Source organism: Streptomyces sp. NPDC057287 (assembly GCF_042667905.1).
Classification (GTDB): domain Bacteria; phylum Actinomycetota; class Actinomycetes; order Streptomycetales; family Streptomycetaceae; genus Streptomyces.
Genome location: NZ_JBHUYV010000001.1, coordinates 635019 through 692689, shown reverse-complemented (window position 1 = coordinate 692689; position 57671 = coordinate 635019). Strand labels below are relative to the sequence as shown.

Here is a 57671-nt window from a genome sequence, read left to right as displayed (position 1 = left end):
CCGGACCCCGCTGCAGGCCGCCTCGCTCACCTTCATCGGCCCGCTGCTCGGCTCCCTGATCAGGCCCGTCGGCGGCTGGCTGGCCGACCGCCACGGCGGCGCGCGGATCACCCTGTGGAACTTCGCGGGCATGGCGGCGGCGACCGGTGTCGTCGTCTACGCCTCCGGCATCGAGTCGCTGGCGGTGTTCCTCATCGGCTTCATCGCCCTGTTCGTGCTGACGGGCCTGGGCAACGGGTCCACCTTCAAGATGATCCCCGGCATCTTCCACGCCCAGGGGATCGCCAGGGGGCTGGACGGCGAGGCGGCCGCGGCCTACGGGCGACGGCTCTCCGGCGCGGCCATGGGACTCATCGGGGCGGTCGGGGCGCTGGGCGGCCTCGCGATCAACCTGGCGTTCCGTCAGTCCTTCGCGACCTCGGGCGCCGGCACGGCCGCCTTCTGGTGCTTCCTCGGCTTCTACGCCGTCTGCTTCACCCTCACGTGGGCGGTATACCTTCGCCGTACCGAAGCGGTGGCCGCGAAGCCCCAGCTCAGCTACGCCGAGGTGTGAGGATGGCCACAGCGCGTCGCAGGACGTAACGGGCGGGAAATACAGGTGAACCGAGACTGTCACGCAGGGTTGACAGTCTCGGTCCTCCGCATCATCGAGCAACAGCGGGACGAGAGCCGGGTATCACGCCATGCACGACGACGACGCACAGCACGGGCCCCTGGCGGGCTTCACGGTCGGGGTGACCGCAGCCCGTCGCGCGGAGGAGCTCGGGACGCTCCTCACGCGCAGGGGCGCCGCGGTCATGCACGCGCCCGCCCTGCGGATCGTGCCGCTCGCGGACGACAGCGAACTCCTGGCCGCCACCAAGCAGCTGATCGACAACGCCCCCGACGTGGTGATCGCCACGACCGCCATCGGCTTCAGGGGCTGGGTGGAGGCCGCCGACGGCTGGGGCATCGGTGACCGGCTCCTCGAACTGCTCCGCGGCATAGAGCTGCTCGCCCGTGGCCCCAAGGTCAAGGGCGCCATCCGCGCGGCCGGGCTCACCGAGGAGTGGTCGCCCCAGTCCGAGTCGATGGCCGAAGTCCTGGACCGGCTGCTGGACGAGGGCGTGTCGGGCCGCCGGATCGCCCTCCAGCTGCACGGCGAACCGCTGCCCGGCTTCGTCGAGTCGCTCCGGGCGGCGGGCGCCGAAGTCGTCGGCGTGCCCGTGTACCGGTGGATGCCCCCGGAGGACATCGCCCCGCTCGACCGCATGCTCGACGTCACGGTCGCCCGCGGTCTGGACGCCCTCACCTTCACCAGTGCTCCGGCCGCCGCCTCCTACCTGAACCGGGCGGAGGCCCGCGGCATCCTCCCGGAGGTGCTGTCGGCCCTGAGCCACGACGTCGTCACCGCCTGCGTGGGACCGGTCACCGCGCTGCCCCTGCAGGCCAAGGGCATCGACACCGTCCAGCCGGAGCGCTTCCGGCTGGGCCCGCTCGTCCAGGTGCTCTGCGCCCAGCTGCCCGCCCGCGCCCGGGCGCTGCCCGTCGCCGGCCACCTGGTCGAGATCCGCGGCCACGCCGTACTGGTGGACGGCGCCCTGCGCCCGGTGCCTCCGGCGGGCATGGCCCTGCTGCACACGCTGGCCCGCAGGCCGGGCTGGGTGGTCTCCCGCGCCGATCTGCTGCGGGCGCTTCCCGGCAGCGGTACCGACGAGCACGCCGTCGAGACGGCGATGGCCCGGCTGCGTACGGCACTCGGGGTGCCGCGGCTGATCCAGACGGTCGTCAAGCGCGGCTACCGGCTGGCGCTGGACCCCTCGGCGGACACCAAGTACGACGGTTCCTGAGCTGCCGCTACGGTGCGGGGATGATCAATGACATGCACGCCGTGGCCGAAGGGGTCCGGCTGCGGCCGGCGACCCTCGACGACGCCGCTTCCTTCGCCGTGACCATGACCCGCAGCCGCGCGTACATGCGGCACTGGGAGCCCGTGCGGCCCGAGGCCTTCTACACCCCCGAGGGCCAGGCCCTACGGCTGACCGGGCTGCTGGCCGACCGGGACGCGGGGCGTGCGATGCCCTGGGTGCTGGCCGACGAGGAGGACCGGGTGGTGGGGGCGGTGACCCTCGCCTCCATCGAACGCGGGCCGTTCCGCAACGCCCGGCTCGGCTACTGGATCGACGTGGACCTGGCGGGCCGGGGGCTGGCCACGGCCGCCGTCACCCGGGTCTGTGAGCTGGCACGGGACGGGCTCGGCCTGCACCGGATCGCCGCCGGGACGGTCCTGGACAACGTCGCCTCGCAGCGCGTCCTGGCCAAGTGCGGGTTCGAGCGGTACGGCACGGCGCCGCGCTACCTCCACATCGACGGCGCGTGGCAGGACCACCACATGTTCCAGCGGATCCTGCACGACGGCCCTCCACAGGGCTGACCGGCACCCCTCCGGGCCGACCGGCAGCCGAACCCGCTCATGCGGAACCGGTACGGCGGCGGGAGGGGTTCCGGGCCGGGCCGGATGCGGGCACTCTGGGAGGCGGCTTCCCCCTGGGCGACCCCTGAGGCGGTGACGGGCTCATGACGGCGGGCACGGGCGTGTACGGCCGGCGGTTCGACTCCGGTCGCATCTGCCTGGACCTGGTGGCGACGGGGGCGGAGACCTCCGGCACGTGCGAACAGCTCGACTCCCCCGCACGTCTCGCCGACTGGCTGCTGGCCTCGCGGCTGGTCCCGCGCGGGACGCCGCTGACAGCCGTGGACGACACGTGGGTGGCGCGCTTCCTTCAGCTGCGCACGGGCATCGGCCGGCTGATGTCGGCTCAACTGGGCGGCGCCGGCGCCGACAACGCCCTGGAACGGGTCAACGAGCTCGCGGCGGGCGCCCCGCCCGGCCTGCGGGCCGTGCGGGGGCAGGGAGGCGTGCTCGTACGGGCCCTGAGCGCCGACCCGGAGTGCGGGGCGCTGCTCGCCGCGGTGGCCCGGGACGCGGTGGACCTGCTGACGGACCCGGTCGCACGGACAGGGCTGCGCCGGTGCGAGGGGGACGCCTGCCGGCGGCTCTACCTGGACACCTCGCGGGGGCGACGGCGCCGCTGGTGCTCCAGCGAGGTCTGCGGCAACAGGGAACGGGTGGCACGGCACCGGCGCCGTGTGAAGGCCGTGCAGTGACCCGCCCGGGCCGGGAGTCGATGAACGTCATGAACGGTCCTGAATCCTCACCCGCGAAAGAAAGTTGGGCTCTCGTTGAATGAACCGGTGCCCGCTTCCGTATCGATGGCCACAGAGTTCGACAGGGTCTCGACCGGGAGGTTCGGGTGCGCAAGGATGCGGCCGTGGCCGATGACCGTCCGCACAGGGCTCGACATCGCGGTGCCCCGCCCCGCCCTCCTTCGGACGTTCCCGACGAGGAGCTGATGCGGGCGCTCTACCGTGAGCACGCCGGCCCGCTGCTGGCCTACGTACTGCGGCTCGTCGCGGGTGACCGCCAGCGGGCCGAGGACGTGGTGCAGGAGACGCTCATCCGTGCCTGGAAGAACGCCGGTTCGCTCAACCGGGCCACCGGCTCCGTCCGACCCTGGCTGGTGACGGTCGCCCGGCGCATCGTCATCGACGGTCACCGCAGCCGGCAGGCCCGGCCGCGCGAGGTCGATCCGTCGCCGCTGGAGGTCATCCCCGCGGAGGACGAGATCGACAAGGCGCTGTGGCTGATGACCCTCTCGGACGCCCTCGACGATTTGACCCCGGCCCACCGGGAAGCATTGGTCGAGACCTACTTCAGGGGCCGTACGGTCAATGAGGCCGCAGAGGTGCTCGGCATTCCCAGCGGGACCGTGCGGTCCCGGGTGTTCTACGCACTCCGTTCCATGAAGCTCGCACTCGAAGAGAGGGGGATCACGGCATGAGCGACGGTGATTGGCAGCCGTTCGGGCCCCGGCCGGCCGGTCCCCGCGGACCGTCGGGCCCCCCGGGGCCCTCCGGACCGGACAGTCTCTTCGGCCTCCCCGCCGAGGGCCCCGGACACGACGCCGCGGGCGCCTACGTCCTGGGCATCCTCGACGACGCCGAGGCGAGCGCCTTCGAGGCCCATCTGGCCGGATGCGCCCTGTGCGCCGCTCACCTCGACGAATTCGCCGGCATGGAGCCCATGCTGGCCATGCTCGCGGAGTCCCCGGCCGCCGTCCCCGGCGCGCGCCCCGTCCCGCACGTCCCGGAACGCCCCGCGCCCCGGCTGCTGGACGGTCTGGTCGACGAGGTCGCGCGGAAGCGGTCGCAGCGCCGCAGGCGGACCCGGTTCCTGATCGCGGCCGCGGCGGTCCTCGTGATCGGCGGCCCGGTGGTCGCGGTCACCGCCACGGCCGGCGACGACCCGGGACGGCAGGTCGAGGCGGCCGACCCGCATCCCACGAGCCCCGCCGAGGACGCCTTCTTCCACCACATGCCGGAGAAGGTGCGGGCGACCGATCCCGTCACCCGGGTCGACGCCACGGTCGGCATGGAGCCCAAGGCCTGGGGCACGCACACGGTCCTGGAGCTGAAGAACGTCAAGGGCCCGCAGAAGTGCAGTCTCGTCGCCGTGTCCAGGAGCGGCGAGGAGGAGGTCGTCACCTCCTGGTCCGTGCCGAAGTGGGGGTACGGGATCGAGGGCTCCACCCACGGGAGCGCGGCGCGCCCGCTCTACGTGCACGGCGGCGCGGCGATGGCGCGCGGGGACATCGACCACTTCGAGGTCCGCACCTTCGACGGCGAGAGGCTCGTGGAGATCGACGCGTAAACGCGACCCGGGCGGCAGGTGCGCCGGGGGCCCCCTTTCGCGTACGGTTGACGGCTGCTCGATGCACGTCAGAAGGGGGCCTCGGTGGCCGCGCAGGATGCCGCTGTCGATTCGTTGCGGGACCGGGAAATCGGTGTCGAACAAGAACATCTGGACCGGGTCTACCACCGTCTCGAGGAGAAGATCGACGAGGCGGAATTCCTCATGCAGGACGCCAGTAAACGGGGCCAGGTGGGCACCCCCGGGGCGCTCGCCGAAAGGGACGCCCAGGTCTTCCGGGCCGGGGTCCACCTCAACCGGCTGAACAACGAGTTCGAGGACTTCCTCTTCGGGCGGATCGACCTGCTGCGGGGCAAGGACGGTGAGCGCGGCCCGGACGGCGCCTTCACCTCCGTGGAGGCGGCCGACGACGCGGTGGGGGAGGACAGCACCGCCGAGATCGCGGAGACGCTCCACATCGGCCGCATAGGAGTACTCGACTCCGACTACGCGCCGCTGGTGATCGACTGGCGCGCCCCGGCCGCCGCGCCGTTCTACCGCTCGACACCCAAGGAGCCCGGCAGGGTCGTGCGCCGCAGGGTCATCCGCTCCAAGGGCCGCAAGGTCCTCGGGGTCGAGGACGACCTCATGCGCCCGGAGCTGACCGCCTCCCTGGGCGGCGACAAGCTGCCCGTCATCGGCGACGGTGCCCTGATGGCCGCCCTGGGCCAGGCCCGCAGCCACACCATGCGGGACATCGTCTCGTCGATCCAGGCCGAGCAGGACCTGGTGATCCGCGCTCCCGCCGCCTCCGTCACGGAGGTCTCCGGAGGTCCCGGCACCGGCAAGACGGCGGTGGCCCTGCACAGGGCCGCGTACCTGCTCTACCAGGACCGGCGGCGGTACGCCGGCGGCATCCTCGTCGTCTCGCCGACCCCGCTCCTGGTCGCCTACACCGAAGGGGTCCTGCCCTCGCTGGGCGAGGAGGGCCAGGTCGCGATCCGGGCGGTCGGCTCACTCTCCGACGAGGCCGCGGGGGTGGAGGGAGCGACCACGTACGACGAGCCCGCCGTCGCCCGGATCAAGGGCTCGTCCCGGATGCTCCACGTGCTGCGCAAGGCTTCCCGCGGGGCGCTGGAGCAGTTCGCGCCCAAGCAGGCCCCCCAGGAGGGGCAGCTGGAGTTCGGAGAGGCCCCGGCGGAGGCGGGTACCCCCACCCGGCTGAGGGTGGTGGCCTTCGGCGCCCGCGTCGAACTCGAGGCCGACGAGCTCCGGCGGATCCGGCACAACGTCCTCGGCGGCACGGCGCCCGTCAACATGCTGCGCCCGCGCGCCCGCAAACTGCTCCTGGACGCCCTGTGGAACAAGTCGTCGGGCAGGGGCCGCTACACCGACCCCGAGCTGGTCGCGGAGCTGCGTTCCTCGTTCGACGAGGACGTGTCCACCGAGACCCCGTTCCTCACCTTCCTGAACGCCTGGTGGCCGGAACTCACCCCTCGCCAGGTGCTGGCCGCGCTCTCCGACGAGCGGCGGCTGAACAGATGGGCGCGCCGGATCCTGAACCAGGGGGAGGTGCGCCGCCTCGCCCGGTCGCTGAGACGGCTGGACGGGGACGGCAAGGGGCCGCTCTCCGTCCACGACGTGGCGCTCCTGGACGAGCTGCACACGCTCCTGGGGACCCCGGCGCGTCCGAAGCGGAAGCGGGAGGCCGACCCGCTGGACCAGCTCACGGGGCTGGAGGAGCTGATGCCGCAGCGCGAGGAGACGCAGCGCGAACGGGCCGAGCGGCTGGCGGCGGAGCGTACCGAGTACGCCCACGTCATCGTCGACGAGGCGCAGGACCTGACGCCGATGCAGTGGCGGATGGTCGGCCGCCGGGGCAGGCACGCCACCTGGACGATCGTCGGGGACGCCGCGCAGTCCTCGTGGTCGGACCCGGACGAGGCCGCCGCCGCCCGTGACGAGGCGCTCGGCAACCGGCCGCGGCGCCACTTCACCCTGACCGTGAACTATCGCAACCCGGCGGAGATCGCCGAGCTCGCGGCGAAGGTGCTCGCGCTGGCCATGCCGGGGATGGAGTCCCCGGCCGCGGTCCGCTCGACGGGTGTCGAGCCGCGCTTCGAGACCGTGCGGGACGGGGACCTCGCCTCGACGGTCCGCGAGGAGGCCCGCAGGCTGCTCGCACAAGTGGACGGCACCGTCGGCGTGGTCGTCGCGATGAACCGGCGCACGGAGGCCCGCGCCTGGCTGCAGGAGCTCGGCGAGCGGGTCGTGGCCCTGGGCAGTCTGGAGGCGAAGGGCCTGGAGTACGACGCCACGGTGGTCGTCTCTCCCGCGGAGATCGCCGACGAGTCCCCGGCGGGACTGCGGGTGCTGTACGTGGCACTCACCCGTGCGACGCAGCAGCTCACCGTCGTCTCCGGGGAGCGTGACATGCCGGACGAGGACGGTGTCCCGGACCTTCTGAGGGACTGACAGGGGGCGGCCGGTGCCCGCGCGCGGAGTTCTTTTCCGAGTCAACACGTCGCGCAGGAATCACTTCTCCGGGGTGTTTGTTAGCCTGGTGTCGGCACCGGTTCGATCCAAGCCCCCGGGCCCAACCTTCGTCGCTACGAGCGACCACTTGCCGCGAGGCGAGCATGGCGGGCCGGTGCCACCTAAGTGAAGAAGACAGACCCGCGTCACCTGACGGTGGCGCGGGTCTGTTTCTGTTTTCGGGGGTGGCCGACACCCCCCACGCGTTTCACAGCCCGGCTGGGGTTACGCGGAACGGCCACTTCTCGTATGGTGGAAAAAAGTTTCCGAAAGGTGGCAGTCATTACCTGCTACCGGCCGGTAGGTGCGACGATCGGAACGCACGTACGGGGCTGTGCCCCGTCTGCGTGCGGCAACGAAGCTCAGGAAAGCGAAGGACTCGGCCATGGCAACGGCGCCCAGCGTCTCGTACTCGATGACGGTCAGGCTGGAGGTGCCCGCGAGCGGCACAGCGGTCTCCCACCTCACCACGGCCGTGGAGTCCTCCGGCGGCTCGGTCACCGGCCTCGACGTGACCGCTTCCGGCCACGAGAAGCTCCGGATCGACGTCACGATCGCGGCCTCCTCGACCTCGCACGCGGACGAGATCGTCGAAGGGCTGCGCGGCATCGAGGGCGTCGTCCTCGGCAAGGTCTCCGACCGCACGTTCCTGATGCACCTCGGCGGCAAGATCGAGATGGCGTCCAAGCACCCCATCCGCAACCGTGACGACCTCTCGATGATCTACACCCCCGGTGTGGCGCGGGTCTGCATGGCGATCGCCGAGAACCCCGAGGACGCCCGCCGCCTGACCATCAAGCGCAATTCCGTCGCGGTGGTCACGGACGGCTCGGCGGTGCTCGGCCTCGGCAACATCGGCCCGATGGCCTCGCTCCCCGTGATGGAGGGCAAGGCGGCCCTCTTCAAGCGCTTCGCCGGTATCGACGCCTGGCCGATCTGCCTGGACACGCAGGACACCGATGAGATCGTCTCCATCGTCAAGGCGATCGCGCCCGGCTTCGCGGGCATCAACCTGGAGGACATCTCCGCACCCCGCTGCTTCGAGATCGAGGCGCGGCTGCGGGAGGCCCTGGACATCCCCGTCTTCCACGACGACCAGCACGGCACCGCGATCGTCGTCCTGGCCGCGCTGACCAACGCGCTGCGCGTGGTGGGCAAGGGGATCGGTGACGTACGGGTCGTCATGTCCGGCGCCGGAGCGGCCGGTACGGCCATCCTGAAGCTGCTGATCGCCGCGGGCGTCAAGCACACGGTCGTCGCCGACATCCACGGAGTGGTGCACGCCGGCCGCGAGGACCTGGTGGACGCCACCCCGGACTCCCCGCTGCGCTGGATCGCCGACAACACCAACCCCGAGGGCGTCTCGGGCACCCTCAAGGAGGCCGTCGTCGGCGCCGACGTCTTCATCGGTGTCTCCGCCCCCAACGTCCTGGACGGCGCCGACGTGGCAGCCATGGCGGAGGGCGCCATCGTGTTCGCGCTCGCGAACCCGGACCCCGAGGTGGAGCCGGCAATCGCCCGTGAGACGGCGGCCGTTGTCGCCACCGGGCGCTCCGACTTCCCGAACCAGATCAACAACGTGCTGGTCTTCCCGGGTGTCTTCCGCGGCCTGCTGGACGCACAGTCCCGCACCGTCAACACGGAGATGATGCTCGCCGCCGCGCGCGCCCTCGCCGACGTCGTCGCGGAGGACGAGGTGAACGCGAACTACATCATCCCGTCGGTCTTCAACGACAAGGTCGCGGGTGCCGTCGCGGGCGCCGTCAGGGAGGCCGCCAAGGCGGCCGGAGTCGCCGAGGCCGCGGGCGACCCGGCGTAGGACCCGCTGTCAGGACGGCCCCGCCACACGCCGTCCGCGGGGGTCGGCCACGGCTCCCGCGGACGGTGCCGTAGCTCACGTCCGGGTGCCCCGTCCGGCGCGTCGCGGGTCGCGGCGTCCCAAACGCCCCTTTAGGGTGGGCGGGCAGCGAGACCCACCGGCCCGGCATCCGCTGCGGACCGCTCCAACAAGTCGACGGAACGTCATCACAGGCATTCGGTGGTGCTTTTCGTGTGACGTCGAGTGGTTCCGGATTGGCGTTAGCGCCGCAGGTGGGGGCAGGATGCGTATTCGGGCGCGAGGGTCTGACATCAGACCCGGGTCCGGGGACTGTCAGAGGGCCCTGGCAGCATCGGCTTCGATCTCACGCCTCACAGGCAAGAAGAACACGGGAGTACAAACATGAACCGCAGTGAGCTGGTGGCCGCCCTGGCCGACCGTGCCGAGGTGACCCGCAAGGACGCCGACGCCGTTCTGGCCGCCCTCGCCGAGACCGTCGGCGAGATCGTCGCCAAGGGCGACGAGAAGGTCACCATCCCCGGCTTCCTGACCTTCGAGCGCACCCACCGTGCCGCTCGCACCGCTCGTAACCCGCAGACCGGCGACCCGATCAACATCCCGGCCGGCTACAGCGTGAAGGTCTCCGCGGGCTCGAAGCTCAAGGAAGCCGCCAAGGGCAAGTAAGGCCTCAAGGCACCAAGAAGGGCGGCCGTCCTGACCGGGACGGCCGCCCTTCGGCGTACCCGGGAACCGGCAGCGGACTCTTCGCCTCCGCGCACACCGCCCGTGCGGGCGCTGTGAGCCGGGCTGCGGGCCTCCGGCACCCCCCGGTGGGCCCCGGGAGGGCCGCGTGCCTCGTTCGGCCCTGTACGGGCGTTCTGCGGCGCCTGCACGGATGAGTGGCGGGCGGCGGGGCCGAAGGCGGGGAACCGGGGGCGGCGTTTCAGGCCTCAGGGTCCCGGACGGGAACGCGGCTCCGGACGGGAAAAGCCCGCCGCCCCGGTCCCTCGAAGGGGGCCGGGGCGGCGGACTGTGGTGCGCGGGTGCGCAATGCTGTGTGCGGCAGCACTGTGCGCGCCGGAGCGCGTCCGGAGGGTCTCTCAGACGAGTGAGCCACCCGGCAGCTCGACCTTGGCGCCGAGCTTCTCCAGCTTGTCCATGAAGTTCTCGTAGCCGCGGTTGATCAGGTCGATCCCGTGTACCCGGGACGTGCCCTGGGCCGCCAGCGCGGCGATCAGGTACGAGAACCCGCCGCGCAGGTCGGGGATGACCAGATCCGCGCCCTGGAGCTTCGTCGGCCCGGACACGACCGCCGAGTGCAGGAAGTTCCGCTGCCCGAAGCGGCAGTCGGAGCCCCCGAGGCACTCGCGGTAGAGCTGGATGTGCGCACCCATCTGGTTGAGCGCCGAGGTGAAGCCGAGCCGGGACTCGTAGACCGTCTCGTGGACGATCGACAGGCCGGTGGCCTGGGTGAGGGCCACCACGAGCGGCTGCTGCCAGTCGGTCTGGAAGCCGGGATGCACGTCCGTCTCCAGGGCGATGGCGTTCAGCGCGCCGCCCGGGTGCCAGAAGCGGATGCCCTCGTCGTCGATCTCGAAGGCACCCCCGACACGGCGGAAGGTGTTGAGGAAGGTCATCATCGAGCGCTGCTGGGCGCCGCGCACGTAGATGTTGCCCTCGGTCGCCAGCGCGGCGGACGCCCAGGAGGCGGCCTCCAGGCGGTCCGGGATCGCCCGGTGGGTGTAACCGTCGAGCCTGTCGACACCCGTGATCCGGATGGTCCGGTCGGTGTCCATGGAGATGATCGCGCCCATCTTCTGCAGTACGCAGATGAGGTCCTCGATCTCCGGCTCGACGGCCGCGTTGGACAGCTCGGTGACGCCCTCGGCGAGGACGGCGGTCAGCAGCACCTGCTCGGTGGAGCCCACCGACGGGTAGGGCAGCCGGATCTTCGTGCCCCGCAGCCGCTGCGGGGCCTCCAGGTACTGGCCGTCCGCCCGCTTCTCGATGGTCGCGCCGAACTGGCGGAGCACCTCGAAGTGGAAGTCGATCGGCCGGCCGCCGATGTCGCAGCCGCCCAGGCCGGGGATGAAGGCGTGGCCCAGCCGGTGCAGCAGCGGGCCGCAGAAGAGGATCGGGATGCGCGACGAGCCCGCGTGGGCGTCGATGTCGGCGACGTTCGCGCTCTCGACGTGCGACGGGTCGAGGATGAGTTCGCCCGGCTCGTCGCCGGGACGGACGGTCACGCCGTGCAGCTGCAGCAGCCCCCGGACCACCCGCACATCGCGGATGTCGGGCACGTTGCGGAGCCGGCTGGGCCCGCTGCCGAGCAGCGCGGCGACCATTGCCTTCGGCACCAGGTTCTTGGCGCCTCGGACGCGGATCTCGCCCTCCAGCGGGGTGCCGCCGTGGACAAGCAGGACATCGTCTGTGCCGGTCATGTATCTCGCGTTCCGGAGTGGTCGGGCAGGGGGCCATCAAAAGGGTAATGGGCTTCCGCCCCCCTTCTGTAAGGCACCGGGGGGCATACGGACGTCATGAATACGCCACAACACGTTCTGCTCCGCATGCCTCGCGGAGGGTGACCGCCCCTCCGGGCCCGCCGGCCCCTCCTCGCGCGTGCGCTCCCCGTGCGCCCGTGCGGCGCCCGTGCGCCCTGAGCTGCGGACGGGCACCGTCCGGCAACGGACGGGGCACTTGGTCCCCGCCGGGGGCGAAGATGCGGGATCATCTGTGCCATGACGGAGGTGTCCTCGCTCACAGGACGGCTGCTCGTGGCCGCACCCGCCCTTGCGGACCCGAATTTCGACCGTGCGGTGGTGCTGCTCCTCGACCACGACGAGGAGGGCTCGCTCGGCGTGGTCCTGAACCGCCCGACCCCGGTCGGCGTCGGGGACATCCTGGCGTCCTGGGCCGGCCTGACCGGCGAGCCGGACGTGGTCTTCCAGGGCGGTCCGGTCTCCCTGGACTCGGCGCTCGGCGTGGCCGTGATCCCCGGTGACGAGGGGCCCCTGGGCTGGCGCCGGGTGCACGGGGCGATCGGCCTCGTGGACCTGGAGGCCCCGCCGGAGCTGCTCGCGGCGGCGCTGGGTTCGCTGCGGATCTTCGCCGGATACGCGGGCTGGGGGCCCGGCCAGCTGGAGACGGAGCTGACCGACGGCGCCTGGTACGTCGTGGAGTCGGAGCCCGGCGACGTCTCGTCGCCGCGCCCGGAGAACCTCTGGCGTGCGGTTCTGCGTCGGCAGCGCAGCGAGCTGGCGATGATCGCGACGTATCCGGACGACCCTTCGCTGAACTGATGCACGGAGCTTTCAGTACGCTTGGCAGTTATGAGCACTCTTGAGCCCGAGCGCGGGGCAGGTACGGGGACCCTCGTGGAGCCGGCGCCGCAGGTGTCGAACGGCGACGGCGACCACGAGCGCTACGCCCATTACGTCCAGAAGGACAAGATCATGGCGAGCGCCCTCGAGGGCACTCCCGTGGTGGCGCTGTGCGGCAAGGTCTGGGTCCCGGGGCGCGACCCCAAGAAGTATCCGGTCTGTCCCATGTGCAAGGAGATCTACGAGTCCATGGGCGCCGGCGGCGACAAGGACAAGGGCAAGGGCGGCAAGGACAGCGGCAAGAAGTAGCCGGCCCGGCCTCTTATCCCTTTTTCTTCCTTTTCGTACCTGACCCCGGCCCCCGGGGCGCGCGGAGACGCGTGCCCCGGGGGCCGTTCGCATGCCCGGGGGCCCCACGGGCCGCCCCGTGCGCGACGGACCGGTCGGGGCGTGCGTTGCACGGACTGCACCCCGTGGTCACAGAGTGGTAGAGACCACTTGTCGGCGTGCGGACGCGCCCTTAGTCTCCTGCAAGTTGTGCAGAACGAAACGCGCGTTGCATGGAATGCAACGATTGACCGGTAGGGGTTCCGGATGAAGCTTTCTGCTCGAATTGCCGCTCCGGCCGCGGCCCTTGTGCTGGCCGGCCTCACCGCCACCGCCTGCGCGCCGCAGACCTCCGACACCAGCGCCGAGGGTGACAAGAAGAGCGGAACGCTCCGCGTCTGGCTCTTCCAGGAGGTCGGCAACAAGCCCAAGGAGAAGGTCGTCGACGCAGCGGTCGCCGACTTCGAGAAGACCCACGAGGGGGCCGAGGTGGAGGTCGAGTACATACCCGTCGACACCCGGGCCCAGCGCATCAAGGCCGCCTTCAACGACCCGAAGAGCGCCCCCGACCTCATCGAGTACGGCAACACCGACACCGCCGGATACGTGAAGGACGGCGGGCTGGCCGACATCAGCAAGGAGTTCGCCGCCTGGGACGAGGCCAAGGACACCGATCCGACCGCCAAGCAGTCCGTGACGGTGGACGGCCAGGTCTACGGGGCTCCGCTCTTCGTCGGCGTACGGGCGCTGTACTACCGGACCGACGTCTTCGACGACCTCGGCATCGAGCCGCCGAAGACCCAGGACGAGCTGATCTCCACCGCGAAGAAGATCCACCAGGAGAAGCCTGACCTCTACGGCCTCGCGGTCGGCGGCGCGTACACCTACGGCGCGATGCCCTTCATCTGGGCGCAGGGCGGCGAACTCGCCGACGAGACCGGGGTGACCTACCGGTCCGCCATCAACAGTGAGAAGGCCCGCAAGGGCATCGAGGCCTACACCTCGCTCTTCGGTGACGACAACTGCCCGGCGGCCAAGTGCGCGGCCATGGGCGGAAACGCCACCGTCACCGCCTTCGCTTCCGGCAAGGCGGCCATGGCGATCGGCGGCGACTTCAGCCACGCCGCCGTCGAGGCGGGCACCGTGAAGGGCAAGTACGCCGTCGTGCCGCTCCCCGGCGTGAAGAAGGACTCGATCGCCCCGGCCTTCGCCGGCGGCAACAACATCGGCGTCCTCAAGAGCAGTTCGCACCGCACCCTCGCGGTCGACCTCATGAAGTCGCTGACCGGCAAGAAGACGCAGGCGAAGATGTTCGACGCCATGGGCTGGCTGCCGACGTACACGGACGTGCTGGGCACCGCCGCGGAGAAGGAGCCCTTCGTCGGCCCCTTCGTCGACACGCTCGGCGCGGGCGCCAAGTTCGTCCCGGCCTCACCGGCCTGGGGCCAGATCGACGCCTCGCTGGTCCTGCCGACCATGTTCCAGGAGATCGTCAGCGGCCGTAAGGACGTGGCTGCCGCCTCGGACGACGCGGCGAAGAAGATGGACACGGCGTTCGCCGAAGCGGGCTGACGATGACCGCGGACACCACCCTCCACAAGGCCCCCGGAAGGCCCGGGGCGAGCGGGGCACCCGCCCGCACGCCCCGGCGCCGCCCGGCATCGCCCGCGCGGCGCTCCGGCTGGACCCCCTGGCTCTACCTGCTGCCCGCGCTGGTCCTGCTCGGCGGACTCCTCGTCTACCCGATCTACCAGCTGGGCCTGATCTCCTTCCTGGAGTACACCCAGGCCCAGGTCAGCGGTGGGGAACCCACCACCTTCCAGGGCTTCGGCAACTACGCCACGCTCTTCGGCGACAGCCAGTTCTGGCAGGTGCTGCTCGCGACCGTGCTCTTCGCCACGGCCTGCGTGCTCGCCACCCTGTTCGTCGGCTGCGCCCTGGCCGTCCTGCTGACCCGGATCCGCGCCGTGCCGCGGCTCGCCCTGATGATGGCCGCGCTCGGAGCCTGGGCGACACCGGCGATCACCGGATCGACCGTCTGGGTCTTCCTCTTCGATCCGGACTTCGGCCCGGTCAACAGGGTGCTGGGCCTGGGCGACTTCTCCTGGACGTACGGCCGCTACAGCGCCTTCGCCCTGGTACTCCTCGAAGTCCTCTGGTGCTCCTTCCCGTTCGTGATGGTGACCGTGTACGCGGGCATCCGCGCGATCCCCGCCGAGGTGCTGGAGGCGGCCTCGCTGGACGGCGCCTCGCAGTGGCGGATCTGGCGGTCGGTCATGGCGCCGATGCTGCGGCCGATCCTGATCGTCGTCACCATCCAGTCGGTCATCTGGGACTTCAAGGTCTTCACCCAGATCTACGTCATGACCAACGAGGGAGGCATCGCCGGCCAGAACCTCGTGCTCAACGTGTACGCGTACCAGAAGGCGTTCGCGTCGTCGCAGTACAGCCTCGGCTCGGCCATCGGCGTCGTGATGCTGGTGATCCTGCTGGCCGTCACGCTGGTCTATCTGCGCCTGGTGAGGCGCCAGGGGGAGGAACTGTGAGCCGGGTGCGAACCGTCAGCCGGGGAGGGCCCGCAGGCCGGGGAAGGACCGCCGGTGCCCGCTCGCTGCTGCGTGTGCGCCGGCCGGGGAGGCTCGCCGCGGAGGCGGCGGCCCTCGCCGTCGCCGCCGTGGTCGCCTTCCCGCTGTACTGGATGGTGCTCTCCGCCTTCAAGCCCGCGGGTGAGATCCAGTCCACCGAGGCGCGCCCCTGGACCCTGGCCCCGTCCCTCGACTCGTTCCGCCGGGTCTTCGAACAGCAGGATTTCGGCCGCTACTTCCTGAACAGCCTCGTCGTCGCCGGCACCGTCGTCATCGCCTCCGCACTGATCGCCTTCCTCGCCGCGACGGCCGTGACCCGATTCCGCTTCAGGTTCCGCACGACGCTGCTGATCATGTTCCTCGTGGCGCAGATGGTGCCGGTCGAGGCGCTGACCATCCCGCTGTTCTTCCTGATGCGGGACTTCGGCCAGCTGAACACTCTGGGATCGCTGATCCTGCCGCACCTCGCCTTCTCGCTGCCGTTCGCGATCTGGATGCTGCGCGGTTTCGTCAAGGCCGTCCCGGACGCATTGGAGGAGGCCGCCTACATCGACGGCGCGAGCCGCACGCGCTTCCTGTGGCAGATCCTCTTCCCGCTCGTCTTCCCCGGCCTCGTGGCGACCAGCGTCTTCTCCTTCATATCGACCTGGAACGACTTCCTGTTCGCGAAGTCGTTCATCATCAGCGACACCTCCCAGTCGACGCTCCCCATGGCGTTGCTGGTCTTCTTCAAACCCGACGAGAACGACTGGGGAGGGATCATGGCCGCCTCGACGGTGATGACCGTTCCCGTACTGGTCTTCTTCGTCCTCGTACAGCGGCGCCTGGTCTCCGGACTCGGCGGAGCGGTGAAGGACTGACATGCACCACCTGATTCCCGCGCCGGTACGCACCAACGGCGACGGCAGCGGCGGATTCCTCCTCGACGGAGCCACGACCCTCAGGGCCGCCCCCGGCACGGAGGGCACGGAACGCTGGCTGCGCACCACGCTCGGGGCGTCCTTCGGCCTGCCGCTCGCCCCGGCCCCCGTGAGCAGCGCGAACAGCATCGAGCTGAGCGTCGATCCCGCCCTGGAGCCCGAGGCCTACCGGCTGGACGTGGAGCCCGTCCGGGGCGTACGGATCGTCGGCGGCAGCGCCGCCGGCGTCTTCTGGGGGGCGCAGACCCTCCGTCAGCTCCTCGGCCCCGAGGCGTTCCGCCGGGCACCGGTGAATCCCGGCGCCGAACGGCGTGTCCCGCTCACGGAGATCGAGGACGGCCCGCGCTTCGGATGGCGCGGTCTGATGCTGGACGTGGCACGGCACTTCATGCCGAAGGACGGCGTGCTGCGCATGCTCGACCTGCTGGCCGCCCACAAACTGAACGTCTTCCACTTCCACCTCACCGACGACCAGGGATGGCGCGTCGAGATCAAGCGCTACCCCCGGCTCACGGAGTCCGGCGCCTGGCGCGCACGCACCAAATACGGCCACCGCGCCTCCGAGTTGTGGGACGAGACCCCGCACGGCGGCTACTACACGCAGGACGACATCCGCGAAATCGTCGCCTACGCCGCCGAGCGGCATATCCGGGTCGTCCCGGAGATCGACATCCCGGGCCACTCGCAGGCAGCCATCAGCGCGTATCCGGAGCTGGGCAACACCGACGTCATCGACACCTCCGCGCTTTCCGTGTGGGACACCTGGGGAGTCAATCCGAACGTACTCGCCCCCACTGACAACACCCTGCGCTTCTTCGAAGGGGTCCTCGAAGAACTGCTCGACCTCTTCCCGGCCGACACCTCGCCGTTCGTCCACATCGGCGGTGACGAATGCCCCAAGGACCAGTGGAAGGCGTCACCGACGGCGCAGGCCCGCATGGCCGAAGCCGGGCTGGCCGACGAGGACGAGCTCCAGTCCTGGTTCATCCGCCACTTCGACCGCTGGCTCACCGCCCGGGGCCGCCGCCTCATCGGCTGGGACGAGATCCTGGAGGGCGGCCTCGCCGAGGGTGCGGCCGTGACGTCGTGGCAGGGGTACGCGGGCGGGATCGCCGCCGCCGAGGCCGGGCACGACGTCGTGATGTGCCCCGTGCAGCAGGTGTACCTGGACTACCGTCAGGACGGCGGTCCCGACGAGCCGATGCCCATCGGGTACATCCGCACCCTGGAGGACGTCTACCGCTTCGAACCCGTGCCCACCGGCCTCTCCGAGGAGGCGGCCGGACACATCATGGGAACCCAGGCCAACGTCTGGACCGAGGTCATGCAGAACCGGGACCGCGTCGACTACCAGGTGTTCCCGAGGCTCGCCGCCTTCGCCGAGGTCGCCTGGTCACCGCTCCCGGCCTCCGCTGAGCGGGACTTCGCCGGGTTCGAACGCAGGATGGACACGCACTACGCCCGGCTCGACGCCCTGGGGGTCGCCTACCGGCCGCCCACGGGACCGCTGCCGTGGCAACGCCGGCCCGGCGTCCTGGGTCGCCCGATCGAGGGACCGCCCCCGACCGTGTGACCGCCGGCGCACGCGACGGCCAGGGGAACCGAATAAGTCGTACGAACTCGCTGAAGAGTGGCAATTCGTGCACCGGGCAGAAGGTCTGCCAAAGGCGACTTTTCCCCTGGTCGGGGACGGAAACACCCTTCGTGGACCCTCGCGTCGGACAGCCCGGAAGATGTGCCAGAGTTGCCACGTCCCGGCCGTGAGCACGTACCGTACGGCGGACAGGCGGGACTGCCGGGACACCGGGAAGGGGCAGCTGGGTTGACCACGCACGCACCGCAGGCGACGCAGTCGGTGACGCTGCCGGCCTCGCTCGACGAGGCCGTGGCGGCTCTAGGCGCCATGCCCGCAGCCGTTCCCGTGGCCGGTGGCACGGACCTCATGGCGGCCGTCAACAAGGGACTCCTGCGCCCCTCGGGACTCGTCGGGCTGAGCCGGATCAGCGAGCTGCGCGGCTGGCACTACCAGGACGGCCACGCCCTGCTCGGAGCCGGCCTCACCCACGCGCGCATGGGACGGCCCGACTTCGCCGCGCTCATCCCCGCGCTGGCCGCCTCCGCCAGGGCCGCCGGCCCGCCCCAGATCCGTAACGCCGGGACGCTCGGCGGCAACATCGCCACCGCCGCCCCGACCGGCGACGCCCTGCCGGTCCTGGCCGCGCTGGAGGCCGAGCTCGTGATCGCCGGCACCGGGGGCTCCCGCCGGGAGATCCCCGTGTCGCACCTGCTCGCGGGCCGCGAGATGCTCGAGCCCGCCGAGCTGATCGGCTTCGTCCGCGTGCCGCTGCTGCACGCCCCCCAGGTCTTCCTCAAGGCGACCGGCCGCACCGGCCCCGGCCGCGCCGCCGCCTCCGTCGCGATCGTCCTGGACCCGGCCCGGCGCGGCGTGCGCTGCGCGGTCGGCGCGATCGCCCCGATGCCCCTTCGGCCCCTGGAGGCCGAACGCTGGATCGCCTCCCTGATCGACTGGGACGGCGAGAGGGGGCTGGCCCCCGACGCGCTGGCCGCGTTCGGCGAGTACGTCGCGGCGGCCTGCATCCCGGACCAGGCACCACCGGACGACGGGGGAGAGGCACCTCCGCTGTCGCCCGCCGTCCTGCACCTGCGGCGCACGGTCGCCGCGCTCGCCCGACGCGCACTGGGGAGGGCACTGTCGTGAGCAATGAAGAGAACCCCGAGCAGCAGCACGGGCAGCCCGACCCGTACGCCGGCTGGCAGCCGACGCCGCACAGTGGTGAGTACGACGCCGAGGCGACCGCCTTCGTCCACCTGCCCCCCGAGGACTTGGCCGCCCTCGGGAACGACCCGCTGGCCGCCCCCGGCCACAGCTACGTGCCGCCGATGATCCTGCCGCTGACGCCTGCCGCAGGGCTCGACCCCGCGGCGACGGGCAGCTGGGTCGTGCAGACGCAGAGCCAGCAGGAGCGGGCGGCGGCCGGTCCCGCGGAGGCGGACGCCACCCCGGACGCCGTGCACTGGCCGGACCCGAACCAGCAGCAGGATCCGTACCAGCAGCCGTACCCGGACACGTCGCAGTACGCGCAGACGTCGTCCACGACGGCCCAGTGGAACTTCACCGAGCCGGTCCCCCCGGAGCCCGAGCCGGTCCCCGAGCCCGCCGGCCACACCGGCCAGTGGACGATCCCGGTGGCGAACGGCGACCTCCCGGACGAGTCCGGCGAGTTCGCGGCCTCGGCGATGGCTTCCCAGTGGTACGCGGACACGCCCCCGGCCACGCTGCCGGGCGGAGCCCCCGCCCCCTGGGCGACGCAGGAGCCCCGGGAGCCCCAGGAGCACGCGACCGCGCCCGGGACCGCCCTGGAGGAGGCCTCGGAGGAGGCCCTGGATGAGCCCTCGGAGCCCGAACAGGCCCCGGAGGCGGCCGCGGTCGCCGCCGAGGCCGCCGGTGAGCCGCACGGGGCCGTGGAGGCCCCGGAGGCGCCCCGCGAGGGCCCCGCTCCCGAGACACCGGCACCCGCTTCCGAGACACCGGCACCCGCGGCTGAGCCGCCGGCGGCGGACGGCGACGCGCCCGCGGCCCCCGCCCTCCCGGAGGAGGCCGCGACGGCCGCACCTCCGGCCGGGCCGAGCGAGCACCCTTCCGCCTCGTACGTCCTCCACGTGAACGGCGTGGACCGCCCGGTGAGCGACGCGTGGATCGGCGAGTCGCTCCTGTACGTGCTCCGGGAACGCCTCGGCCTCGCCGGGGCCAAGGACGGCTGCTCCCAGGGCGAGTGCGGAGCCTGCAACGTCCAGGTCGACGGCCGCCTCGTGGCCTCCTGCCTGGTGCCCGCCGCCACGACGGCGGGCAGCGAGGTCCGTACCGTCGAGGGCCTCGCGGTCGACGGCGAACCGTCCGACGTGCAGCGGGCCCTGGCCGACTGCGGGGCCGTCCAGTGCGGCTTCTGCATCCCCGGGATGGCCATGACCGTGCACGACCTCCTGGAGGGCAACCACGCCCCCAGCGAGCTGGAGACCCGGCAGGCCCTGTGCGGCAACCTCTGCCGCTGTTCCGGCTACCGGGGCGTGCTCGACGCCGTACGCGACGTCGTCGCCGGCCGGGAGGCGACCGCCGAGGCCGCGGCCACCGCCCCGGACGGCGCCGAACCGCGCATCCCGCACCAGGCCGCCCCCGGCGCGGGCAGCGTCCAGGCACACGAGGGAGACGTCCGGTGAACACCGCGCCGTCCCCCGCACCACCGGTCATCCCCACCACCACCACCACCAGCCGCCGCAGCGGAGCGAACGACAAGGAGGCGGCGTGACCAGCGACGCAGCCACCGCGACCAGCACCACGCACACGACGGTGCCGCCCGAGGGCCCCGCCCCGGACCAGGAGCTGCCCGCGCTCGGACTCGGCACCTCGCTGCCGCCGGCCGACGCCCGCGCCAAGACCGAGGGCACCTTCCCGTACGCGGCCGACCTCTGGGCCGAGGGGCTGCTGTGGGCCGCGGTGCTGCGTTCCCCGCACCCGCACGCCCGCATCCTGTCGATCGACACGACGGCCGCGGCCGGCATGCCCGGTGTACGCGCGGTCGTCACGCACGAGGACATCCCCGGCGACGGGTCGTACGGCCGCCGGGTCGTCGACCGCCCCGTGTTCGCCTCCGAACTCGTGCGCCACCACGGCGAGGCCATCGCCGCCGTCGCCGCCGACCACCCCGACACCGCCCGGCTGGCCGCAGCGGCGATCGCCGTCGAGTACGAGGTCCTCGAACCGGTCACGGACCCCGAGAAGGCCTTCGCCGCCGAACCCCTGCACCCCGACGGCAACCTCATCCGTCACATCCCGCTGCGCTACGGCGACCCGGACACCGTGGGCGAGGTCATCGTCGAGGGCCTGTACCGCATCGGCCGCCAGGACCCCGCCCCGATCGGCGCGGAGGCCGGCCTCGCCGTGCCCCGGCCCGACGGAGGCGTCGAGCTCTACACGGCGTCCACCGACCCGCACACCGACCGCGATCTGGCCGCCGCCTGCTTCGGCCTGGACCCCGAGCACGTCAAGGTCGTCGTGACCGGTGTCCCCGGAGCGACCGGCGACCGGGAGGACCCCGGCTTCCAGATCCCGCTCGGCCTGCTCGCCCTGCGCACCGGCTGCCCCGTCAAACTGGCCGCCACCCGCGAGGAGTCCTTCCTCGGGCACGCCCACCGCCACCCCACCCTCCTGCGCTACCGCCACCACGCGGACGCCGAGGGCAGGCTGGTCAAGGTCGAGGCGCAGATCCTGCTCGACGCGGGCGCGTACGCCGACTCCTCGTCCGAGTCCCTGGCCGCCGCCGTGGCCTTCGCGTGCGGCCCTTACGTCGTCCCGCACGCCTTCATCGAGGGCTGGGCCGTCCGTACGAACAACCCGCCCTCCGGCCATGTGCGCGGTGAGGGCGCCATGCAGGTCTGCGCCGCGTACGAGGGCCAGATGGACAAGCTGGCGGCGAAGCTGGGCATCGACCCGGTCGAACTCCGGCTGCGCAACGCCCTCTCCACGGGCGACATCCTCCCCACCAGCCAGACCGTGACCTGCCCCGCACCCGTCGCCGAACTCCTCGGCGAACTACGCGACTTCCCCCTTCCCGCGCTCCCCAAGGACGCGCCCGAGGACGACTGGCTGCTCCCCGGCGGCCCGGAGGGAGCCGGGGAGCCCGGCGCCGTGCGCAGAGGCGTCGGCTACGCCCTCGGCATGGTCCACATGCTCGGCGCCGAGGGCGCCGACGAGGTCTCCACGGCCACGGTCCGGGTCCACGACGGCGTGGCCACCGTGATCTGCGCGGCCGTCGAGACCGGCCAGGGCTTCACCACGCTCGCCCGCCAGATCGTCCAGGAGACCCTGGGCGTCGAAGAGGTCCACGTGGCCGCGGTGGACACCGACCAGCCCCCCGCGGGCCCCGCGACGCACGGCCGCCACACCTGGGTCTCGGGCGGTGCGATCGAACGCGCCGCCAAGATGGTCCGCACCCAGCTCCTCCAGCCGCTGGCCCACAAGTTCGGCATGTCCACGGAGCTTCTCCAGATCGCCGACGGCAAGATCACCTCGTACGACGGTGTGCTGTCCACGACGGTCATGGAGGCGATGGACGGCAAGGAGCTCTGGGCGACCGCCCAGTGCCGCCCGCACCCCACGGAGCCCCTGGACGACTCCGGGCAGGGCGACGCGTTCGTGGGCCTGGCCTTCTGCGCGGTCCGCGCCGTGGTCGACGTCGACATCGAGCTCGGCTCGATCCGGGTGGTCGAGATGGCCGTCGCCCAGGACGTCGGCCGGATCCTCAACCCCTCCCAGCTGGCCACCCGTATCGAGGCGGGCGTCACCCAGGGCATCGGTGCGGCCCTCACCGAGAACCTGCGCACCGCACGCGGCCTGATCCGCCACCCGGACCTCACCGGGTACGCGCTGCCGACGTCGCTGGACGCGCCGGACATCCGCATCGTCAAGCTGATCGAGGAACGCGACGTGGTGGCCCCCTTCGGCGCCAAGCCGGCCTCGGCGGTGCCGGTGGTCACGTCCCCGGCCGCGGTGGCCTCGGCCGTCCGCGCGGCCACGGGCCGCCCGGTCAACCGCCTCCCGATCCGCCCGCAGGCGGCGGTGGCCACCCCCAAGTCCTGAGCCCCCGGCGGCGCCTCGCTGCTCAGCAGGCGCCGTCGTCGACGGCCGGGTCGTACCCGGCGATGGACCTGCCTCTGCCGCCGTCCGCTCCGGGTACGGAAGGCCCCGCGATCCAACGTCTCGGCCCGGCCCTTTCCGACAGTGCGGCAAGAGAGTTTCCGCCAACTGAGCAGCCTGAGGAACAGGGCGACCATCGGCAGTGAGAGGCTGAGGACGGCCATGCCTGGCGCCGGAACGGGACGGAACGGGGAATTCATGACGTTCGACGAGGAATGGGCTGGGCTTCGTGACGCGGCGGCAGCCCGACGAAGTGCGATGCAGATCAACAGTGTTCCGGCCGAAGGCGGGCGGAGTGGCGGCGGAGCGGCAGATCTGGTGGTGAACCGCGACGACCTGGGTGCCGTCGGCAATGACGCCTATGAGGTGCGCGTCCGGCTGTCGAAGGAAGGGGACCATGCCCGCCCCTCCACGTTCGACGCGGCGATCGCGCTCACCAACGGCAACTTCGCCAGTGGTTCCGCGCTGCTCAAGGTGCATGACCGCTGGAACACGCACACGCAGACGAATCCCTGAAGCGGGCCCTTCTGGCCAACGTGCGGAGTGACAGGGACTTCGGCGCACCCAAGTTCAGCAGCCTCGACGCGGAGCAGGTTGACCGCGCCGCGGATCTGATGAAGACGGTCACGGGTGAGGGCGGCACCGCACGCAACGTGAAGGCCCTCAAGGCGCTAGAAGACATCATCGACGACAACCGCGACGATCCCGAGTTCGCCACCGGCTTCTATCGCAGGCTCGGTGCGGAGGGCACGCTGGAGGCTTACACGAAGATGTCGCTGGACGCGACGTCGCTCGGCCCTCTCGGCCAGGACCGTGCCGCCATGGTCCGCAACATGCAGAGTGACATGGGCGCCATGCTGGGTCTGGCCACCCAGACCTCGACACCGAACCACCTGGATGCCACCTGGACCACGCAACTCCTGAAGGCCGGCCGCAAGGAGATGGACGTACCGAGCGTCACAGGTCTCGGCACCAAGGTCTACGGCTATCAAGCGCTCGGAGCGCTCCTCCGGGAAGGTACGTACGACAAGGACTTCCTCACCACAGTGGGCCGGGACATGGTGGCGCTGGACAAGAAGAGCCCGGAGATCTGGTCCCAGAACCTGCCGCACGACCTGAAGATGGCCATCAACCTCGACGAGACCGGCGGAAGGGGCTTCAACCCGATGACCGGTCTCATGGAGGCGATGAGCAACAACCCCGCGGCGTCCACGGAGTTCTTCAACGAGGGAATCCGAGAGGACACCAACAAGGACGGCGTCGTCACGCTGTCGGACGCCGAGATCAAGGGCAAGGACGCGCAGGGCGTGGTCGACTACATGCTCGACAAGAAGCCGACGGCCGACTGGTACGACGCTGTGGTCGGCGGGGAGTCCACCCCCGGCCAGACGGCCATGGGCAACGCGCTGGAAGCTGCGGTCACCGGCCGTGTACCGGGTGACGACGACGCACCGCCGGTCTCCCACAGCAAGGCCATGGCCGAGGTGATGGAGCAGGTCGTGGAGAAGATCGGCACGGAGCCCGAGCTCGTGGCAGCCAAGCCCGGAGACCCGCCGGGCCCGCTCAACGGGCTGTCTCAGCAGTTCGGGAACATGGCTGCGGAATACATGCCGGATCTGCAGGCCAAGGCGGAAAACGCGGCGGGCCTGATCAAGCCCTTCGGTGAGGCCGCTGCGTTCGACAAGGCCCAGATGGCTGGGTTCCTCAGCGCGGTGGCCCAGGACCCGCAGGCGTACGGTGCGATCACCAATGCACAGCAGGCGTACACCACGGCGCTCGTGAGCGATGTTTTCAGCCACCCCGAGAAGCATCCCGACATGGGCGAAGCGGTGCGGAATGCCGTGCACCCGGGTGGGGAGATTGCAGGCATCATGACCGAGGCGCGAGCCCAGGCGGTTCATGACGTTAAGTCGCACGAGACGGAAGAATTCAACAAGGGCACCGAGGAAAATGCGAAATGGGCGAACAGAATCCTCACCGCGGCAGGCGCCAAATATGTCGAAATGATTCCTGTGGGTGGTGATGTGGTGGGATGGATCCAGGAAGATGTCACGGAAGCTGCTTTGAAGAGCGCGGAAAGTGATTTGTCGGGAGAGGCTCGCAACGAGTCTGCGAGTGGGTACGCGACCTCCGAGACTGCCGCCAGGAACGCTGCTGCAGCAGCAGTGGGGACGAGTGGCAAGGCTGCCGGCCTGACGACCGACCAGATCAATGAATTCAAGGGGTCAGCCTCCACGCAGACAGCGTCAGCTCATGCCGTAGGGCGCGATCTGGTGGCCAGTTCACAACCCAACGGGAACTAGTCGTGCGCGCAATCAGAAAATTCATCCCTGTGGCCATGGGCCCGGTGCTCTTGCTGGTCACGCTCACCGGCTGCTCCGATGGCGAAGCCAAGTCTGCCCCGAAGCTGCCCGGACGAATCTGCTGGGACATCTTCAGCGGCAAGGAAGTGTCCCCTCTCCTGCCGCCCGGTGACGAAGTCAAGGTCTCAACCGGGACCTTCTCGCTTCTTGAGGAGTTGGACAGTGCGACGTGCTCACTCTACGTCGACGGCAAAATACAGCTCCAGGCGAGTGCCACCCGGCGGGAGCTTGAGAGTCAAATCGACTGGAGCTCCTACGAAAAGGGGGAGACCGATCCGATTGACGTGGGAGAGAAGGGGATCATCTGGCCCGGCGGTGCCGTCGCGTACGTCGCCTGTGAGCCGTCCAAGACACCTTCCGCGCCGGGAAATTACATCAACCTGAGCATCGACACTTTTGATACGCCGGACGACGGGAAGGCCCGCAATGCCCTGCCCGCACTCCTGGAGAAGTTCGTCCGGTTCACACAGCGTGAGCTGCAGTGCACGTGACCACGCGAAAGGGCTCGGGGTCGTGGTCGGTGCTGTCCGATTGAACAAGGCTGATGAGGTTCACTCATCGAAGATGTAGTGGGCAAGTGGCCGGTGGCGAGGCGTGTTCCGCTCGCGCCGGTGAAGCACTCGGCTGCCAGAACAACGCCGGTCTGACGGCAGCCCCGTCCTCGCACCGAAGCGGCTCCCTCTGCGCACGCAGGAACGGCCGCCCCCGCACCATGGGGGCGGCCGTTCCCTTTCGGGTTCCTCCGCTGGAGGCCGTGACCGGATTCGAACCGATGTAACTCGAGTTGCAGTCGAGCCCCTGAACCACTCGGGCACACGGCCGTGCGTTTCTTGATCTGGTGTCGACCGTACGGGGCCGGTGGGACAGGGTTCAAGGGTCGCGGGAGGGCCGCAACACGACTGCCATACCGCGTTCATGTTCGCGGGGCCGGGGGAGTCCGTGGTCGTACGACGAAGGGCCCAGCCGGATACCGTCCACCGACAGGGGTCACCCGAGGTTGTGGCCCTTACTCTGGGGCGCATGACTGCCCTGGAACCCCACGACGCCGAGGTCACCGCAGCCCTTGTGGAGACCACCGTCGCCGAACGGGCGGAAGGTGTCCTCGGGCGTACGTACAGGGCGCTCAGCATCGGCATCGTCTCCGTCGTCCTGCTCATCGCCTTCGAGGCGACCGCCGTCGGTACGGCGATGCCCGTCGCCGCCCGGGAGCTGCACGGAATCCCGCTCTACGCGTTCGCCTTCTCCGCGTACTTCACCACCAGCCTCTTCGCCATGGTCCTCTCCGGGCAGTGGGCCGACAGGCGCGGGCCGCTCGCCCCGCTGGCCACGGGGATCGGCGCCTTCGGGGCCGGACTGCTGCTGTCCGGGACCGCGGGGGGCATGTGGATGTTCATCCTGGGGAGGGCCGTCCAGGGCGTCGGCGGCGGGCTCGTGATCGTGGCGCTGTACGTGGTCATCGGGCGGGCCTACCCGGAGCGGATCCGGCCGGGCATCATGGCCGCGTTCTCGGCGGCCTGGATCGTCCCGTCCGTCGTCGGGCCGCTCGCCTCGGGGACGGTGACGGAGCACCTTGGCTGGCGCTGGGTCTTCGTGGGCATTCCGGTCCTCATCCTCCTGCCGCTCGGGCTCGCGCTGCCCGCGATACGGCGGATGGCCGGTGGGGCGGCGAACGCGGAGGCCGCGGCGGAGCCGTTCGACCGGCGCCGCATCCGGCTCGCGCTCGGCATCTCGGCGGGCGCCGGACTGCTCCAGTACGCGGGGCAGGAGCTGAGGTGGGTCTCACTGGTCCCGGCGCTCGCCGGCGCCGCGCTGCTCGTTCCCGCGGTGCGCGGTCTGCTGCCCCCGGGGACCCTGCGGGCCGAGCGGGGCCTGCCCGCCGTGATCCTGCTGCGGGGGATATCGTCCGGCTCGTTCATCGTCGCCGAGTCCTTCGTCCCGCTGATGCTCGTGACCCAGCGCGGCCTCTCCCCGACGCTGGCCGGCCTCTCCCTGGCCGCCGGTGGTCTGACCTGGGCGCTCGGCTCGTACGTACTCGCCCGGCCCCGGCTGGAGCCCCACCGGGGGGCCCTCATGGTGGCGGGCATGGTGCTCGTGACGCTGGCGATCGTCGCCGCGCCGACGGTGCTGATCGAGTCCGTACCGGTCTGGACGCTGGCCGCGGTCTGGGGCGTCGGCTGCTTCGGCATGGGCATCGTGATCGCCTCGACGAGCGTGCTGCTGCTCAAGCTGTCGGCCCCGCAGGACGCGGGAGCCAATTCGGCCGCCCTCCAGATCTCGGACGGACTGTCCAACGCACTGCTGCTCGCCGCGGGCGGTGCGGCGTTCGCGGCGCTCGGGGGCGGATCGGTGGGTGTGGCCGCGCACGGTGCGGTGGGTGGCGGCACGACCGCGCACCCGGGGGCGTTCATGGTGGTGTTCCTGCCGATGGCGGCGGTGGCACTGGCAGGGGTGTGGGTCGCGGGGAGAGTCAAGGAGAAGGCCTAAGGGCTGTCCCGTAGCACCACGGGGGACCGTCGAATCACGGCTGGTCCGAAGCCGCGGTTCACCGGGCAGAGCTCGACGCGTCGGGGAAGAGTCCGGCGCGTCGCGTGCGCGGTTGTGAAGAGAGTCTCAGCGGCACCCGGCCACGGCTGGTTCGTACGGGGTTCCGCCCCGCCCGCCGGTAGGGTGGCCCGGTTGTCGTATCGCGTACGGGCCGGTTCCGGTCCGTACGGCCAGCGCCCCACGTACCCGAGTGCCGAACCGGAGACCGTGACTACTACCGCCTCCCACCACCTCTCACCCGCCTTTCCCGGCCGCGCCCCCTGGGGTACGGCCGGCAAGCTGCGAGCCTGGCAGCAGGGCGCGATGGACAGGTACATCCAGGACCAGCCGCGCGACTTCCTCGCCGTCGCGACGCCCGGCGCGGGGAAGACCACCTTCGCGCTGACCCTCGCCTCATGGCTGCTGCACCACCACGTGGTGCAGCAGATCACCGTGGTGGCGCCCACCGAACACCTCAAGAAGCAGTGGGCGGAGGCCGCCGCCCGCATAGGCATCAAGCTCGACCCGGAGTACAGCGCGGGACCCGTGAGCAAGGAGTACCACGGGGTCGCGGTCACGTACGCCGGTGTCGGCGTGCGCCCCATGCTGCACCGAAACCGGTGCGAGCAGCGCAAGACGCTCGTGATCCTCGACGAGATCCACCACGCCGGTGACTCGAAGTCCTGGGGCGAGGCCTGCCAGGAGGCGTTCGATCCGGCGACGCGGCGTCTCGCGCTCACAGGGACGCCCTTCAGGTCCGACACCAACCCGATCCCCTTCGTCGCGTACGAGGAGGGCAACGACGGCATCCGGCGCTCCTCGGCCGACTACACGTACGGCTACGGCAACGCCCTCGCCGACGGGGTCGTCCGCCCGGTGATCTTCCTCAGCTACAGCGGCAACATGCGCTGGCGCACCAAGGCCGGTGACGAGATCGCGGCGAGGCTCGGGGAGCCGATGACCAAGGACGCCATCGGGCAGGCCTGGCGCACCGCGCTCTCGCCCACCGGCGACTGGATCCCCAATGTGCTGGCCGCCGCGGACAAGCGGCTGACCGAGGTGCGCAAGGGCATTCCGGACGCGGGCGGACTCGTCATCGCGACGGACCAGGAGTCGGCCCGTGCGTACGCCAAGATCCTGAAGTCGGTCACCGGCGAGAAGCCGACCGTGGTCCTCTCCGACGAGAAGGCCGCTTCCAAGAACATCGACAGGTTCAGCGAGGACGGATCGCGCTGGATGGTCGCGGTGCGCATGGTGTCGGAGGGCGTCGACGTCCCGCGTCTCGCGGTCGGCGTGTACGCGACGACGATCTCCACGCCGCTCTTCTTCGCCCAGGCCGTCGGACGATTCGTACGGTCGCGGAGGCGTGGCGAGACGGCCTCCGTCTTCGTGCCGACGATCCCGATGCTGCTCGACTTCGCGAACGAGATGGAGGTCGAGCGCGACCACGTCCTCGACAAGCCCAAGAAGGGCAGCGACGAGGAGAACCCGTTCGCCGAGGAGGACCAGCTTCTCGCGGACGCGGAGAAGCTGGAGGACGAGGAGACCGAGGAGCAGCTGCCCTTCGAGGCGCTGGAGTCCGACGCGGTCTTCGACCGGGTGCTGTACGACGGCGCCGAATTCGGCATGCAGGCGCATCCGGGCAGCGAGGAGGAGCAGGACTACCTGGGCATTCCCGGTCTCCTCGAACCCGACCAGGTGCAGCTGCTGCTCCAGAAGCGGCAGACCCGGCAGATCGCGCACAGCCGCCAGAAGCCGGCCGCGGAGGCCGACCTCCTGGAGAAGGCGGCCGAGGACCGGCCCGTGGTGACGCACAAGAAGCTGCTGGAGCTCCGGAAGCAGCTCAACACCATGGTGTCGGCCTACACGCATCAGAGCGGCAAGCCGCACGGCGTGATCCACACCGAGCTGCGGCGGATCTGCGGCGGCCCGCCGAGCGCGGAGGCGACGGCCGGGCAGATCCAGGACCGGATCAAGAAGGTCCAGGAGTGGGCCACCCGGATGCGATGAGCCCGGCACGGGTGAGAAGTGGGGCCACCCGGATGCGATGAGCCCGGCGGCCCGGCAGGCCCCGGTGCGCGCGGTGTGATCCGCGCGCACCGGGGCCGCGCTGCTCGCTCGCTTCGATGCCCGGGTGCGGGCGTGGAGGTGCGGGGCGCACCGTTGACCCGGAGGGCGTGCGGGGGTGCGGTGGGCGCCTGTGGCCAAAGATTTTTAGCGCACTTATTCACGGTGAGTTAACAATCGTTCACGTGTGATGCACGGAGCGTTGCCGCGGTGTCACCCGACTTGAACGCGCGTAGATGTTCGGGTTCCGGACGGTCCGCCGCTGACCGGCGGTTATGCGGAGCCGTTTCGGGAGGAGACCGGATTCTGGACGAGGTCTTCCGCTGAGCGGACCCGCTCGCTAATGTCCCCGAAACATGAACGCCCCGTGGCAGTGTGGCCGCGGAGCGCAGCCGGTGCCATGGCCAGTCGGCGGCCTCTCGGTGCGTCGCCGTGGGACCGGCGTCCGTATTCCGGAGAGACAACCGCCCCGCTCACCACGAGGGAGAGGGCGTCGTGACCGCGGAGACTTCTCAGACGCTCGACCGGGGACTGCGTGTCCTCAAACTGCTCGCCGATACCGATCACGGCCTGACCGTCACCGAGTTGTCCAACAAACTCGGCGTCAACCGCACCGTGGTCTACCGACTGCTCGCCACCCTGGAACAGCACGCGCTCGTCCGGCGTGACCTGGGCGGCCGGGCCCGAGTGGGCCTGGGCGTGCTGCGCCTGGGCCGGCAGGTGCACCCGCTCGTCAGGGAGGCCGCGCTCCCCGCGCTGCGTTCCCTGGCCGAGGACATAGGGGCCACCGCCCACCTCACGCTCGTCGACGGATCGGACGCGCTCGCGGTCGCCGTCGTCGAACCGACGTGGACCGACTACCACGTGGCCTACCGGGCGGGCTTCCGCCATTCCCTGGACAGGGGTGCCGCGGGCCGGGCGATCCTCACGGCCCGGCAGAAGACGGTCGACCACCCGGGCTACACCCTCACGCAGGGCGAGCTCGAGGCGGGCGCCTGCGGGGCTGCGGCACCGCTCGTCGGAGTGTCGGGCGTGGAGGGCAGCGTGGGTGTGGTGATGCTCGCGGACGCCGTGCCGGAGCGGGTCGGGCCCCGGGTCCTCGACGCGGCGCGTGAGGTCGCCGACGCGCTGCGTTAGACGGAGGGCGCTGCGTCGGGCCGGAGCGCCCCGCGGTGCCGGACTGCCCGGGCGACGCCGGGGCGGTCCGGTCCGGGGTGTGCGGCGGATAGATTGGTCGGGTGGCCATTCGTCTCTCCCGCCCCCGCGCCCTCACCCTCTGCGCCCTGCCCGTCCTCGCGCTGTTCGCCACGGCTGCCTTCGCGCCGCTGCCGTTCACCGTGGCGCAGCCGGGCAGCACCGCCGACGTCCTGGGGGACGACAAGGGGAAGCCGGTCATCACGATCAAGGGCGCGCCGACCCGCACCACCGACGGTGAGCTGCGGATGACGACGATCCTCGCGACCGCGCCGACGGCCGACATCGGGATCGGGGACGTGGTGGACAGCTGGTTCAGGGCGGACCGTGCGGTCATGCCGCGCGACTCCGTCTACCCGACCGGTGATTCCGAGAAGGAGATCGAGCAGCACAACCTCCAGGACATGGAGAAGTCGCAGAACGTCGCCGTCGACGCTGCCCTGAACTACCTGGACAGGAAGCCCGGCTCGGTGGACATCACCCTGCACCTCGCCGACGTCGGCGGTCCGAGCGCCGGCCTGTTCTTCTCGCTGGGGATCATCGACAAGCTGGACGGCGACGGCTCCGGCGGAGATCTGACAGGTGGCCGCACCGTCGCGGGCACGGGGACGATCGAGGCCGACGGCGATGTCGGCGCGGTCGGTGGGGTCTCCCTCAAGACGCAGGCCGCCCGGCGCGACGGCGCCACCGTCTTCCTCGTGCCGAAGGCCGAGTGCAAGCAGGCGAAGGCGGAGCGGCCCGACGGCCTTCGGCTCGTCCCCGTCACGACACTGGAGAGCGCGGTGTCCTCGCTGCGGGCGCTGGACCAGGGTGGCAAGGTTCCGAGCTGCTGACCTCCGGGCCACCGACCTTCGCGCCACTGACCTCCGGGCCACTGACCTCCGGGCCACCGACCTCAGCGCCACTGACCTGAAGCTCCGGCCCCTCCATGCCGCGCCAGGCGGGGAAGACCAGCGGGCTCAGCGTGGCCAGGAAGTACACCCCGCCCATCGCCAGCAGCGCCCCTGTCGCGCCCAGCCCCTCGACCAGCAGGCCCGCCGCGAGACCGCCGACCGGCATGGCGAGCTCGCAGCCCGCCGTGAGCGCGCCGGACACCCGGCTCCGTAGTTCCTCGGGGACGCGTTCGTACGTCATCGTCGTCAGGATCGGGTTGAGCATGCCGCCGGCGACGCCCCCCAGCGCCATGGTGACCGCGAGGGGAAGCGTCGTCCCGGTGAGTGCCGCGACCGCGAACCTGGGGGCTCCGCACAGCACGACGCACACCGTGAACACGGTCCGTCGCGAGAAGCGGTGCCCGACCGCCCCGTACAACAGGGCGCCCGTCAGCCCGCCCGCTCCGAACAACGCGGTGAGCAGGCCGAGATCGGTGGCGCCGCCCAGTTCGCCCTCGGCGTGCACGGGAAGCAGCACGGCGTACCAGCCCTGGTCCGTCCCGTTCATGAACATCACCATGACCACCACGGCGAGGAGCAGCCTGTCTCCCAGCAAGTAGGTGTATCCCTCCCGCAGTTCGGCACGGTACGCGCGCAGGGACACCGGGGCGGCGGCCTTGCGGGGCTCGGCCGCGCGGACCCCCCGTACGCCCGCGGCGACGAGCAGGGCGGACAGTGCGAACGTGGCGGCGTCCAGCAGGAGCACGGTGTCGGCCCCGACGACGGCGATCAGTACGCCCGCCAGCGCGGCACCGACCATGCGGGCTCCGCGCGACACCGCGTCGAAGAGGCTCGCGGCACGGGCGAGCGTGGTGCCCGCGTGCTCGGCGAGGTCGGGCACCAGGACGTAGCGCGCCGTGTTGCCGGGAGTGTGGGCCAGCCCGTTCAAGGCCATCAGGGCGCACAGCATCCAGAAGTGGAGCGCTCCCGCCTGGTGCAGCAGCGGGACGGCGGCGACGGCTGCTCCGCAGACCGCGTCGGAGGCGACGGCGACCCGCCGCCGTCCCACCCGGTCGATGACGGGTCCGCCCACCAGGGCCGCGACGACGATCGGCAGGGTCGCGCAGAACGCGACGACCCCCGCCTTCCCGGCGCTGCCCGTGGTCTCCAGGACGAACCACGGTACGCCGATGAGTGTCAGCGAAGTCCCTGCCGTGGAAATCGAGTTGGCCGCCAGGACGGCCACGAGCGGAGTGCGGTGCGGTGTGCGGATCTCTCCGTGGTTCCCCCCGTCCACGGTCAGACCGCCCGTGGGGCGCGGGCCCGTGCGGGAGGCGCCTGGGTCAGCTTGAGACCCAGCTCGATCATCGTCCAGCCCATGCGGTGACGGATCCCGGGACGCGCCGGGCGGACCTCGGCGGCCTCGGCGTGGAGTTCGGCGGCGCGGTAGGTGTGCAGCAGGAGGTGGATGTCGCTGTGCATGACGGTGATCCCCTCAGTCGGTGGGGCGCGGGAACATGTGCAGGTGGGTGCGGACGACGGCCGATCCCTCGGTGTCGTCGGGGACGCGGCCCCGGTAGCTGTTCACCAGGTCCTGGATCTTCTGGGCGAGTTCCTGGGAGAGCTCCGGGGTGAGCCGCACCTTGAAGTCGCTGAGGTCGAAGCTCTCGCGCCAGGCGTCGGGCCACTCGTGCATCGTCCCCAGCCAGGTGTTCAGCTCCTGGGCGTGTGTGGAGGCCGACTCGTGGAGCAGGACCCCGATGGCGCCGCGCACCTCGGCGTTCGGGTGGTCCAGGAAGCTGCTGCTGTTGAGCGTGGTGCCCATGTGGACGGCCTTCCACCACCGCTCGCGCCCTTTGCCGCGCTCCGGGGCGTCCTCGACGAAGCCGTACGCCGCGAGCTGGCGGAGGTGGTAGCTGGTGGCGCCGCTGGACTCGCCGAGGCGCTCGGCGAGTCCGGACGCGGTGGCGGGGCCGAACTCCCGGAGGGCGTTCAGCAGGCGGAAGCGCAGGGGGTGGGCGAGCCCGCGCAGTGTCCGGACGTCGACCTGATGGACGTTCAGTTCATTCGTGCCGGGGGCGCGGTCCTCGGGCTCGTTCGATGGCATGGCGTGAGCCTAAGGTTGCAAAGACTGCTTTGCAACATGTTTTTGCAACGATTTCTTTGCAAGTGATCCGAGAGGCCGGACGCGACAACGCCGGGGCCCGCACCGTGCGTTGCGGTGCGGGCCCCGGCGTGACTGAGGAGAAGACGGTCTCACCCCTCCTGGATGAAACCTTCCTTCACCAGCCAGTCCAGCGCCACCTCATGGGGGTCCTGCCCGTCCACGTCGACCTTGGAGTTCAGCTCCTGGGCGAGCCGGGTCGTCAGCTTCTCGGTGACGGGCGCCAGCAGTCCGGCGATCTCGGGGTACTTGTCGAGAGTCGCCGTGTGGATGGCGGGTGCGGCGTTGTAGTTGGGGAAGAACTGCTGGTCGTCCTCGGTGACGTCGAGGTTCATCGCCTTGATCCGGCCGTCCGTGGTGTACACCTCGCCGAGCAGGCAGCCGCCGGAGTTCACCTGGGTGTAGATGATCCCCGCGTCCATCTTCTTGATGTTCGAGGCGGGCAGCTTCATCCCGTAGTGCTTCTGCATGCCGGGCAGCCCGTCGTCGCGCGAGGCGAACTCGTTCTCCACGCAGACGGTGACGGCCTTCGGGTCCTTCTTGGCGAGCGCGGCCACGTCCGAGAGGTTCTTCAGGTGGTACTTGGCGTTGTTCTTCTTGCTGATGGCCAGCGCGTACGTGTTGTCGAGGGTGGCCGGCGGCAGCCAGGTCACCCCGTTGCCGATGTCCTCGTCGCGCACGGCCTTCCACTGCTTCTGCGGGTCGACGATCGGCTTGGCGTGGCCCAGGTAGGTGATCCACGCCGTGCCCGTGTAGTCGTAGAGCGCGTCGGCGTCCCCCTTGACGACCGCCTCGCGCGCACTGATCGACCCCGGCAGGTTCGTCCGGTCCAGGACCTCGGCACCGGCCGCCTTGAAGACCAGGCCCATGATCTGGCCGAGGACGATGTTCTCGCTGAAGTTCTTCGAGGTCACCGTCAGGGACGCGCCCTTGAGCGGCTGCCCCTTCCCGATCGACCCCGGTTCCACCTCGTCCACCAGCGGTGACCCGCTCTTCAGCCCGCACCCCGTGAGGAGGAGGGCGAGCGCGGCCGCCGATGCCAGGCCCGTACGTACCCTCACGCTTCCTCCAGTCCGCGCGGCGTCAGCCACAGTTCGACCAGCGATGCCAGCCAGTCCACCAGCAGTGCGAGCACCACCGTCAGTACGGAACCCAGCACCAGTACGGGCATGCGCTGCGTCTGGATGCCCGAGGTGATCAGGTCACCGAGTCCTCCTCCGCCGCCGAAGGTGGCGAGGGTCGCGGTGCCCACGTTGAGCACCAGGGCGGTGCGCACACCCGCCAGGATCAGCGGGACGGCGAGCGGCAGCTCGACCTTGCGGAGCGTCCCCAACGCCGACATGCCGATGCCCTTGGACGCCTCGACGAGCGTCGGCTCGATCGCGTTCAGACCCGCCACCGTGTTGGAGAGCACCGGCAGGACCGCGTAGATCACCATGCCGATGATGGCCGTCGAGGGGCCGATGCCCAGCCAGATGACCAGCAGGGCCAGCAGCCCGATCGCGGGCGTCGCCTGGCCGATGTTGGCGAGGGCCGTGACACCGGGGGCGGCCTTCCTGAGGCCGCGCCGGGTCAGCGCGATACCGAGCGGGATCGCGATGATCAGCACCCAGAAGGTGGAGATGGCGGTCAGCCTGACGTGCTGCCACCAGCGGACCTCGACGTTGTCGCCGGCCAGCGAGTTCTCCGCGATCGAGTCGAGGTCGACGTTGGAGATCCACAGGTAGGTCGCCACGAGGACGACCGCGCAGACGGCCGGCACCAGCACGAGCTTCTGCCACGTGATGCGGCGCGCCGGACCGGACGGCGACGGGGTGGGCTCCGCCTCCTCGTCGCGGAAGGCATGGCCCTGCACGTCGTGCTCGCCGGGAGGCCGCTCCCCCTTGGGGGGTGCCTGATGACTGGGGGTCACAGCCCGCCGTCACCCCCCTCGAGCTCGTGCTCCGTCCGGTGGACGCGCGACTGCTCCAGGTCGTGCTCGTGCTCCATCGCGGCGAGCCGGTCAGCCTCCAGGAGCTCCTGCACGGAGTTCATCAGGGTGTGCATGTCGACGACGCCGATGAACTCACCGCGTCGCCCCGTCACGGCGACCCGGCCACCGCTGTCGGTCAGCACGGCCTCCAGCGCGTCGTGGAGCGTCGCGTCCCGGGTGACCGTGTCGTGCACCAGCTGCCCGGCGCGGGCCAGCGAACCCTTGGCCCGCATCAGGTCACCGCGCCGCAGCCACTTGTACGGACGGTTCCGGCGGTCCAGCATCAGCAGCTCGTTGTGCTGGCCGTCCCGCAGCTTGTTGAAGATCGACTGGAGCGGGTCCTCGACGGTCACCGTCGGGAAGTCGGCGATCCCCACGTCCCGTACGCGGGTGAGGTTGAGCCGCTTCAGGGCCGCGCCGGCCCCCACGAAGCCCGAGACGAAGTCGTCCGTCGGGTTGGTGAGGATCGCCTCGGGGGTGTCGAACTGCGCGATGTGCGAGCGCTCCCGCAGGACGGCGATGCGGTCGCCGAGCTTGATCGCCTCGTCGAAGTCGTGGGTGACGAAGACGATCGTCTTGTGCAGTTCGTGCTGGAGCCGGATCAGCTCGTCCTGCAGGTGGTCGCGGGTGATCGGGTCGACCGCGCCGAACGGCTCGTCCATGAGCAGTACCGGCGGGTCGGCGGCGAGGGCGCGGGCCACCCCCACGCGCTGCTGCTGGCCGCCGGATAGCTGGCGAGGGTAGCGCCCGTGGAACTCGCGGGGGTCCAGCCCGACCAGGTCGAGCATCTCCTCGACGCGGTCCTTCACGCCTGACTTCGACCAGCCCGTCATCTTGGGCACGAGGGCGATGTTCTCGGCGACCGTCATGTGCGGGAAGAGACCGGAGGACTGGATCGCGTAGCCGATCTTGCGGCGCAGCTTCACCGGGTCCATGTCGGTGACGTCCTCGTCGTTGATCTTGATCCGCCCGGAGGTCGGCTCGATCAGACGGTTGATCATCTTGAGTGTGGTGGACTTCCCGCAGCCGGAGGGGCCCACGAGGATCACGGTCTCGCCGGCCTTGATGTCCATGGACACGTCGTCCACGGCGGGGGCGGGGCTGCCCGGGTAGGACTTGCTGAGGTTCTCCAGCCGGATGGTGGCGCCCGAGGTGGTGGCCGGGCGCGGCCGGTCCTGCTCCGTCGACGCGGCGGTGGTCTCAGGCACGGATCCCCCTAGGGATGGTGAGCCGCCCGAGCAGGACGTACGCGGCGTCGAAGAGCAGGGCGAGAATGACGATGCCGACCGTGCCGGCGAGGACCTGGTTGATGGCGTTGGCGCTTCCGAGTGAGGCGAGGCCGCGGAAGATCTCGTTGCCGAGTCCGGGGCCCGAGGCGTAGGCGGCGATGGCGGCGATGCCCATCAGCATCTGGGTGGAGACCCGGATGCCGGTGAGGATCGGAGGCCATGCGAGGGGCAGTTCCACTTTGAGCAGCCGCCGGGTCCGGGACATGCCGATGCCCTTCGCCGCGTCGACCAGGGACGGGTCGACCCCGCGCAGCCCGACGATGCAGTTGCGGACGATGGGCAGCAGTCCGTACAGCGTCAGGATGATCACGGTGGGCGGGACCCCGAGGCCGACCAGCGGGATCAGCAGACCGATCGCGGCGAGCGAAGGGATCGTGAGGATCGCCGAGGTGGACGTGATCGCCAGTGAGCCGCCCCAGCCGCTCCGGTAGCTGACGACACCGATCAGGACGCCGAGAAGGGTGGCGATGACCATGCACTGGAAGACGGCGCTGGCGTGCTGATACGTGTCGGTGAGCAGTTGCTGGTGGCGGGTGCCCACATACTCCCAGAAGTTCACATGTTGCTCCGTAGGCTCAGTCGGTGTCCTCTGCAGCCTGCTCAACCAGCGGGATAATACGCAGCGGCACCGGGTTTTCCATGACGATCGCCGTGGAGGCCCGGACAATGCCATCAAAGCCGACGACCAGGTCGATGACCCGCTGGAGATCGGCGTTCGACCGGGCCACGAGCCGGCAGAGCATGTCTCCGTGGCCGGTCGTGGTGTGGAGCTCCAGCACCTCGGGCACCCCGCTCAAATGGGCCCGTACGTCGGTGCCTTGCCCCTGCTTGATCTCCAGCGTGGCGAACGCGGTCACCGGGTAGCCGAGCGCCGCCGGGTCCACATCCGGTCCGAGGCCACGGATGACGCCATTGGACTGAAGACGGTCCAGACGGGCCTGCACCGTCCCGCGCGCCACTCCGAGCCGCCGCGACGCCTCGAGTACACCGATACGGGGCTCGCGGGCCAGCAGCACGATGAGCCGGCCGTCCAGATGATCGATCGCCATGATCCGCTCCTGATGGTCAGCCTGTACAGATAGCCCGCCCATCCTGGCGGTGCACTGCACAGATTGACCAGTGGATCCGCGAACTGTTGCGCACCTTGCGAACCGGCGGGAACCTTCGGACATGACTGAGACTGTGCACACCACCCCTGACACCGCCCGGCAGGCCGATCCCTTCCCGGTCAAGGGAATGGACGCGGTGGTCTTCGCGGTGGGCAACGCCAAGCAGGCGGCGCACTACTACTCGACCGCCTTCGGCATGAAGCTCGTCGCCTACTCCGGACCGGAGAACGGCAGCCGCGAGACCGCGAGTTACGTCCTGACCAACGGCTCGGCCCGCTTCGTCCTCACCTCCGTCGTCAAGGCGTCCACCGAATGGGGCACCTTCCTCGCCGACCACGTGCACGCCCACGGTGACGGCGTGGTCGACCTCGCCATCGAGGTCCCCGACGCCCGCGCGGCCTACGCCTACGCCGTCGAGCACGGCGCGCGGGGCGTCACCGAGCCGTACGAGGTCAAGGACGAGCACGGCACGGTCGTCCTGGCCGCCATCGCCACGTACGGGAAGACCCGCCACACGCTGGTCGAGCGCGGCGGCTACGACGGGCCGTACCTCCCCGGCTACGCGGCCGCCGACCCCGTCGTCGAGCCCGCCGCGAAGCGGACCTTCCAGGCCATCGACCACTGCGTCGGCAACGTCGAGCTCGGCCGGATGAACGAGTGGGTGGCCTTCTACAACAAGGTCATGGGCTTCACCAACATGAAGGAGTTCGTCGGCGACGACATCGCCACCGAGTACTCCGCCCTCATGTCGAAGGTCGTCGCCGACGGCACGCTGAAGGTGAAGTTCCCCATCAACGAGCCGGCGATCGCCAAGAAGAAGTCGCAGATCGACGAGTACCTGGAGTTCTACGGAAGCGCGGGCGTCCAGCACATCGCGCTCGCCACGAACGACATCGTCGCGTCCGTGAAGGCGATGCGGGCGGCCGGCGTGCAGTTCCTCGACACCCCGGACTCCTACTACGACACGCTGGGGGAGTGGGCGGGCGAGACCCGCGTGCCGGTGGAGACGCTGCGCGAGCTGAAGATCCTCGTCGACCGCGACGAGGACGGCTACCTGCTGCAGATCTTCACCAAGCCGGTCCAGGACCGGCCGACGGTCTTCTTCGAGATGATCGAGCGGCACGGCTCGATGGGCTTCGGCAAGGGCAACTTCAAGGCCCTGTTCGAGGCGATCGAGCGCGAGCAGGAGAAGCGCGGCAACCTCTAGGACACGCGGAAGGGGCCCGCCTCCCGGCCGGGAGGCGGGCCCCTTCGCCGTCCCTACGGAGCAGCCGTGGCGCCGGACTTCGAGGCCCGCGGTGAAGGGGCCGCCGGCCGGGTGGGCTCCGTCTTCGGCTCCGGCGCGGAATCCGCCCCGGGCTCCTGCCCCGGCTTCTGTCCGGACTCGGCCTTCTGCTCGGGCTCGGGTGCCGCCGAGGGCTCAGGTGCGGCTGAGGGCTCGGGTGCGGCCGAGGACTCCGGGGCGGGTGGCTGCATGTCCGCGGGGCCCCCCTCCGCCGGCTCGCCCAGCGCCTCCAGGGCCTCACGCGCCTGCGGGGCGGCCAGCGGTGAGAAGCCCGGGTTCGTGCGGAGGGCGTCCGCCAGGTGGCCTCGGGCCGGCCCGTCCTGCCCGAGGGAACTCTCGATCACCCCCAGGTGGTAGGCGTACGAGGCATCCCGCACCCCGGTCTCCACCGCCCGCTCGGCGTACTCCATGGCTTCCTCGCTCCGGCCCGCACGGTGCAGCGACCAGGCCAGGGTGTCCGCCACCGCCGAGCTGCGGCGCTGCGCCTCCCACGCGCCGCGCATCAGCTCCACCGCCGCCTCCGGGTCGCCGTGGTCGGCCTCGAAGCGGGCCTCGGTCAGCGACTCGTCGACCCCGGCCGCCCTCGCCCGGGTGAGGAGGTCGCGGAGCGCGGCGTACTGGGTGCGGGCGTCACCGTCCAGGTCCAGCGACTCGTACAGCTCGCCCAGTTCGAGCACGTACTCGGGGCGAGGCAGCTTCGTCGTCACCGTCCGGTAGTCCGCCAGCGCCTCGTCCGTGCGGTCCAGGGCCACCAGGGCGCGGGCCCGGCCCGCGAGGGAGACGAGGTGGCCGCGGTCGGTCCGCAGGGCCGCGTCGTACTGCGCGAGAGCCTCCGCCGGCTCCCCGCGCTCCGCGGCCAGTCCACCGAGCCGGTGCAGGGCCGCGGCCTTCTCGGCGGGCGTGGCGGCGCGGTCGGCCGCCTCCTGCGCGGTCGCGAGGGCGTCCTCGCGCCAGCCCTGGTTGCGGTACATCTCCGACGTCCGCGCCAGGGCGGGGGCGCCCTTGCGCAGTGCCGCGAACTTCTCCGTCGCCCTGGCCGCCGCCGCGTACTCGCCGAGGCCGTTGTAGGCGTCGATCAGCACCGGGTACACCGTCCAGTTCTTCGGTTCCCGCGTGCGGACCGTCTCGCCCCACCTCTTGGCGGCGACGAAGTCGTTGCGCGCGTCGGCGAGTGCCCCGAGCCCCACCCAGGCCTCCGCGTTCCCGCGCTCGCCCGGCTGCGCGGCCAGCGAGCGCTGGAGGGCCTGCTCGGCACGGGCGTAGTACGCCGCGTCCGCCGACCGCCGCCCCCATTCCACGTACGCCGTGCCGAGCACCGCCCAGGACGGGGCGTCCGCGGGGTGTGTCTCCACCCACTTCTGCCGGTCGCCGATCAGGGCCGTCAGGTCGGACAGGGAGGCGGGGGAGCCCGCCGCCGCCGCGGCCTCGGCCCGCGCCACGGGCCCCGCCACGGGCGGTGCGGCCTCCTCGGCGTCGTCCGGCACGGCGATCACCGCGCCGGCCACGAGCACGGCACCGGCCAGCGCCCCGAACGCCGCCCTGCGCAGAGTGGTGCGCATCGGGGTGGGAGGCGGGGTGACGGCCGTCGCGCCCTGGGGCGGCAGGGGGGAGGGGGGCGGCTCCGGATTCTGCTGCGGCATGGCATCCATGACCATCACTCTGCGTCAGTACGAAGATCGCATCGCGCTCCGCGAAGGCTGACGCAGACGGGTTCACACCATTGGCCCCGGGTGTCACGCTTGGATCATGGACGATCTTCTCGAACGACTGCGCGCGGGGCTTCCGGCCGAGGCTCTGATCACGGACCCGGACATCACCGCCTCGTACGCCCACGACATGGCGAGCTTCTGCGACGCCGGTACCCCAGCCGTCGTGGTGCTCCCCCGCACGGTCGAGGAGGTCCAGCACGTGATGCGGACCGCCACCGCCCTCCGGGTGCCCGTGGTGCCCCAGGGCGCGAGGACGGGCCTGTCGGGCGCGGCCAACGCCTCCGACGGCTGCATCGTGCTCTCCCTGGTGAAGATGGACCGGATCCTGGAGATCAGCCCGGTCGACCGGATCGCGGTGGTCGAGCCGGGCGTCGTCAACGCCACGCTGTCCCGCGCCGTCAACGAGCACGGTCTGTACTACCCGCCGGACCCGTCGAGCTGGGAGATGTGCACGATCGGCGGCAACATCGGCACGGCGTCCGGCGGGCTGTGCTGCGTGAAGTACGGCGTCACCGCCGAATACGTCCTGGGCCTGGAGGTCGTCCTGGCGGACGGGCGGCTGCTGAACACCGGACGGCGCACCGCGAAGGGCGTCGCCGGATACGACCTCACCCGGCTCTTCGTCGGCTCGGAGGGCAGCCTCGGCATCGTTGTCAAAGCCGTCCTCGCGCTGCGGCCCCAGCCGCCGCAGCAGCTCGTGCTCGCCGCCGAGTTCCCCTCGGCGGCGGCGGCCTGCGACGCGGTGTGCCGGATCATGGAGCGGGGGCACACCCCGTCACTCCTCGAACTGATGGACCGTACGACCGTGCGTGCCGTCAACGCGATGGCCTCCATGGGCCTCCCCGAAACCACCGAGGCACTGCTGCTCTGCGCCTTCGACACGCCCGACCCCGCGGCCGACCTCGCCGCGGTGGGGGAGCTGTGCACCACGGCCGGGGCCACCGAGGTCGTGCCCGCCGACGACGTCGCCGAGTCCGAACTCCTGTTGCAGGCACGCCGGCTGTCCCTCCCCGCCCTGGAGACCGTCAAGTCCGCCACGATGATCGACGACGTGTGCGTGCCGCGCTCCCGGCTGGGCGCGATGATCGAGGGGACGGCCGCCATCGCCGAGAAGTTCGGGCTGACCATCGGGGTCTGCGCCCACGCGGGCGACGGCAACACCCACCCCGTCGTCTGCTTCGACCACACCGACGCCGACGAGTCCCGCAGGGCACGCGAGTCCTTCGACGAGATCATGGCGCTCGGCCTCGAACTGGGCGGCACCATCACCGGCGAACACGGGGTCGGCGTGCTGAAGAAGGAGTGGCTCGCCCGCGAACTGGGAGAGGTGGGCGTCGAGGTGCAGCGCGGCATCAAGGCCGCCTTCGACCCCCTCGGGCTGCTCAACCCCGGCAAGTTGTTCTGACCGCCCCACCCCGCCGCTCCTCAGCCCTCGCCGTCCTGCGGCTCGTCCTGCGACCAGGGGTCGCCCAGCCACAGGTCGTCGGCGGGCAGCGGGGTGAGCAGCTCGGCGAGTGCGCCGTCGAGACCGAGCAGCGTGCTCTCGGTCCCCGGCGGCACCACCCGCAGGGTGCGCTCCACCCACGCGGACACGGCGCCCGACGGCACCTCCAGGAGGGCGTTGCCGTCGGGCGAGGTGAGCGCGACACAGATGACGCCGTGGCCCTCGACCCTGGTCGGCCAGATCCGTACGTCCCCGTGCCCGCACGGCCGGAACACCCCCTCCACGAGCAGTTCGCGGGCGAACGTCCAGTGCACGGGCGACTCGGAGCCGATGTGGAAGATGATGTGCACGGCGTACGGGTCGTCGGTGAAGTAGGACAGCCTGGCGGGCACGGGCACGGACCGCTCGGGCGACAGGACCAGCTTCACTTCCAACTCGCGTTCCACGGCGTTCTGCATGAGGGTGCACGACCTTCCGATGCTCGTAGGGGCCGGTCCCTCGACCGGTCCGCACAAGGAGAGAGCGCCCTCCCGGACGTCTATGACGCGACTTCCCAGAAAAACTTGCCCGGACCCTGAAAGTGGTCCAAACGGCAGGACCGGCCCGGGGGTGCTCGGAGGTCTGATAGATGTGGACCCTTGTATTGAGGAATCGAAGAGATACGGGACCACGGTGATGAGCGCCCCAACCCCGGCACCCGGTGACGAAAGCCCCCGCGAGGGGTACTACCCCGACCCGTCCATCCCCGGATACGTCCGGTACTGGAACGGCGCTTCGTGGGTCCCCGGCACGAGCCGGCCCGCGCCCCCTCAGGGCGAGACGACTCCCGCGACGCCGCCCGGCACGGACCCGCAGCGGCCCGCCCGGGTCGACGAGACCGGCCCGATGTACCTCGACGAGGTCGACGTGCCGGGGAGCGGCGGAGGCGAGGCGGACGTGGCGCCCGGCCGTCCCAGGCCGGCGTCCGCCTGGCAGGCGGACACCTCCCGGCAGACCGGCTTCGGCGGCGAGCGCGACCACCGCGTCTCGTGGGGCGGCCAGGACCCGCGTACGCCCGAATCCGCGACGCCCGCCGCCTCCGCTCCGGCGGACGGCCCTTCCGGGGGCCGGACACCCGCCGACCCGCGGCGGCCCGCCGACCCGGACCCGACGCGCGGAGCCCTTCCCGGGATGCGGGACGGCAACGACGAGGTGTCCGACTCCACCGCCGTCGTCCGCCCCGACCGTCCCGGCGGCAGGGCCGACGCCGGCCGCCCGCCGGCCGACGGCACGGTCACGATCCGCGCGGTGGGCGCCGGTGGCGCAGCCCGGCCCCCGCACCCGCGCGCCGAGGGGACGGCGGCACCCGCCGACGGCACCATGACCATCCGCGCCGTGCCGCCCGGCGGTACCCAGGGGCCCTCCGCCCCCGCGCCCACCCCGCCGCAGGCGCCCGCCCTGAACACACCGCTGACGCCGGGCCCCGGCGGCGGGTCGGCGTCCTGGGCCCAGCAGGCGCACCAGCTGGCGCAGCCCGAGCAGGCGGCCCGCCCGCAGCAGTCCCGGCCCCGGCAGCAGAGCCCGATGCCGGTGCAGCAGCAGGGTGCGAGGCCCGAGCAGCAGCAGCCCGTCGTGCCCTGGAAGCCCCCGGTGGACGACCACTTCCAGCAGCTCGCCCGGTCCCAGGCCTCCGCCAGGCCCGCCGGACTCGGCAAGCGGCTGGCCGCCCGGATCCTCGACACGGTCGTCCTCGGCGCGCTCGTGGGAGCGGCCGGCTTCCCGCTGGTCACCCAGGCGTTGGACCACATCGATCAGAAGATCGAAGCGGCGAAGATGTCCGGCGAGACGGTGACCGTCTGGCTCCTGGACGGCACCACGGCCGCGCTCTTCGGCGGGGTGCTCGCCGCCTTCCTGGTCCTCGGCTTCCTCCTGGAGGCCCTGCCCACCGCCCGGTGGGGCCGCACGCTGGGCAAGAAGCTGTGCGGCCTCGACGTGCGGGACATCGAGTCCCACGACTCCCCGACCCTGGGCGCAGCGCTGCGCCGCTGGCTGGTGTACGGGGTGCTGGGTCTGGTCGCCGTCGGCGTCATCAACGTGCTGTGGTGCCTGATCGACCGGCCGTGGCGCCAGTGCTGGCACGACAAGGCGGCCCGCACCTTCGTCGCGGGCTGAGAAGGGCCCCGTACGCCCGTGTGCTGACGCCCCGTCCCCCGAAGGGACCTCAGCCGTTGCGGGGCCTCCCGGGCCGGGGTGCACTGCCCCCATGAGTACTGAACCGCCGCCTCCGCCGCCCGACGACGACCCCTTCTCGAAGCGGCCGCCGCAGGGGCCTCCGCCCCCTTCGGGCGGTTCTCCCTACGGCGGCGGTGCGCCACCGCCCCCGCCGCCGCCGCGCGACCCGTACGGGGGCGGCGGGCCGTACGGCGGTGCCGATCCGCTGGCCGGCATGCCGCCGCTCGCCGAACCGGGCAAGCGGATCCTGGCGCGGCTGATCGACTTCCTCATCATCTCGATCCCGCTGTACCTGATCTCGCTGCCCTTCGGCGGGGCGGTCGACGTCTCGGACGACGGCGGGAACGACGACTTCGGCAACGCGGTGGGCAACGCCTACAGCGGTCACCAGCTGGTCTGGTCGCTGATCGGCCTCGTGGTGTACGTCGCCTACGACACGTACTTCACCCACAAGGACGGCCGGACGCTCGGCAAGCGGCTGCTGAAGATGCGCGTCGCCATGCTCAACGACGGCTCGGTCCCCGACACGAGCTCCTCGCTGATGCGGGCCGTCGTGCTCTGGCTGCCGGCCCTGCTGTGCTGCCCGTGCCTGTGGTGGCTCATCAACATCGTGCTGATGTTCACGGACAAGCCCTACCGGCAGGGTCTGCAGGACAAGGCGGGCAAGACCGTGGTCGTCAGCGTCCCCTGAGCCGCGGGGTTCAGCGGTGCAGGGAGTGCTCGCCGACGCGCTCCTGCCGGGCGGTGGCGATCTCCACGTCCTCGATCGTGCGGTGGGCACGGGCGGCGGGTGCCGCCCTGCGGACCGTCCTCGCCCGGGCCGGCAGGACCATGGCGACGAGCAGTCCGAGCACCAGCGACGCGGTGCAGACGACGGCTAGACCGACGCCCGGTTCCGTGCGGAACAGCAGCAGCATGGCGAGGGCGGAGAAGACGACGGTGGCCGAACCGTAAAGGAACTGTGCGGCAGTCGGACGCGGCATGGCGGTATCCGTCCTCGGGGTGTCGGATAGGGAAGTCTCTCAACACGTTCGCACTGTCAATCGACTCTACGACGGTGGATGCCCGTGAGGAACCGGTAGTAAGCGTGACCTAACCCACGGTACCGGTGCACGGGGGGCGCACGGAGTCACGTTCTCGCCAACGCGACTGCCCGACGCGCCGGTTGAGCGCTCCCGCGGCCCGGATGGGCGTCCGGATACCGGGAAACGGCTCCCGCATAGTGCACTTGGTATGTGCAAGTCAAGATCTGTCTTTTCTCTCATAACTCCGATCGAATGTCGTCACTTGTGACGCGTTGAACGCGCGCGGCCCGTCTTCACCCCCAGGCCGCGGACGCGAACGCCGGGGAGGACTGCATCAAGTGACTACTCAGAGACGGGCGCTACGCGCCACCGCGGTGGCCGTGGCCCTGGCCGCCACTGCCGCGACGGCGTCCACCTTCGCCACGGCCCAGGCGGACGACACGGCGCCGGGATCCGGCACCTCCGTCGTCGACCGGCGCGACCCCGCGCCGGTCAAGGCCCACGAGCACGACCTGGAAGGCCCCTTCAGCAAGGAGCAGGACGCCCAGCGTCAGGCCGCGCTGGAGCAGGTACTCTCCGGCGACAAGACGGTGACCTCCAAGGGAGGTTCCAAGGTCGTCAAGCTCGGCAAGAGCAAGTACGTCGAGCTGGGCCGCGAGAAGACGGACAAGATATTCACCGTCCTCGTGGAGTTCGGCGACCAGGTCGACGACACCACGATGTTCGACCCCGACGGCGACGGCCCGAAGCCGCCCGTCAAGAAGTACGGCGGCACGCCCGGCCCGCTGCACAACGAGATAGCCGAGCCCGACCCGGCGAAGGACAACAGCACCGCCTGGCAGGCCGACTACGACCAGCAGCACTTCCAGGACCTCTACTTCGGTCAGGGCAAGGGCAAGGAATCGCTGAAGACGTACTACGAGAAGACGTCCTCCGGGCGCTACTCGGTCGACGGCGAGGTCTCGGACTGGGTCAAGGTCCCGTACAACGAGGCCCGTTACGGCTCGAACTACTGCGGATCGACCAACTGCGCCAACGTCTGGGACACCGTCCGCGACGGCGTCAACGCCTGGGTCGCCGACCAGAAGGCCAAGGGCCGCACCCTGGACCAGATCAAGGCCGACCTCGCGCAGTACGACCAGTGGGACCGTTACGACTTCGACGGTGACGGCAACTTCAACGAGTCCGACGGCTACATCGACCACTTCCAGCTGGTCCACGCCGGCGAGGACGAGTCCGCGGGCGGCGGCGTCGAGGGCACGAACGCCATCTGGGCGCACCGCTGGTACGCCTACGGCACCAACGCCGGTGCGACGGGCCCCCAGGGCAACAAGGCAGGCGGCGCCGAGATCGGCGACACCGGTATCTGGGTCGGCGACTACACCGCGCAGCCCGAGAACGGCGGCCTGGGCGTCTTCGCCCACGAGTACGGCCACGACCTCGGCCTCCCGGACCTCTACGACACCTCCGGCGGCGGCGAGAACTCCGTCGGCTTCTGGTCCCTGATGTCGGCGGGCTCCTGGCTCGGCACCGGTGACGGCCAGATAGGCAACCTCCCGGGCGACATGACCGCCTGGGACAAGCTCCAGCTGGGCTGGCTCGACTACGCGACGGCCAAGGCCGCCACGAAGTCGACGCACAAGCTGGGTGTCTCGGAGTACAACACCAAGGACAAGCAGGCGCTCGTCGTCGAACTGCCCGAGAAGGAAGTCACCACCACCGTGACGAAGCCCGCAGAGGGCTCGAAGCAGTGGTGGAGCGACATGGGCGACGACCTGTCGAACACCCTGACCCGCCCGGTCGACCTGACCGGCAAGTCGTCCGCCTCGCTGGACCTGTCCGGCTGGTACGACATCGAGGCCGACTACGACTACCTCTACACCGAGGTCTCGGACAACGGCGGCACCAGCTGGACCGCGCTCGACGGCACCGCCGACGGCAAGGCCATCCCGCGTGACGCCAGCGACAAGCCGGCCCTGACCGACGTCTCCGGCGCGTACAAGAAGCTCGTCTTCCCGCTGGACGCCTACGCGGGCAAGAAGATCGACCTGCGCTTCCGCTACCAGACGGACGGCGGCGCGGGCGGCAAGGGCTTCACGGCCGACGCCATCACCGTCACCGCCGACGGCGCCGCGCTCTTCACGGACAACGCCGAGGGCGACGACAACGGCTGGACCGCCAAGGGCTTCTCGCGGATCGGTGAGTCGTTCACCAACGACTACCCGCAGTACTACCTCGCGGAGAACCGCCAGTACGTCTCGTACGACAAGACCCTCGAGGTCGGCCCGTACAACTTCGGCTTCACCACCACCCGTCCGGACTGGGTCGAGCACTACGCCTACCAGAACGGCCTGATGGTGTGGCTCTGGGACACCTCCCAGAAGGACAACAACACCTCGGTCCACCCCGGCCAGGGGCTGATCCTGCCGGTGGACTCGCACGCGAAGCCGTTGAAGTGGACGAACGGGACACTCCTGCGCAACAAGATCCAGCCGTTCGACGCGCCGTTCAGCTGGTACCCGAACAAGGGCTTCACGCTGCACAACGCGGACGTGGCGCTGAAGATCAAGCCCTCGCTGGGCGTCCCGGTCTTCGACGACCGCAAGGGCACCTACTGGTACGCGGAGAACCCGACGGGAAGCGTCAAGGTTTCTGACACCAATACCCGCCTCACCATCGTGAACGAGCCGCTCAGCGGCTCGACGATCACCGTGAAGGTCGGGCCCTCGGGCAAGTAGTCCGAAAAACGCCTGGTCACAGCATGATCGGCCGTCGCCCTCTAGCGGGCGGCGGCCGATCGTGTTTAGGTGCGTCCTACCGATCCTTATTGACACGAAGTCTTACGGGGGAGCGCACAGCATGGCAGGCGGAGGTTTCTGCAGGTTGCCCAACGGCACCGTGGTCGTGGCACTGACCCTGAACGGCCCGGCCGGGGGATCCGGCCCCGGAGAGCCGGTACGGGTGCTGGTGCACGCGGCGAACCGGGCGCGCGCCCTGACCAGGCTGCGCAACCTCGGGCTGCGCGCCGTCTACCTCCGGGGCAACGCCCAGCCGCCCACACCGGACGAGATCACGGCGGTCCTGCACCATCCGGACGGGCTGCTGTGGCGGACGGCGCCCCAGACCGGCCAGGAGCTCTGGCACCCGATACGGGCGCTGCTGGGATCCTCCGGCTACGCGGGACCGGCCCGCCCGGCGGCCTGAGCCCGCCGGGGAGGGGCCGCGGAGGGGCCGGGGCGACCGGAGGAGGAGGTCAGACGACCGGCTTGCCCGACAGCTCCACGCCCGCGGTCCGCAGCTCCTTCAGGGCCCGCTCCGTGGTCCCCTCGGCGACACCGGCCGTCAGCTCCAGCAGGACGTGCGTGGCGAAGCCCTCGCGCGCGGCGTCCAGGGCCGTGGCCCGCACACAGTGGTCCGTGGCGATGCCGACGACGTCGACGGCGGTGACGGAGCGGTCCCGCAGCCACTGGGCGAGCCCGACGCCGTTCTCGTCGACGCCCTCGAACCCGCTGTAGGCCGCGGCGTACGCCCCCTTGTCGAAGACGGTGTCGATCGCGCCGGACGCCACGGCGGGGGCGAAGTTGGGGTGGAAGCCCACGCCCTCCGTGCCGGCGACGCAGTGCGGCGGCCAGGAGTGCTCGAAGTCCGGTGCCGCGGAGAAGTGGTCGCCGGGGTCGATGTGGTGGTCGCGGGTGGCCACCACATGGCTGTATCCGGGCTGGGCCTCACCGATCAGGTCGGTGATGGCGGCGGCGACATCGGCGCCGCCCGCCACCGCGAGGCTGCCGCCCTCGCAGAAGTCGTTCTGAACGTCGACGACGATCAAGGCGCGATGCATGACGGTTGTCCTTCGGTGGGGATTCGGCGGGTCGGGCGGATACCGACGGTGGGGATGCCACCGAGCCTAGAGACTCGGCGCACCCTGCGGGAGGGGGCACACACCCCGGCTCTCGCGCCGGGAGGGGACGGTGCCCCGCCTCACACGTACTCCGTGGGCAGCACCGGCTCCCCGCGGGACAGCTGCATCGCCGACATCGGCAGCCCCGCCCGCGCCGCGACGTGCCGGTCCCGGGCCGCCTCCAGCGGCTCCCGTCCGACGACCTCGCCGCCCTTGACCAGCTCCACCAGCAGCTGCCGGTCCGCCAGCTCCGCCGGGACCTCTCCGCTGCCGATCACCTCGGCCTCGGCCACCCCGGCGTCGTCCAGCCGGCGCGCCGCCCACTTGCGGCCGCCCCTCGACGACTTCGCGCCCAGCGACTTCTTCGCCACCGGCAGCAGGGGATCGGCCGGATCGGCCGACCGCGCACGCGCCACCAGCTTGTAGACCATGGAGCACGTCGGGTGCCCGCTCCCGGTGACCAGCTGGGTGCCCACCCCGTAGGTGTCGACCGGAGCGGCGGCCAGCGAGGCGATCGCGTACTCGTCGAGGTCGGACGTCACCACGATCTTCGTCTCCGTGGCCCCCAGTTCGTCCAGCTGCTGCCGGACCCGGTGCGCGACGAGCAGCAGGTCGCCCGAGTCGATGCGTACGGCGCCGAGCTCGGGCCCCGCGACCTCCACCGCCGTGCGGACGGCCTCGGTCACGTCGTAGGTGTCCACCAGCAGCGAGGTGCCCCGGCCCAGCGAGTCGACCTGCGCCTGGAAGGCGTCGCGTTCGCTGTCGTGCAGGAGCGTGAAGGCGTGCGCGCTCGTCCCGACGGTCGGGATGTTGTAGCGGAAACCGGCCGCCAGGTCCGAGGTGGTGTGGAAGCCCCCGATGTACGCGGCGCGGGCCGACGCCACCGCCGACAGCTCGTGGGTGCGGCGGGCGCCCATCTCGATGAGCCGGCGGCCGCCCGCCGCGGCCGACATCCGGGACGCTGCGGCGGCGATCGCCGAGTCGTGGTTGAGGATCGAGAGGATGACGGTCTCCAGCAGCACGCACTCGGCGAAGGAGCCCTCGACCCGCAGGAGCGGCGAGCCGGGGAAGTACACCTCGCCCTCCGGGTAGCCCCAGATGTCTCCGCTGAAGCGGTAGTCGGCCAGCCAGTCGACGGTCGGGCCGTCCACGACCTTCTGGTCGCGCAGGAAGCCGAGCATCTCGTCGTCGAAGTGGAAGTTCTCCACCGCGTCCAGCACCCGCCCGGTGCCCGCCACCACGCCGTAGCGCCGCCCCTCGGGCAGCCGACGGGTGAAGGCCTCGAAGACGGAGCGCCGGTCCGCGGTGCCGGCCTTCAGGGCGGCCTGCACCATCGTGAGCTCGTACTGGTCGGTGAAGAGCGCGGTCGACGGCACACCGACCCGTCGCCCAAGGTCCGCTGAGTTCATGCCGGGGATGCTACTCCCTATTCGTCAGAGTGACGAGATGGGGGCGCCGTTTGTGCGCGGGCCCCTCTCTGGTGGCAGCATGGGGTAGGTGAGCGTTGCTGCCCCCGTAGAGATCGAACGTCCCGAATCGGCCGAGGAGACCTTCGCCGTCCCTGAGCCCGATGTCCCCTGGGTGACGCTGGTGCACAACGACCCGGTCAACCTCATGAGCTATGTGACGTATGTCTTCCAGGCCTACTTCGGTTACCCGAAGGACAAGGCGCACAAGCTGATGCTCGACGTCCACCAGAAGGGCCGCGCGGTCGTCTCCAGCGGCAGCCGCGAGGAGATGGAACGCGACGTCCAGGCCATGCACGGCTACGGGCTCTGGGCCACGCTGACCCAGGACCGCAACTGACCCGACCGCTGCCCCTCCGCCCGTCCGACCCACCATCGGAGAATTCATGGCCGGCCACTTCGAGGCCACCCCAGGCGGCGGCGCGTCCGTCGCCCTCGACGAGGTCGAGATCGCCATCCTTCGCTCCCTCGCCGTCCAGCTGCTCGAACTGATCGGCCCCGGCGACGAACCCGCCGAGGGCGAGGACCCGCTCGCCGCGCTGTTCGCCGAAGGGCCCAGTGAGCCGCCCAGCGACCCCGCCCTCGCCCGGCTCTTCCCCGAGGCGTACGGGGACGAGGACAAGGAACTGCGCGAGGCCTCCGCCGAATTCCGCCGCTTCACCGAGAACGACCTGCGCACCCGCAAGCGCGAGGACGCCCTCGCCGTCGTGCGGTCGCTGGACGCCCTCGCGCCCGTCGCGGACAGCGGCGCGGTGCTCTCCCTCACCACCGAGGAGTGCCACCACTGGCTGGGCTCGCTCAACGACCTGCGGCTCACCATCGGCACCCGCCTCGAGGTGTCCGACGAGGACGAGGGGCAGGACGGTTCGCTCTACCGGCTCCCCGACAGCGATCCGCGCAAGCCGATGGTGATGGCCTATCTCTGGCTCGGCGCACTCCAGGAAACGCTCGTCGAAACACTCATGCCCGACTGACGCCCGACCGGGGCCCGCCGGCTCGCTCAACGGATGCTCAAATCCGAATAACGATCCCGTCACCTGAATGGCCTTCTTTGCAGTGCCTGGAAACGCTTGTCCGCTTTTTCCTGTGGCGTGCGCCACATAATGTCCGATGGCCCCTCCCGGCGCCCGTGATAAATCTTCACGACCGCCCGGGGACGCCACCCCTGTCCCCGGGGGCGCTACGAGCCGGCCGAACGCCGGCGGCACTCCATCCATATCCGGGGGGATCAGGACCTGATCCGACGCCGACGACGGCGCGGATCGGCGTGGAGAAAGGCGCACCACCATGACATCGGCGCAGGTCGACAACGGACAGCCGGACGGCCCGAAGGTCGTCGACGCCCCGGCGGGCGAGGGCTACCAGCGAGGCCTCGGGGCCCGCCAGATCCAGATGATCGCCATCGGCGGAGCCATCGGCACGGGGCTCTTCCTCGGTGCGGGCAAAGCCATCGACCGGGCCGGACCCAGCCTCATCCTGGCGTACGCCATCGCGGGCCTGGTCATCTTCTTCATCATGCGCGCCCTGGGCGAACTCCTCATGTACCGCCCGGTGTCCGGCTCCTTCTCGGAGTACGCACGCGAATTCCTCGGCCCCTTCTTCGGATTCGTGACCGGCTGGACCTACTGGCTGTTCTGGGTCGTCACCGGAATCACCGAAGTCACCGCCGCGGCTACCTATATGACGTACTGGTGGGATATCCCGCAGTGGCTGTCCGCACTGGTGTTCACCTTCATTCTCTACGGTGCCAACCTGATCTCGGTGAAGCTCTTCGGCGAGCTCGAGTTCTGGTTCTCGATGGTCAAGGTCACCGCGATCCTCGGCATGATCCTCATCTGTGCCGGCGTGCTCACCCTCGGCTTCTCCGACGCCGGTGACACCGCGACCGTCGCCAACCTCTGGAACGACGGCGGCTTCTTCCCCGAAGGCATCAGCGGCACGCTGATGACCCTCCAGATCGTCATGTTCGCGTTCCTCGCCGTCGAACTGGTCGGCGTCACCGCGGGCGAGTCGAAGGACCCGAAGACCGTCCTGCCCAAGGCCATCAACACCGTGCCGTGGCGCATCGCCGTCTTCTACGTCGGCGCGCTGATCATGATCCTTTCCGTGGTCCCGTGGAGCACCTTCAAGCCCGGCGTCTCCCCGTTCGTGAAGGCCTTCGAGGAGATGGGGCTCGGCATCGGTGCGGCGATCGTCAACTTCGTCGTCCTCACCGCCGCGCTCTCCTCCTGCAACTCCGGCATGTACTCCACCGGGCGCATGCTGCGCGACCTCGCGCTCAACGGTCAGGGCCCCAGGGCGTTCACCAAGCTGACGAAGAACGGCCTCCCGATGGTCGGCACCACGTTCTCCGCCGCACTGATGCTCGTCGGCGTCTGGATCAACTACCAGTGGCCGGGCGACGCCTTCAACTACGTCGTCTCCTTCGCGACCATCTCCGGTATGTGGGCCTGGATCATGATCCTGATCTGCCAGATCCGCTTCCGCGCCAAGGCCGACCGCGGCGAACTGCCCCAGTCCACCTTCAAGGCCCCCGGAGCGCCGTTCACCAGCTGGTTCGCTCTCGCGTTCATCGCCCTCGTCATCATCATGATGGCCGTCGACAAGGACGCCAGGATCTCGCTGTACTGCGCACCGGTGTGGGGCCTCATCCTCGGCGTCTCCTACCTGGTGCTCAAGGCACGCAACCCCGAGAACAAGGCGTTCGCCAAGCGCTGACCCGCGCCACGGCGCCCCCGGGACACCGGCCGCCCCAACGGCCGTGTCCGGCATCCGGGCCCTCCCGTACCACCCTTCGGTACGGGAGGGCCCGTCTGCTTATCCTGGGCGCCATGCTGACCATCACCCAGGCGCTCCACGACCAGATCGTCGCGCACTCCCGCGCCGACCACCCCGACGAGGCGTGCGGCGTGGTCGCAGGCCCCGCCGGAACGGGCCGCGCCGAACGCTTCGTCCCCATGCTCAACGCCGCGCGCTCACCCACGTTCTACGAGTTCGACTCCGCCGACCTGCTGAAGCTCTACCGCGACATGGACGACCGCGACGAGGAGCCGGTGATCATCTACCACTCCCACACCGCGACCGAGGCCTACCCCTCCCGCACCGACGTCACGTACGCCAACGAGCCCGGCGCCCACTACGTGCTGGTCTCCACCGCGGACACCGACGACGCGGGCCCCTTCCAGTTCCGCTCGTACCGCATCGTGGACGGCGTGATCACCGAGGAAGAGGTCCAGGTCGTCGAGGCCCACCCCCCGACGGCCTGACGCCGCAAGGCGGCTCCGGAACCCCCGACTCCCGCCGCATGTCCGAATGGCGAACGCTCACCATCCAGAATGTGGGATCACACTCCGGGTTCGGGGTGGGGAATCGATACGATGAGCCCATGGTTCCCCATGACGTGAGCGACAAGACGCCGGGCATGCTGCTCGTCGCGCGGCTGCACGTCGACCTGTGCAGGCTCTCCAGCGCGATGTGTCCGGCTGCCGCCTGCCCGTGAACCGCCCGGCCTGAGCCGCGGTCCGAGCGCACCACGTACGCACCACCCCCGCGCGGGGGCACAAACGCGCGCCCCACGCCACCTCCCCGCTTTCGACAGGAGCCCACGCCATGGCCATCGAGGTCCGCATCCCGACCATCCTCCGCACCTACACCGACGGCGCCAAGGCGGTCGAAGGCAGCGGTGAGACCCTCGCCGACCTCCTCGCCGACCTGGAGACCCGCCACAACGGCATCCGTGAGCGCATCGTCGACGGCGACCAGCTGCGCCGCTTCGTCAACGTCTACCTCAACGACGAGGACGTCCGCTTCCTCGACGGCATCAGCACCAAGCTCACCGACGGCGACAACGTCACCATCCTCCCGGCCGTCGCCGGCGGCATGCGCTGATGCGGTACGACTCCCCGCTGGCGGCCGTGGGCAACACCCCCCTGGTCCGCCTCCCCCGGCTGTCCCCGTCCGAGGACGTCCGGATCTGGGCCAAGCTCGAGGACCGCAACCCCACCGGCTCGATCAAGGACCGCCCCGCGCTCCACATGGTCGAGCAGGCGGAGAAGGACGGCCGCCTGACACCCGGCTGCACCATCCTCGAACCCACCAGCGGCAACACCGGCATCTCGCTCGCCATGGCCGCCAGGCTCAAGGGCTACCGCATCGTCTGCGTCATGCCGGAGAACACCTCGCAGGAGCGCCGCGACCTGCTCACCATGTGGGGCGCCGAGATCATCCCGTCCCCCGCCGCCGGCGGCTCCAACACCGCCGTACGGGTGGCCAAGGAGCTCTCCGCCGAGCACCCCGACTGGGTCATGCTCTACCAGTACGGAAACCCGGACAACGCCGGCGCCCACTACGCCACCACCGGCCCGGAGATCCTCGCCGACCTCCCGTCCATCACGCACTTCGTGGCTGGCCTCGGCACCACCGGCACCCTCATGGGCGTCGGCCGCTACCTCCGGGAGAACAAGCCGGACGTCAGCGTCGTCGCCGCCGAACCGCGCTACGACGACCTCGTCTACGGCCTGCGCAACCTCGACGAGGGCTTCGTACCCGAGCTCTACGACGCCTCCGTGCTCACCACCCGCTTCTCCGTGGGCTCCGCCGACGCGGTCACCCGCACCCGCGAGCTCCTCCAGCAGGAGGGCATCTTCGCGGGCGTCTCCACCGGCGCCGCACTCCACGCCGCGATCGGCGTCGGCCGCAAGGCGGTCAAGGCGGGCGAGTCCGCGGACATCGTCTTCGTCGTCGCGGACGGCGGCTGGAAGTACCTGTCGACCGGCGTCTACACCGCCCCCACGACGGAAGCCGCCATCGAGACCCTGCACGGCCAGCTCTGGGCCTGACACAGGCCGACGGGCAACGGGCCCCGGCACGGACACCGGGACCCAGGACTTCGAGGAGGCGCGGTGCGGGAGGACATCCCGCACCGCGCCTCCTCGCACGCTCACCCCAGCCCGCGCACCCGCCCCCACACCTCCGGATCCAGCTCCCCCGCCTTCCGGCGGAACCCGGACACCGCCACATCCCTCAGCTCGTCCGTCTCCAGGAAGCTCTGCCGGCCCCGCGCGTCACCCACCGCCCCGGGCGGCAACGCGATCACCCCGGGCCGCTCCTCATGGTGCTTGCTGGTGATCTTGGCGACGACCGCCGTGCCACCCTGCACCGACAGCACCAGGCACGGCCGGTCCTTGGAGCCGGGCCCGTCCTCGTACGGCACGTCCGCCCACCAGATCTCCCCCGGCCGAGGCGCCCCGTGCGGCCGCCCCTTCTTCCGCTCCGGAGCCCGCTTCGGAGCGCGCCCCGGCGGACGCGTCCGCCCGCCCGGACGCCGCGGCCCGCGCCCGCCCCGGCCCCGCGCGTCGGAGACCGTCGCCACGAGAGCCAGCAGGACCACCGCGGCCAGAGCCAACCACCACCACATGTTCATGTCCCGACCGTACCGGCGACGCACAGCACCCGGCCTTCCATCGAACCGGTGACAGCACAGGTGAGTTCCCCCACAACGGCAGGCCCTGGAGGAGCGACCAGCGGTTTCGCGCCTTACGCTCGACGGACCGCACGAACCCTCCCCGTTCCCAGGCCTCGGAGGTTCACGCTCCATGAAGCTCACCGTCGTCGGCTGCTCCGGCTCGTTCCCGTCCGCGGGTTCGGCATGCTCGAGCTACCTCGTAGAGGCCGACGGCTTCCGGCTGCTCCTCGACATGGGCAACGGCGCCCTGGGCGAGCTGCAGCGCCACGTAGGTCTCTACGACCTCGACGCCATCTTCCTCAGCCACCTCCATGCCGATCACTGCATCGACATGTGCGCGTACTTCGTCGTCCGGTACTACCGCTTCGACGGCGGACGCCCCGCCGCCATCCCCGTGTACGGGCCCGAGGGCACCGAGCAGCGGCTGACCACGGCCCACGCCGACACCCCGTCCGACCACGCGATGAGTGAGGTCTTCGACTTCCACACGCTGAAGTCCGGATCGTTCGAGATCGGCCCCTTCTCGGTCCGCACGGAGAAGCTCTGCCACCCGGTCGACACCTTCGGCATCAGGATCGAGCACGACGGGCGCGCCCTCACGTACTCCGGTGACACCGGCACCTGCGACGCCCTGGCCGAACTCGCCGAGGGCACCGACCTGTTCCTCTG

General features: G+C 70.7%; 52 protein-coding genes, 1 tRNA gene and 3 pseudogenes (2 of these 56 cut by a window edge). 40 read left to right on the top strand and 16 right to left on the bottom strand.

The window, feature by feature from the left end:
- From ACFUNE_RS03055 to ACFUNE_RS03015, 9 genes are all read left to right on the top strand, one after another.
- A protein-coding gene (locus tag ACFUNE_RS03055; RefSeq protein WP_383561555.1) for a nitrate/nitrite transporter crosses the window boundary here: on the top strand, window positions 1-553 show its final stretch. The gene continues 779 nt to the left of window position 1, outside the view; the window shows 553 of its 1332 coding nt (coding positions 780-1332); its start codon lies off the left edge, out of view; it ends in the stop codon at window positions 551-553.
- Between the two features lie 130 nt (window positions 554-683).
- On the top strand, window positions 684-1829 hold the full coding sequence (locus ACFUNE_RS03050; protein WP_383561553.1) for a uroporphyrinogen-III synthase: 1146 nt from the start codon (window positions 684-686) through the stop codon (window positions 1827-1829).
- Between the two features lie 20 nt (window positions 1830-1849).
- The gene (locus ACFUNE_RS03045; RefSeq protein WP_383561551.1) at window positions 1850-2413 is read left to right on the top strand and encodes a GNAT family N-acetyltransferase; all 564 of its coding nucleotides are present in this window, start codon (window positions 1850-1852) and stop codon (window positions 2411-2413) included.
- A gap of 143 nt (window positions 2414-2556) precedes the next feature.
- Window positions 2557-3147 (top strand): CGNR zinc finger domain-containing protein, encoded by a 591-nt coding sequence (locus ACFUNE_RS03040; protein ID WP_383561549.1) that lies wholly within the window; start codon window positions 2557-2559, stop codon window positions 3145-3147.
- Window positions 3148-3293: 146 nt separating this feature from the next.
- Entirely contained in the window at window positions 3294-3881 is a 588-nt protein-coding gene (locus ACFUNE_RS03035; RefSeq protein WP_383561548.1) for a sigma-70 family RNA polymerase sigma factor, read from the top strand.
- On the top strand, window positions 3878-4750 hold the full coding sequence (locus ACFUNE_RS03030; protein ID WP_383561546.1) for an anti-sigma factor family protein: 873 nt from the start codon (window positions 3878-3880) through the stop codon (window positions 4748-4750). The genes ACFUNE_RS03035 and ACFUNE_RS03030 overlap by 4 nt, the downstream gene beginning before the upstream one ends.
- A gap of 84 nt (window positions 4751-4834) precedes the next feature.
- Entirely contained in the window at window positions 4835-7204 is a 2370-nt protein-coding gene (locus ACFUNE_RS03025) for a HelD family protein (protein ID WP_383561544.1), read from the top strand.
- 445 nt (window positions 7205-7649) lie between these two features.
- Window positions 7650-9083, top strand: a complete 1434-nt coding sequence (locus ACFUNE_RS03020; RefSeq protein WP_383561542.1) for an NAD-dependent malic enzyme — start codon at window positions 7650-7652, stop codon at window positions 9081-9083.
- Window positions 9084-9485: 402 nt separating this feature from the next.
- Entirely contained in the window at window positions 9486-9767 is a 282-nt protein-coding gene (locus ACFUNE_RS03015; protein WP_003968811.1) for an HU family DNA-binding protein, read from the top strand.
- A 416-nt stretch (window positions 9768-10183) separates the two neighbouring features.
- On the opposite strand, the gene murA is transcribed toward ACFUNE_RS03015, so the two are convergent.
- Complete coding sequence (gene murA, locus ACFUNE_RS03010) at window positions 10184-11524, bottom strand: UDP-N-acetylglucosamine 1-carboxyvinyltransferase (protein ID WP_383561540.1); 1341 nt, start codon at window positions 11522-11524, stop codon at window positions 10184-10186.
- Window positions 11525-11821: 297 nt separating this feature from the next.
- Between murA and ACFUNE_RS03005 the strand changes: the two genes are divergently transcribed.
- From ACFUNE_RS03005 to ACFUNE_RS02950, 12 genes and pseudogenes are all read left to right on the top strand, one after another.
- Window positions 11822-12382: a YqgE/AlgH family protein gene (locus ACFUNE_RS03005; protein ID WP_356734537.1), complete on the top strand. Its 561-nt coding sequence runs from the start codon at window positions 11822-11824 to the stop codon at window positions 12380-12382.
- 30 nt (window positions 12383-12412) lie between these two features.
- Window positions 12413-12712 carry a DUF3039 domain-containing protein gene (locus tag ACFUNE_RS03000; protein WP_383561538.1) on the top strand — a complete coding sequence of 100 codons (300 nt, stop codon included), beginning with the start codon at window positions 12413-12415 and terminating at the stop codon, window positions 12710-12712.
- Window positions 12713-12997: 285 nt separating this feature from the next.
- Entirely contained in the window at window positions 12998-14302 is a 1305-nt protein-coding gene (locus ACFUNE_RS02995; protein WP_383561536.1) for an extracellular solute-binding protein, read from the top strand.
- Window positions 14303-14304: 2 nt separating this feature from the next.
- Window positions 14305-15276, top strand: coding sequence for a carbohydrate ABC transporter permease (locus tag ACFUNE_RS02990; RefSeq protein WP_383561534.1), 972 nt, complete (start codon window positions 14305-14307; stop codon window positions 15274-15276).
- A gap of 5 nt (window positions 15277-15281) precedes the next feature.
- Window positions 15282-16175 (top strand): carbohydrate ABC transporter permease, encoded by an 894-nt coding sequence (locus ACFUNE_RS02985; protein ID WP_383561694.1) that lies wholly within the window; start codon window positions 15282-15284, stop codon window positions 16173-16175.
- 1 nt (window position 16176) lies between these two features.
- Window positions 16177-17808, top strand: a complete 1632-nt coding sequence (locus ACFUNE_RS02980) for a beta-N-acetylhexosaminidase (RefSeq protein WP_383561532.1) — start codon at window positions 16177-16179, stop codon at window positions 17806-17808.
- A gap of 249 nt (window positions 17809-18057) precedes the next feature.
- Entirely contained in the window at window positions 18058-18954 is an 897-nt protein-coding gene (locus ACFUNE_RS02975; protein WP_383561530.1) for an FAD binding domain-containing protein, read from the top strand.
- On the top strand, window positions 18951-20471 hold the full coding sequence (locus tag ACFUNE_RS02970) for a 2Fe-2S iron-sulfur cluster-binding protein (RefSeq protein WP_383561528.1): 1521 nt from the start codon (window positions 18951-18953) through the stop codon (window positions 20469-20471). Before ACFUNE_RS02975 ends, ACFUNE_RS02970 begins: the two co-directional genes overlap by 4 nt.
- Window positions 20472-20556: 85 nt before the next feature.
- A complete protein-coding gene (locus ACFUNE_RS02965) occupies window positions 20557-22890 on the top strand; it encodes a xanthine dehydrogenase family protein molybdopterin-binding subunit (protein WP_383561526.1) in 2334 nt (777 codons plus the stop codon).
- Between the two features lie 255 nt (window positions 22891-23145).
- Window positions 23146-23454: pseudogene (locus ACFUNE_RS02960) on the top strand (hypothetical protein); the annotation flags it as partial.
- 29 nt (window positions 23455-23483) lie between these two features.
- Window positions 23484-25250, top strand: a complete 1767-nt coding sequence (locus tag ACFUNE_RS02955; protein WP_383561524.1) for a DUF6571 family protein — start codon at window positions 23484-23486, stop codon at window positions 25248-25250.
- 2 nt (window positions 25251-25252) lie between these two features.
- Window positions 25253-25801, top strand: coding sequence for a hypothetical protein (locus ACFUNE_RS02950; protein ID WP_383561522.1), 549 nt, complete (start codon window positions 25253-25255; stop codon window positions 25799-25801).
- 255 nt (window positions 25802-26056) lie between these two features.
- On the opposite strand, the gene ACFUNE_RS02945 is transcribed toward ACFUNE_RS02950, so the two are convergent.
- A tRNA-Cys gene (locus ACFUNE_RS02945) sits at window positions 26057-26131 on the bottom strand.
- A gap of 199 nt (window positions 26132-26330) precedes the next feature.
- On the opposite strand from ACFUNE_RS02945, the gene ACFUNE_RS02940 reads away from it, so the two are divergent.
- The 5 genes and pseudogenes from ACFUNE_RS02940 to ACFUNE_RS02920 all read left to right on the top strand — a co-directional run.
- A complete protein-coding gene (locus ACFUNE_RS02940) occupies window positions 26331-27794 on the top strand; it encodes an MFS transporter (protein WP_383561520.1) in 1464 nt (487 codons plus the stop codon).
- Window positions 27795-28061: 267 nt separating this feature from the next.
- A complete protein-coding gene (locus ACFUNE_RS02935) occupies window positions 28062-29843 on the top strand; it encodes a DEAD/DEAH box helicase (RefSeq protein ID WP_383561518.1) in 1782 nt (593 codons plus the stop codon).
- 552 nt (window positions 29844-30395) lie between these two features.
- On the top strand, window positions 30396-31037 hold the full coding sequence (locus ACFUNE_RS02930) for an IclR family transcriptional regulator (protein WP_109881333.1): 642 nt from the start codon (window positions 30396-30398) through the stop codon (window positions 31035-31037).
- A 101-nt stretch (window positions 31038-31138) separates the two neighbouring features.
- Window positions 31139-31927 (top strand): S16 family serine protease, encoded by a 789-nt coding sequence (locus tag ACFUNE_RS02925; RefSeq protein ID WP_383561516.1) that lies wholly within the window; start codon window positions 31139-31141, stop codon window positions 31925-31927.
- Window positions 31905-31961 (top strand): annotated as a pseudogene (locus tag ACFUNE_RS02920) (hypothetical protein); the annotation flags it as partial. The gene ACFUNE_RS02925 and the pseudogene ACFUNE_RS02920, both read left to right, overlap by 23 nt.
- A 65-nt stretch (window positions 31962-32026) precedes the next feature.
- Here the strand turns inward: ACFUNE_RS02920 and ACFUNE_RS02915 are convergent.
- From ACFUNE_RS02915 to ACFUNE_RS02880, 8 genes and pseudogenes are all read right to left on the bottom strand, one after another.
- Window positions 32027-33263: pseudogene (locus tag ACFUNE_RS02915) on the bottom strand (MFS transporter); the annotation flags it as partial.
- Window positions 33264-33265: 2 nt separating this feature from the next.
- On the bottom strand, window positions 33266-33448 hold the full coding sequence (locus ACFUNE_RS02910; protein ID WP_383561514.1) for a hypothetical protein: 183 nt from the start codon (window positions 33446-33448) through the stop codon (window positions 33266-33268).
- A gap of 13 nt (window positions 33449-33461) precedes the next feature.
- Window positions 33462-34073 (bottom strand): ArsR/SmtB family transcription factor, encoded by a 612-nt coding sequence (locus ACFUNE_RS02905; protein WP_383561512.1) that lies wholly within the window; start codon window positions 34071-34073, stop codon window positions 33462-33464.
- Between the two features lie 149 nt (window positions 34074-34222).
- A complete protein-coding gene (locus ACFUNE_RS02900) occupies window positions 34223-35191 on the bottom strand; it encodes a glycine betaine ABC transporter substrate-binding protein (protein WP_383561510.1) in 969 nt (322 codons plus the stop codon).
- Window positions 35188-36042 carry an ABC transporter permease gene (locus tag ACFUNE_RS02895; protein WP_383561508.1) on the bottom strand — a complete coding sequence of 285 codons (855 nt, stop codon included), beginning with the start codon at window positions 36040-36042 and terminating at the stop codon, window positions 35188-35190. The genes ACFUNE_RS02900 and ACFUNE_RS02895 overlap by 4 nt, the downstream gene beginning before the upstream one ends.
- Window positions 36039-37310, bottom strand: coding sequence for an ABC transporter ATP-binding protein (locus ACFUNE_RS02890; RefSeq protein WP_383561506.1), 1272 nt, complete (start codon window positions 37308-37310; stop codon window positions 36039-36041). Before ACFUNE_RS02890 ends, ACFUNE_RS02895 begins: the two co-directional genes overlap by 4 nt.
- Window positions 37303-37950: an ABC transporter permease gene (locus ACFUNE_RS02885; RefSeq protein WP_383561504.1), complete on the bottom strand. Its 648-nt coding sequence runs from the start codon at window positions 37948-37950 to the stop codon at window positions 37303-37305. The genes ACFUNE_RS02890 and ACFUNE_RS02885 overlap by 8 nt, the downstream gene beginning before the upstream one ends.
- A gap of 16 nt (window positions 37951-37966) precedes the next feature.
- Window positions 37967-38440, bottom strand: a complete 474-nt coding sequence (locus ACFUNE_RS02880) for an Lrp/AsnC family transcriptional regulator (protein WP_383561502.1) — start codon at window positions 38438-38440, stop codon at window positions 37967-37969.
- 121 nt (window positions 38441-38561) lie between these two features.
- On the opposite strand from ACFUNE_RS02880, the gene hppD reads away from it, so the two are divergent.
- Complete coding sequence (gene hppD / locus ACFUNE_RS02875) at window positions 38562-39707, top strand: 4-hydroxyphenylpyruvate dioxygenase (RefSeq protein WP_383561500.1); 1146 nt, start codon at window positions 38562-38564, stop codon at window positions 39705-39707.
- A gap of 53 nt (window positions 39708-39760) precedes the next feature.
- Here hppD and ACFUNE_RS02870 read toward each other — a convergent pair whose 3' ends face one another.
- On the bottom strand, window positions 39761-41434 hold the full coding sequence (locus tag ACFUNE_RS02870) for a hypothetical protein (RefSeq protein ID WP_383561498.1): 1674 nt from the start codon (window positions 41432-41434) through the stop codon (window positions 39761-39763).
- 97 nt (window positions 41435-41531) lie between these two features.
- On the opposite strand from ACFUNE_RS02870, the gene ACFUNE_RS02865 reads away from it, so the two are divergent.
- On the top strand, window positions 41532-42899 hold the full coding sequence (locus tag ACFUNE_RS02865) for an FAD-binding oxidoreductase (protein ID WP_383561496.1): 1368 nt from the start codon (window positions 41532-41534) through the stop codon (window positions 42897-42899).
- Between the two features lie 20 nt (window positions 42900-42919).
- Here the strand turns inward: ACFUNE_RS02865 and ACFUNE_RS02860 are convergent, their stop codons facing one another.
- On the bottom strand, window positions 42920-43396 hold the full coding sequence (locus ACFUNE_RS02860) for an SsgA family sporulation/cell division regulator (protein ID WP_383561495.1): 477 nt from the start codon (window positions 43394-43396) through the stop codon (window positions 42920-42922).
- A 217-nt stretch (window positions 43397-43613) separates the two neighbouring features.
- On the opposite strand from ACFUNE_RS02860, the gene ACFUNE_RS02855 reads away from it, so the two are divergent.
- Together ACFUNE_RS02855 and ACFUNE_RS02850 are read left to right on the top strand one after the other, a co-directional pair.
- Window positions 43614-45089 (top strand): RDD family protein, encoded by a 1476-nt coding sequence (locus ACFUNE_RS02855; protein ID WP_383561493.1) that lies wholly within the window; start codon window positions 43614-43616, stop codon window positions 45087-45089.
- A gap of 91 nt (window positions 45090-45180) precedes the next feature.
- Window positions 45181-45840, top strand: coding sequence for an RDD family protein (locus ACFUNE_RS02850; protein WP_383561491.1), 660 nt, complete (start codon window positions 45181-45183; stop codon window positions 45838-45840).
- A 10-nt stretch (window positions 45841-45850) separates the two neighbouring features.
- Here ACFUNE_RS02850 and ACFUNE_RS02845 read toward each other — a convergent pair whose 3' ends face one another.
- On the bottom strand, window positions 45851-46132 hold the full coding sequence (locus tag ACFUNE_RS02845) for a hypothetical protein (RefSeq protein ID WP_383561489.1): 282 nt from the start codon (window positions 46130-46132) through the stop codon (window positions 45851-45853).
- A gap of 380 nt (window positions 46133-46512) precedes the next feature.
- Here ACFUNE_RS02845 and ACFUNE_RS02840 point away from each other — a divergent pair, with 380 nt between their 5' ends.
- The gene (locus tag ACFUNE_RS02840; RefSeq protein ID WP_383561487.1) at window positions 46513-48912 is read left to right on the top strand and encodes an immune inhibitor A domain-containing protein; all 2400 of its coding nucleotides are present in this window, start codon (window positions 46513-46515) and stop codon (window positions 48910-48912) included.
- A 121-nt stretch (window positions 48913-49033) separates the two neighbouring features.
- Window positions 49034-49378 carry a hypothetical protein gene (locus ACFUNE_RS02835; protein WP_383561485.1) on the top strand — a complete coding sequence of 115 codons (345 nt, stop codon included), beginning with the start codon at window positions 49034-49036 and terminating at the stop codon, window positions 49376-49378.
- A 49-nt stretch (window positions 49379-49427) separates the two neighbouring features.
- On the opposite strand, the gene ACFUNE_RS02830 is transcribed toward ACFUNE_RS02835, so the two are convergent.
- Complete coding sequence (locus ACFUNE_RS02830; protein WP_383561483.1) at window positions 49428-50012, bottom strand: isochorismatase family protein; 585 nt, start codon at window positions 50010-50012, stop codon at window positions 49428-49430.
- Window positions 50013-50152: 140 nt separating this feature from the next.
- Window positions 50153-51481, bottom strand: coding sequence for a nicotinate phosphoribosyltransferase (locus tag ACFUNE_RS02825; RefSeq protein WP_383561481.1), 1329 nt, complete (start codon window positions 51479-51481; stop codon window positions 50153-50155).
- A gap of 88 nt (window positions 51482-51569) precedes the next feature.
- Here ACFUNE_RS02825 and clpS point away from each other — a divergent pair, with 88 nt between their 5' ends.
- The 7 genes from clpS (at window position 51570) to ACFUNE_RS02790 (ending at window position 56376) form a co-directional block, all read left to right on the top strand.
- Window positions 51570-51878, top strand: a complete 309-nt coding sequence (gene clpS, locus ACFUNE_RS02820; RefSeq protein WP_376380082.1) for an ATP-dependent Clp protease adapter ClpS — start codon at window positions 51570-51572, stop codon at window positions 51876-51878.
- 46 nt (window positions 51879-51924) lie between these two features.
- The gene (locus ACFUNE_RS02815) at window positions 51925-52512 is read left to right on the top strand and encodes a DUF2017 domain-containing protein (RefSeq protein WP_383561479.1); all 588 of its coding nucleotides are present in this window, start codon (window positions 51925-51927) and stop codon (window positions 52510-52512) included.
- 313 nt (window positions 52513-52825) lie between these two features.
- The gene (locus tag ACFUNE_RS02810) at window positions 52826-54256 is read left to right on the top strand and encodes an amino acid permease (RefSeq protein ID WP_383561477.1); all 1431 of its coding nucleotides are present in this window, start codon (window positions 52826-52828) and stop codon (window positions 54254-54256) included.
- A 113-nt stretch (window positions 54257-54369) separates the two neighbouring features.
- Window positions 54370-54804, top strand: coding sequence for a Mov34/MPN/PAD-1 family protein (locus ACFUNE_RS02805; protein WP_383561475.1), 435 nt, complete (start codon window positions 54370-54372; stop codon window positions 54802-54804).
- Between the two features lie 119 nt (window positions 54805-54923).
- On the top strand, window positions 54924-55037 hold the full coding sequence (locus ACFUNE_RS02800; protein WP_015577357.1) for a putative leader peptide: 114 nt from the start codon (window positions 54924-54926) through the stop codon (window positions 55035-55037).
- Between the two features lie 110 nt (window positions 55038-55147).
- Window positions 55148-55426, top strand: a complete 279-nt coding sequence (locus tag ACFUNE_RS02795) for a MoaD/ThiS family protein (RefSeq protein WP_356708577.1) — start codon at window positions 55148-55150, stop codon at window positions 55424-55426.
- Window positions 55426-56376, top strand: a complete 951-nt coding sequence (locus tag ACFUNE_RS02790; protein WP_383561472.1) for a PLP-dependent cysteine synthase family protein — start codon at window positions 55426-55428, stop codon at window positions 56374-56376. Before ACFUNE_RS02795 ends, ACFUNE_RS02790 begins: the two co-directional genes overlap by 1 nt.
- Before the next feature lie 101 nt (window positions 56377-56477).
- Here the strand turns inward: ACFUNE_RS02790 and ACFUNE_RS02785 are convergent, their stop codons facing one another.
- Window positions 56478-56960, bottom strand: a complete 483-nt coding sequence (locus ACFUNE_RS02785) for a type II toxin-antitoxin system PemK/MazF family toxin (RefSeq protein WP_383561470.1) — start codon at window positions 56958-56960, stop codon at window positions 56478-56480.
- Between the two features lie 172 nt (window positions 56961-57132).
- Between ACFUNE_RS02785 and ACFUNE_RS02780 the strand changes: the two genes are divergently transcribed.
- A protein-coding gene (locus ACFUNE_RS02780; protein ID WP_383561468.1) for an MBL fold metallo-hydrolase crosses the window boundary here: on the top strand, window positions 57133-57671 show its 5' portion. It continues 214 nt past the right edge of the window; only the first 539 of its 753 coding nucleotides appear in the window; the start codon lies at window positions 57133-57135; its stop codon lies beyond the right edge, outside the window.

Coding starts and splice junctions, on each gene's coding strand:
- ACFUNE_RS03050 (WP_383561553.1), top strand. CDS start 684: ATGCACGACGACGACGCACAGCACGGGCCCCTGGCGGGCTTCACGGTC.
- ACFUNE_RS03045 (WP_383561551.1), top strand. CDS start 1,850: ATGATCAATGACATGCACGCCGTGGCCGAAGGGGTCCGGCTGCGGCCG.
- ACFUNE_RS03040 (WP_383561549.1), top strand. CDS start 2,557: ATGACGGCGGGCACGGGCGTGTACGGCCGGCGGTTCGACTCCGGTCGC.
- ACFUNE_RS03030 (WP_383561546.1), top strand. CDS start 3,878: ATGAGCGACGGTGATTGGCAGCCGTTCGGGCCCCGGCCGGCCGGTCCC.
- ACFUNE_RS03020 (WP_383561542.1), top strand. CDS start 7,650: ATGGCAACGGCGCCCAGCGTCTCGTACTCGATGACGGTCAGGCTGGAG.
- ACFUNE_RS03015 (WP_003968811.1), top strand. CDS start 9,486: ATGAACCGCAGTGAGCTGGTGGCCGCCCTGGCCGACCGTGCCGAGGTG.
- murA (WP_383561540.1), bottom strand. CDS start 11,524: ATGACCGGCACAGACGATGTCCTGCTTGTCCACGGCGGCACCCCGCTG.
- ACFUNE_RS03005 (WP_356734537.1), top strand. CDS start 11,822: ATGACGGAGGTGTCCTCGCTCACAGGACGGCTGCTCGTGGCCGCACCC.
- ACFUNE_RS03000 (WP_383561538.1), top strand. CDS start 12,413: ATGAGCACTCTTGAGCCCGAGCGCGGGGCAGGTACGGGGACCCTCGTG.
- ACFUNE_RS02995 (WP_383561536.1), top strand. CDS start 12,998: ATGAAGCTTTCTGCTCGAATTGCCGCTCCGGCCGCGGCCCTTGTGCTG.
- ACFUNE_RS02990 (WP_383561534.1), top strand. CDS start 14,305: ATGACCGCGGACACCACCCTCCACAAGGCCCCCGGAAGGCCCGGGGCG.
- ACFUNE_RS02980 (WP_383561532.1), top strand. CDS start 16,177: ATGCACCACCTGATTCCCGCGCCGGTACGCACCAACGGCGACGGCAGC.
- ACFUNE_RS02940 (WP_383561520.1), top strand. CDS start 26,331: ATGACTGCCCTGGAACCCCACGACGCCGAGGTCACCGCAGCCCTTGTG.
- ACFUNE_RS02910 (WP_383561514.1), bottom strand. CDS start 33,448: ATGCACAGCGACATCCACCTCCTGCTGCACACCTACCGCGCCGCCGAA.
- ACFUNE_RS02905 (WP_383561512.1), bottom strand. CDS start 34,073: ATGCCATCGAACGAGCCCGAGGACCGCGCCCCCGGCACGAATGAACTG.
- ACFUNE_RS02880 (WP_383561502.1), bottom strand. CDS start 38,440: ATGGCGATCGATCATCTGGACGGCCGGCTCATCGTGCTGCTGGCCCGC.
- hppD (WP_383561500.1), top strand. CDS start 38,562: ATGACTGAGACTGTGCACACCACCCCTGACACCGCCCGGCAGGCCGAT.
- ACFUNE_RS02870 (WP_383561498.1), bottom strand. CDS start 41,434: ATGGATGCCATGCCGCAGCAGAATCCGGAGCCGCCCCCCTCCCCCCTG.
- ACFUNE_RS02865 (WP_383561496.1), top strand. CDS start 41,532: ATGGACGATCTTCTCGAACGACTGCGCGCGGGGCTTCCGGCCGAGGCT.
- ACFUNE_RS02860 (WP_383561495.1), bottom strand. CDS start 43,396: ATGCAGAACGCCGTGGAACGCGAGTTGGAAGTGAAGCTGGTCCTGTCG.
- ACFUNE_RS02855 (WP_383561493.1), top strand. CDS start 43,614: ATGAGCGCCCCAACCCCGGCACCCGGTGACGAAAGCCCCCGCGAGGGG.
- ACFUNE_RS02850 (WP_383561491.1), top strand. CDS start 45,181: ATGAGTACTGAACCGCCGCCTCCGCCGCCCGACGACGACCCCTTCTCG.
- ACFUNE_RS02845 (WP_383561489.1), bottom strand. CDS start 46,132: ATGCCGCGTCCGACTGCCGCACAGTTCCTTTACGGTTCGGCCACCGTC.
- ACFUNE_RS02835 (WP_383561485.1), top strand. CDS start 49,034: ATGGCAGGCGGAGGTTTCTGCAGGTTGCCCAACGGCACCGTGGTCGTG.
- ACFUNE_RS02830 (WP_383561483.1), bottom strand. CDS start 50,012: ATGCATCGCGCCTTGATCGTCGTCGACGTTCAGAACGACTTCTGCGAG.
- ACFUNE_RS02825 (WP_383561481.1), bottom strand. CDS start 51,481: ATGAACTCAGCGGACCTTGGGCGACGGGTCGGTGTGCCGTCGACCGCG.
- ACFUNE_RS02815 (WP_383561479.1), top strand. CDS start 51,925: ATGGCCGGCCACTTCGAGGCCACCCCAGGCGGCGGCGCGTCCGTCGCC.
- ACFUNE_RS02810 (WP_383561477.1), top strand. CDS start 52,826: ATGACATCGGCGCAGGTCGACAACGGACAGCCGGACGGCCCGAAGGTC.
- ACFUNE_RS02805 (WP_383561475.1), top strand. CDS start 54,370: ATGCTGACCATCACCCAGGCGCTCCACGACCAGATCGTCGCGCACTCC.
- ACFUNE_RS02800 (WP_015577357.1), top strand. CDS start 54,924: ATGGTTCCCCATGACGTGAGCGACAAGACGCCGGGCATGCTGCTCGTC.
- ACFUNE_RS02795 (WP_356708577.1), top strand. CDS start 55,148: ATGGCCATCGAGGTCCGCATCCCGACCATCCTCCGCACCTACACCGAC.
- ACFUNE_RS02790 (WP_383561472.1), top strand. CDS start 55,426: ATGCGGTACGACTCCCCGCTGGCGGCCGTGGGCAACACCCCCCTGGTC.
- ACFUNE_RS02785 (WP_383561470.1), bottom strand. CDS start 56,960: ATGAACATGTGGTGGTGGTTGGCTCTGGCCGCGGTGGTCCTGCTGGCT.